General features: G+C 66.3%; 52 protein-coding genes (1 of these 52 only partly in view). 23 read left to right on the top strand and 29 right to left on the bottom strand.

The window, feature by feature from the left end; all coding sequences use genetic code 11:
* Both aspS and AC1ROX_RS18440 read left to right on the top strand, forming a co-directional pair.
* Positions 1–1,625, top strand: the 3' portion of a protein-coding gene (gene aspS, locus AC1ROX_RS18445) for an aspartate--tRNA ligase (RefSeq protein WP_493127754.1). Its footprint begins 181 nt before the window's first position; 1,625 of the gene's 1,806 nt are visible here — the last part of the coding sequence; the start codon falls outside the window, past its left edge; it ends in the stop codon at positions 1,623–1,625.
* Between the two features lie 83 nt (positions 1,626–1,708).
* Complete coding sequence (locus AC1ROX_RS18440; RefSeq protein WP_493127753.1) at positions 1,709–2,248, top strand: hypothetical protein; 540 nt, start codon at positions 1,709–1,711, stop codon at positions 2,246–2,248.
* On the opposite strand, the gene AC1ROX_RS18435 is transcribed toward AC1ROX_RS18440, so the two are convergent.
* The gene (locus AC1ROX_RS18435; RefSeq protein WP_493127751.1) at positions 2,208–3,185 is read right to left on the bottom strand and encodes a 2-hydroxyacid dehydrogenase; all 978 of its coding nucleotides are present in this window, start codon (positions 3,183–3,185) and stop codon (positions 2,208–2,210) included. The two genes, AC1ROX_RS18440 and AC1ROX_RS18435, sit on opposite strands and share 41 nt — an antisense overlap.
* A gap of 250 nt (positions 3,186–3,435) precedes the next feature.
* Here AC1ROX_RS18435 and AC1ROX_RS18430 point away from each other — a divergent pair, with 250 nt between their 5' ends.
* From AC1ROX_RS18430 to AC1ROX_RS18420, 3 genes are all read left to right on the top strand, one after another.
* Positions 3,436–4,167, top strand: a complete 732-nt coding sequence (locus tag AC1ROX_RS18430; RefSeq protein WP_493127750.1) for an EipB family protein — start codon at positions 3,436–3,438, stop codon at positions 4,165–4,167.
* Positions 4,161–4,970, top strand: a complete 810-nt coding sequence (locus tag AC1ROX_RS18425; protein WP_493127749.1) for an EipB family protein — start codon at positions 4,161–4,163, stop codon at positions 4,968–4,970. Before AC1ROX_RS18430 ends, AC1ROX_RS18425 begins: the two co-directional genes overlap by 7 nt.
* Positions 4,971–5,076: 106 nt before the next feature.
* Entirely contained in the window at positions 5,077–5,391 is a 315-nt protein-coding gene (locus AC1ROX_RS18420; RefSeq protein WP_493127747.1) for a GIY-YIG nuclease family protein, read from the top strand.
* Positions 5,392–5,433: 42 nt separating this feature from the next.
* Here the strand turns inward: AC1ROX_RS18420 and AC1ROX_RS18415 are convergent, their stop codons facing one another.
* Both AC1ROX_RS18415 and AC1ROX_RS18410 read right to left on the bottom strand, forming a co-directional pair.
* The gene (locus AC1ROX_RS18415) at positions 5,434–6,339 is read right to left on the bottom strand and encodes an ROK family protein (RefSeq protein ID WP_493127746.1); all 906 of its coding nucleotides are present in this window, start codon (positions 6,337–6,339) and stop codon (positions 5,434–5,436) included.
* A 33-nt stretch (positions 6,340–6,372) separates the two neighbouring features.
* Entirely contained in the window at positions 6,373–7,398 is a 1,026-nt protein-coding gene (locus AC1ROX_RS18410) for a patatin-like phospholipase family protein (RefSeq protein WP_493127745.1), read from the bottom strand.
* Positions 7,399–7,469: 71 nt separating this feature from the next.
* On the opposite strand from AC1ROX_RS18410, the gene AC1ROX_RS18405 reads away from it, so the two are divergent.
* Both AC1ROX_RS18405 and AC1ROX_RS18400 read left to right on the top strand, forming a co-directional pair.
* The gene (locus tag AC1ROX_RS18405) at positions 7,470–8,696 is read left to right on the top strand and encodes an MFS transporter (protein WP_493127743.1); all 1,227 of its coding nucleotides are present in this window, start codon (positions 7,470–7,472) and stop codon (positions 8,694–8,696) included.
* 68 nt (positions 8,697–8,764) lie between these two features.
* Complete coding sequence (locus AC1ROX_RS18400; protein ID WP_493127741.1) at positions 8,765–9,469, top strand: tellurite resistance TerB family protein; 705 nt, start codon at positions 8,765–8,767, stop codon at positions 9,467–9,469.
* 133 nt (positions 9,470–9,602) lie between these two features.
* On the opposite strand, the gene AC1ROX_RS18395 is transcribed toward AC1ROX_RS18400, so the two are convergent.
* Positions 9,603–10,709, bottom strand: coding sequence for an LLM class flavin-dependent oxidoreductase (locus AC1ROX_RS18395; protein ID WP_493127739.1), 1,107 nt, complete (start codon positions 10,707–10,709; stop codon positions 9,603–9,605).
* 70 nt (positions 10,710–10,779) lie between these two features.
* Between AC1ROX_RS18395 and AC1ROX_RS18390 the strand changes: the two genes are divergently transcribed.
* On the top strand, positions 10,780–11,346 hold the full coding sequence (locus AC1ROX_RS18390; RefSeq protein ID WP_493127738.1) for a cysteine hydrolase family protein: 567 nt from the start codon (positions 10,780–10,782) through the stop codon (positions 11,344–11,346).
* A gap of 6 nt (positions 11,347–11,352) precedes the next feature.
* Here AC1ROX_RS18390 and AC1ROX_RS18385 read toward each other — a convergent pair whose 3' ends face one another.
* The 10 genes from AC1ROX_RS18385 to AC1ROX_RS18340 form a co-directional block, all read right to left on the bottom strand.
* Positions 11,353–12,159: a transglutaminase-like domain-containing protein gene (locus tag AC1ROX_RS18385; protein WP_493127736.1), complete on the bottom strand. Its 807-nt coding sequence runs from the start codon at positions 12,157–12,159 to the stop codon at positions 11,353–11,355.
* A gap of 44 nt (positions 12,160–12,203) precedes the next feature.
* Positions 12,204–13,076, bottom strand: a complete 873-nt coding sequence (locus tag AC1ROX_RS18380; RefSeq protein WP_493127735.1) for a transglutaminase family protein — start codon at positions 13,074–13,076, stop codon at positions 12,204–12,206.
* A gap of 106 nt (positions 13,077–13,182) precedes the next feature.
* A complete protein-coding gene (locus AC1ROX_RS18375) occupies positions 13,183–14,682 on the bottom strand; it encodes an aldehyde dehydrogenase (RefSeq protein ID WP_493127733.1) in 1,500 nt (499 codons plus the stop codon).
* Between the two features lie 94 nt (positions 14,683–14,776).
* Positions 14,777–14,944: a 50S ribosomal protein L33 gene (gene rpmG, locus AC1ROX_RS18370; protein WP_020696277.1), complete on the bottom strand. Its 168-nt coding sequence runs from the start codon at positions 14,942–14,944 to the stop codon at positions 14,777–14,779.
* 82 nt (positions 14,945–15,026) lie between these two features.
* Positions 15,027–16,613 (bottom strand): S41 family peptidase, encoded by a 1,587-nt coding sequence (locus AC1ROX_RS18365; protein ID WP_493127732.1) that lies wholly within the window; start codon positions 16,611–16,613, stop codon positions 15,027–15,029.
* A 56-nt stretch (positions 16,614–16,669) separates the two neighbouring features.
* A complete protein-coding gene (locus AC1ROX_RS18360) occupies positions 16,670–17,074 on the bottom strand; it encodes a DUF983 domain-containing protein (RefSeq protein WP_493127731.1) in 405 nt (134 codons plus the stop codon).
* Positions 17,075–17,096: 22 nt separating this feature from the next.
* Positions 17,097–19,373, bottom strand: coding sequence for a ribonuclease R (gene rnr / locus AC1ROX_RS18355; RefSeq protein WP_493127729.1), 2,277 nt, complete (start codon positions 19,371–19,373; stop codon positions 17,097–17,099).
* Complete coding sequence (gene topA, locus AC1ROX_RS18350) at positions 19,366–22,080, bottom strand: type I DNA topoisomerase (protein ID WP_493127728.1); 2,715 nt, start codon at positions 22,078–22,080, stop codon at positions 19,366–19,368. Before topA ends, rnr begins: the two co-directional genes overlap by 8 nt.
* Before the next feature lie 51 nt (positions 22,081–22,131).
* Complete coding sequence (dprA, locus tag AC1ROX_RS18345; RefSeq protein WP_493127727.1) at positions 22,132–23,187, bottom strand: DNA-processing protein DprA; 1,056 nt, start codon at positions 23,185–23,187, stop codon at positions 22,132–22,134.
* A gap of 60 nt (positions 23,188–23,247) precedes the next feature.
* Complete coding sequence (locus AC1ROX_RS18340) at positions 23,248–24,420, bottom strand: MFS transporter (RefSeq protein WP_493127725.1); 1,173 nt, start codon at positions 24,418–24,420, stop codon at positions 23,248–23,250.
* Between the two features lie 108 nt (positions 24,421–24,528).
* On the opposite strand from AC1ROX_RS18340, the gene AC1ROX_RS18335 reads away from it, so the two are divergent.
* Entirely contained in the window at positions 24,529–25,542 is a 1,014-nt protein-coding gene (locus tag AC1ROX_RS18335; protein ID WP_493127724.1) for a putative 2-aminoethylphosphonate ABC transporter substrate-binding protein, read from the top strand.
* Position 25,543: 1 nt separating this feature from the next.
* Here the strand turns inward: AC1ROX_RS18335 and plsY are convergent, their stop codons facing one another.
* The 5 genes from plsY to AC1ROX_RS18310 all read right to left on the bottom strand — a co-directional run bounded on the left by plsY (position 25,544) and on the right by AC1ROX_RS18310 (position 30,604).
* Positions 25,544–26,152 carry a glycerol-3-phosphate 1-O-acyltransferase PlsY gene (gene plsY, locus AC1ROX_RS18330; RefSeq protein ID WP_493127723.1) on the bottom strand — a complete coding sequence of 203 codons (609 nt, stop codon included), beginning with the start codon at positions 26,150–26,152 and terminating at the stop codon, positions 25,544–25,546.
* A 9-nt stretch (positions 26,153–26,161) separates the two neighbouring features.
* Entirely contained in the window at positions 26,162–26,971 is an 810-nt protein-coding gene (locus AC1ROX_RS18325; RefSeq protein ID WP_493127722.1) for a hypothetical protein, read from the bottom strand.
* A gap of 59 nt (positions 26,972–27,030) precedes the next feature.
* Positions 27,031–28,377, bottom strand: a complete 1,347-nt coding sequence (pyrC, locus tag AC1ROX_RS18320; protein ID WP_493127720.1) for a dihydroorotase — start codon at positions 28,375–28,377, stop codon at positions 27,031–27,033.
* Complete coding sequence (locus AC1ROX_RS18315) at positions 28,374–29,339, bottom strand: aspartate carbamoyltransferase catalytic subunit (protein ID WP_493127718.1); 966 nt, start codon at positions 29,337–29,339, stop codon at positions 28,374–28,376. Before AC1ROX_RS18315 ends, pyrC begins: the two co-directional genes overlap by 4 nt.
* 74 nt (positions 29,340–29,413) lie before the next feature.
* The gene (locus AC1ROX_RS18310) at positions 29,414–30,604 is read right to left on the bottom strand and encodes a citrate synthase (protein WP_493127716.1); all 1,191 of its coding nucleotides are present in this window, start codon (positions 30,602–30,604) and stop codon (positions 29,414–29,416) included.
* Positions 30,605–30,703: 99 nt separating this feature from the next.
* On the opposite strand from AC1ROX_RS18310, the gene AC1ROX_RS18305 reads away from it, so the two are divergent.
* Positions 30,704–31,789, top strand: a complete 1,086-nt coding sequence (locus tag AC1ROX_RS18305) for a citrate synthase/methylcitrate synthase (protein ID WP_493127714.1) — start codon at positions 30,704–30,706, stop codon at positions 31,787–31,789.
* 3 nt (positions 31,790–31,792) lie between these two features.
* Here AC1ROX_RS18305 and AC1ROX_RS18300 read toward each other — a convergent pair whose 3' ends face one another.
* Both AC1ROX_RS18300 and AC1ROX_RS18295 read right to left on the bottom strand, forming a co-directional pair.
* On the bottom strand, positions 31,793–32,326 hold the full coding sequence (locus AC1ROX_RS18300; RefSeq protein ID WP_493127712.1) for a hypothetical protein: 534 nt from the start codon (positions 32,324–32,326) through the stop codon (positions 31,793–31,795).
* Between the two features lie 31 nt (positions 32,327–32,357).
* Positions 32,358–33,248: a phytanoyl-CoA dioxygenase family protein gene (locus AC1ROX_RS18295; protein ID WP_493127711.1), complete on the bottom strand. Its 891-nt coding sequence runs from the start codon at positions 33,246–33,248 to the stop codon at positions 32,358–32,360.
* A gap of 45 nt (positions 33,249–33,293) precedes the next feature.
* Between AC1ROX_RS18295 and AC1ROX_RS18290 the strand changes: the two genes are divergently transcribed.
* The 4 genes from AC1ROX_RS18290 to AC1ROX_RS18275 are packed head-to-tail and all read left to right on the top strand — an operon-like array spanning position 33,294 to position 36,322.
* Complete coding sequence (locus AC1ROX_RS18290; protein ID WP_493127709.1) at positions 33,294–33,926, top strand: TIGR02466 family protein; 633 nt, start codon at positions 33,294–33,296, stop codon at positions 33,924–33,926.
* Positions 33,927–33,936: 10 nt separating this feature from the next.
* On the top strand, positions 33,937–34,755 hold the full coding sequence (locus tag AC1ROX_RS18285) for an amidohydrolase family protein (RefSeq protein WP_493127707.1): 819 nt from the start codon (positions 33,937–33,939) through the stop codon (positions 34,753–34,755).
* Positions 34,752–35,153 carry a hypothetical protein gene (locus AC1ROX_RS18280; RefSeq protein WP_493127705.1) on the top strand — a complete coding sequence of 134 codons (402 nt, stop codon included), beginning with the start codon at positions 34,752–34,754 and terminating at the stop codon, positions 35,151–35,153. The genes AC1ROX_RS18285 and AC1ROX_RS18280 overlap by 4 nt, the downstream gene beginning before the upstream one ends.
* Positions 35,154–35,167: 14 nt before the next feature.
* Positions 35,168–36,322 (top strand): cytochrome-c peroxidase, encoded by a 1,155-nt coding sequence (locus AC1ROX_RS18275; RefSeq protein ID WP_493127703.1) that lies wholly within the window; start codon positions 35,168–35,170, stop codon positions 36,320–36,322.
* A gap of 24 nt (positions 36,323–36,346) precedes the next feature.
* On the opposite strand, the gene AC1ROX_RS18270 is transcribed toward AC1ROX_RS18275, so the two are convergent.
* The 3 genes from AC1ROX_RS18270 to AC1ROX_RS18260 all read right to left on the bottom strand — a co-directional run bounded on the left by AC1ROX_RS18270 (position 36,347) and on the right by AC1ROX_RS18260 (position 38,082).
* Positions 36,347–36,661, bottom strand: coding sequence for an H-NS histone family protein (locus AC1ROX_RS18270; protein WP_493127702.1), 315 nt, complete (start codon positions 36,659–36,661; stop codon positions 36,347–36,349).
* A gap of 137 nt (positions 36,662–36,798) precedes the next feature.
* Positions 36,799–37,275 (bottom strand): Holliday junction resolvase RuvX, encoded by a 477-nt coding sequence (gene ruvX / locus AC1ROX_RS18265; protein WP_493127700.1) that lies wholly within the window; start codon positions 37,273–37,275, stop codon positions 36,799–36,801.
* Positions 37,276–38,082 carry an alpha/beta hydrolase gene (locus AC1ROX_RS18260; RefSeq protein ID WP_493127698.1) on the bottom strand — a complete coding sequence of 269 codons (807 nt, stop codon included), beginning with the start codon at positions 38,080–38,082 and terminating at the stop codon, positions 37,276–37,278.
* A 28-nt stretch (positions 38,083–38,110) separates the two neighbouring features.
* Here AC1ROX_RS18260 and AC1ROX_RS18255 point away from each other — a divergent pair, with 28 nt between their 5' ends.
* The 4 genes from AC1ROX_RS18255 to AC1ROX_RS18240 all read left to right on the top strand — a co-directional run bounded on the left by AC1ROX_RS18255 (position 38,111) and on the right by AC1ROX_RS18240 (position 44,372).
* On the top strand, positions 38,111–40,648 hold the full coding sequence (locus AC1ROX_RS18255) for a cation:proton antiporter (protein ID WP_493127696.1): 2,538 nt from the start codon (positions 38,111–38,113) through the stop codon (positions 40,646–40,648).
* A 91-nt stretch (positions 40,649–40,739) separates the two neighbouring features.
* Complete coding sequence (gatC, locus tag AC1ROX_RS18250; RefSeq protein ID WP_493127694.1) at positions 40,740–41,057, top strand: Asp-tRNA(Asn)/Glu-tRNA(Gln) amidotransferase subunit GatC; 318 nt, start codon at positions 40,740–40,742, stop codon at positions 41,055–41,057.
* A gap of 3 nt (positions 41,058–41,060) precedes the next feature.
* Complete coding sequence (gene gatA, locus AC1ROX_RS18245) at positions 41,061–42,533, top strand: Asp-tRNA(Asn)/Glu-tRNA(Gln) amidotransferase subunit GatA (RefSeq protein ID WP_493127692.1); 1,473 nt, start codon at positions 41,061–41,063, stop codon at positions 42,531–42,533.
* Between the two features lie 123 nt (positions 42,534–42,656).
* A complete protein-coding gene (locus tag AC1ROX_RS18240; protein WP_493127690.1) occupies positions 42,657–44,372 on the top strand; it encodes an N-acyl-D-amino-acid deacylase family protein in 1,716 nt (571 codons plus the stop codon).
* Between the two features lie 205 nt (positions 44,373–44,577).
* Here the strand turns inward: AC1ROX_RS18240 and AC1ROX_RS18235 are convergent, their stop codons facing one another.
* Both AC1ROX_RS18235 and AC1ROX_RS18230 read right to left on the bottom strand, forming a co-directional pair.
* The gene (locus AC1ROX_RS18235; protein WP_493127688.1) at positions 44,578–45,543 is read right to left on the bottom strand and encodes a Bug family tripartite tricarboxylate transporter substrate binding protein; all 966 of its coding nucleotides are present in this window, start codon (positions 45,541–45,543) and stop codon (positions 44,578–44,580) included.
* Between the two features lie 2 nt (positions 45,544–45,545).
* Complete coding sequence (locus AC1ROX_RS18230) at positions 45,546–46,529, bottom strand: Bug family tripartite tricarboxylate transporter substrate binding protein (RefSeq protein ID WP_493127686.1); 984 nt, start codon at positions 46,527–46,529, stop codon at positions 45,546–45,548.
* A 181-nt stretch (positions 46,530–46,710) separates the two neighbouring features.
* On the opposite strand from AC1ROX_RS18230, the gene gatB reads away from it, so the two are divergent.
* Positions 46,711–48,159, top strand: coding sequence for an Asp-tRNA(Asn)/Glu-tRNA(Gln) amidotransferase subunit GatB (gatB, locus tag AC1ROX_RS18225; RefSeq protein WP_493127684.1), 1,449 nt, complete (start codon positions 46,711–46,713; stop codon positions 48,157–48,159).
* Between the two features lie 2 nt (positions 48,160–48,161).
* The gene (locus AC1ROX_RS18220; protein ID WP_493127682.1) at positions 48,162–48,929 is read left to right on the top strand and encodes an N-acyl homoserine lactonase family protein; all 768 of its coding nucleotides are present in this window, start codon (positions 48,162–48,164) and stop codon (positions 48,927–48,929) included.
* 15 nt (positions 48,930–48,944) lie between these two features.
* Here the strand turns inward: AC1ROX_RS18220 and AC1ROX_RS18215 are convergent, their stop codons facing one another.
* A complete protein-coding gene (locus AC1ROX_RS18215; RefSeq protein ID WP_493127681.1) occupies positions 48,945–50,024 on the bottom strand; it encodes an acyl-CoA dehydrogenase family protein in 1,080 nt (359 codons plus the stop codon).
* A 112-nt stretch (positions 50,025–50,136) separates the two neighbouring features.
* Between AC1ROX_RS18215 and AC1ROX_RS18210 the strand changes: the two genes are divergently transcribed.
* A complete protein-coding gene (locus tag AC1ROX_RS18210) occupies positions 50,137–51,186 on the top strand; it encodes an AraC family transcriptional regulator (protein ID WP_493127679.1) in 1,050 nt (349 codons plus the stop codon).
* Between the two features lie 9 nt (positions 51,187–51,195).
* On the opposite strand, the gene AC1ROX_RS18205 is transcribed toward AC1ROX_RS18210, so the two are convergent.
* The gene (locus tag AC1ROX_RS18205; RefSeq protein WP_493127677.1) at positions 51,196–51,948 is read right to left on the bottom strand and encodes a VOC family protein; all 753 of its coding nucleotides are present in this window, start codon (positions 51,946–51,948) and stop codon (positions 51,196–51,198) included.
* A 75-nt stretch (positions 51,949–52,023) separates the two neighbouring features.
* Between AC1ROX_RS18205 and AC1ROX_RS18200 the strand changes: the two genes are divergently transcribed.
* Positions 52,024–52,650 (top strand): glutathione S-transferase family protein, encoded by a 627-nt coding sequence (locus tag AC1ROX_RS18200; RefSeq protein WP_493127675.1) that lies wholly within the window; start codon positions 52,024–52,026, stop codon positions 52,648–52,650.
* On the opposite strand, the gene AC1ROX_RS18195 is transcribed toward AC1ROX_RS18200, so the two are convergent.
* Positions 52,647–53,693: a CobW family GTP-binding protein gene (locus tag AC1ROX_RS18195; RefSeq protein WP_493127673.1), complete on the bottom strand. Its 1,047-nt coding sequence runs from the start codon at positions 53,691–53,693 to the stop codon at positions 52,647–52,649. The two genes, AC1ROX_RS18200 and AC1ROX_RS18195, sit on opposite strands and share 4 nt — an antisense overlap.
* A 116-nt stretch (positions 53,694–53,809) precedes the next feature.
* Between AC1ROX_RS18195 and AC1ROX_RS18190 the strand changes: the two genes are divergently transcribed.
* The gene (locus AC1ROX_RS18190; protein ID WP_493127671.1) at positions 53,810–54,892 is read left to right on the top strand and encodes a cyclase family protein; all 1,083 of its coding nucleotides are present in this window, start codon (positions 53,810–53,812) and stop codon (positions 54,890–54,892) included.
* Positions 54,893–55,257: the final 365 nt, after the last annotated feature.

Here is a 55,257-nt window from a genome sequence, read left to right as displayed (position 1 = left end):
AGACTGCAGAGGCTGTGCGTAACGAGAGCGTCATCACGGTCACCGGCAAGGTCGTGGCCCGCGAGGCCTCGACCGTGAACGCCAAGCTGGCGACCGGCGCGGTCGAGCTCGATGCCGCCGAGCTGGTCGTGCAGTCGATGGCCGACCCGCTGCCGATTCCGGTCTACCAGGAGCACGACACCACGCCGGAGGAGCTGCGCCTCAAGTACCGCTTCCTCGACCTGCGCAAGGACAAGCTGCACAAGAACATCATCCTGCGCAGCCAGGTGATCGCCAGCCTGCGCCGCCGCATGATCGACCAGGGCTTCACCGAGTTCCAGACGCCGATCCTGACCGCCGACAGCCCCGAGGGCGCGCGCTCCTACCTGGTGCCGAGCCGCCTGCATCCGGGCAAGTTCTACGCCCTGCCGCAGGCGCCGCAGATGTTCAAGCAGCTGCTGATGGTGTCGGGCTTCGACCGCTACTTCCAGATCGCACCGTGCTTCCGCGACGAGGATGCGCGCGCCGACCGCTCGCCCGGCGAGTTCTACCAGCTCGATTTCGAGATGAGCTTCGTCACCCAGGAAGACGTATTCGAGGCGATCGAGCCGGTTCTGGGCGGCGTGTTCCAGGAGTTCGCCTCGTTCAACCGCGAGACGCCGCGCAAGGTCTCGGCTTTCCCGTTCCCGCGCATTCCCTTCGCCGAGGCGCTGCTGTCGTTCGGCACCGACAAGCCCGACCTGCGCAACCCGCTGCGCATCTTCGAGGTGGGAGAGGTCTTCGCCGGCTCCGAGTTCAAGGTGTTCGCCGGCATCGTCGCCAAGGGCGGCGTGGTGCGTGCCATCCGGGCGCCCAAGGCCGCCAGCCAGCCGCGCAGCTTCTTCGACAAGCTGAACAGCTGGGCGCAAAGCGAGGGCAAGCCCGGCCTGGGCTACATCACGCTGGAGAACGGGGCCGGGAAGGGACCGATCGCCAAGTTCGTGGCCGACGAGCGGCTGGCCAAGCTCAAGGAGCTGACCGGCGCGGAGGACGGCGATTCCGTGTTCTTCGTGGCCGACACCGCCGACACGGCCTGGAAGTTCGCCGGCCAGGCGCGCACCAAGGTCGGCCAGGAGCTGGGCGTGATCGACGAGGACCAGTTCGCGCTGTGCTGGGTCGTCGACTTCCCGATGTTCGAGTACGACGACAAGCTGAAGAAGATCGACTTCAGCCATAACCCGTTCTCGATGCCCCAGGGCGGGCTCGAGGCGCTCGAGACCCAGGACCCGCTCACCATCAAGGCGTGGCAGTACGACATCGTCTGCAACGGCATCGAGCTGTGCTCCGGCGCGATCCGGAACCACAAGCCGGACATCATGTACAAGGCGTTCGGCATTGCCGGTTACAGCAAGGAAGAGGTCGAGGCGCGCTTCGGCGGCATGCTGAACGCGTTCAAGTTCGGCGCCCCGCCGCACGGCGGTGCCGCACCGGGCGTCGACCGCATCGTCATGCTGCTGGCCGACGAGCCCAACATTCGCGAGATCATCACCTTCCCGATGAACCAGTCGGCGGTCGACCTGATGATGGAGGCTCCGGCCGAGGTTCCGGCCGAGAAGCTGCGGGAGCTGCACATCGGGTTGCGTCTGCCGCCGGCCAAGAAGGACTAGGTGTGGTAGGAAGAGTGTAAAATTGACCGGGCCGGTAAGGCTCAGTACAATCAATGAGTTATAGTCTTTTTATAAAGAAGATTATGAGCTCATTTCAGCTCTCTTCCTTCATGGTCCTGCCGCTCGTGGTGGGGCAGGCGCTCCTGACGAGCGCCTGCGGCGTGCCCGCCGCCGTCTCGGTAGCGAGCTACGCGGCCGATGGCGGCCTGCTGGTGACCTCGGACAAGACCTCGACCGACCATGTCTATTCGGTTGTGACCAAACAGGACTGCGCGATCTGGCGCGTCTTCAGGGGCCGGCAGGTCTGCACGGCACGTGCCGACGGCAAGGACCCCTACAACACCGACTATACCGAGCCCCAGCGCATGGTCTCGGAGAGCGGCGTCGAATATTCCGCGCCGCTGCGACCCGCGCCCAATGCGCCGGCCGTGAGCTGGGATCCTGCCGTCTACAAGTCTTCGCCGGCCGCACCGCCGGCAGCGGAAGGACCGATGACGGCTAGCGCGGAGCCCGCGCCGACGACCACCGCTGTCTCGTCGACTCCGCCCAAGCCCAAGAAGGCCAAGACAGTGCAGCGCTCCGCTAAGAAGCCTTCACGAGGTCCGGCGGCGACTGCCCCCTGAGCAGGAAGGCCTCGAGATTGTCGAGCGCCTTGAAGCCCATCGCATTGCGGGTCTCGACCGTGGCCGAGCCCATGTGCGGCAGCAGGAACGCGTTCTCCAGATCGTAGTAGCCCTGATGCATCCGCGGCTCGCCGTCGAACACGTCGAGGCCGGCCGAGGCGAGGTGGCCGCTCTTCAGCGCCGCGATCAGCGCCTCGTCGTCGACCACGCCGCCGCGCGCTGTGTTCACCACGATGGCGCCCTTGGGCAGCCGGGCGATGCGCTCGGCATTCACCCACTTGGCGGTTGCCGGCGTCATCGGCGCATTGATCGACAGGAAGTCGCAATGCGGCAGCATGTCGTCGGGATTGGCGTGGAACACCGCGCCCTTCTCAAGGTCGGGCGCCAGCCGGCTGCGGTTGGAATAGTGGATCTGCATGCGGAAGGCGCGGGCGCGGTCGGCGGTCGCCTGGCCGATGCGGCCCATGCCGAGGATACCGAGTCTCTTGCCGGTGACGTGGGTACCCATGAGCTGCGTCGGCGTCCAGCCGACCCAGTTGTGGGTCCGCAGCATGCTGGCGCCTTCGTGCGCGCGGCGTGCGGCGCCCAGCAGGCAGAGCATCGTGATGTCGGCGGTGGCGTCGGTCAGCACGTCCGGCGTGTTGCTGACCACGATGTTTCGCTTGGCCGCGGCGGCCACGTCGACATGCTCGTAGCCCACCGAGAAGGTGGCGATCATGCGCACCGAGGCGGGCAGGGCGGCGATCGTCGTGGCGTTCAGCGCATCGCCCGCGGCACACATGATGCCGTCGAAGCCTTCCGATGCCTTGGTCAGGGCCGGGCCGTCATAGAGCCGATCCTCCGGGTTGAGTCGCGCATCGAAATTCGCCGAAAGACGTGCCTCGACGTCGGGCGGGAAGTGCCGGGTGGCCAGGACCTTCGGCTTGCCGTTGCTCATTGAAAAATTCCTCCCTGTGTAGCCCTGACGCAGGCGATCATTCTGGTATTCCGCGCGCATGGATATTACGCTTGGCAGCCCGGCTACAAGGCCTAGCCTCTCAAGCCCTCGTCAGTTGACCACGTATAGTTTTCGCCGTCCTCGCGTCCAAACAGCGGCCGTACTCGCCGCCGTCGGCGTTCTTGTGTTGCTGGGCCTGTGGATAAACGGCGCCGACGCGCAGCAGCAACCGTCGCCGGATTCGCCCTTGGTGCCGCATCGTGCAACCTACGACATGAAGCTGTCGGTGGCGCGACCGAACAGCGGAATCGTCGAAGTGAGCGGGCGCATGGTGCTGGAGACCGTCGAAGCCTGCGAGGGTTGGGAGGTCAAGCAGCGCATCAAGCTCAAGTTCCTGCGCAACGACGGCGACGAGTTCACCACCGATTCGAGCTTTACCAGCTACGAGACCAAGGACGGGCTCTCGCTACGCTTCAGTGTCCGCAACATCCAGGACGACGAGGTCGAGGAGGAACTGCGCGGCAACGCCGATCTCGATGCGCCGGGCGCCAAGGGACGGGCGAGCTTCTCGTTGCCGGAGGCGCGCAGCTTCGAGCTTCCCGCCGGGACGCTGTTCCCGACCACGCATCTCGCTTTGGTTCTTCGCCACGCCCGCGACGGCGACAAGTCGGCGTCCTATTCGGTGTTCGACGGCGCCCGCCTCGACGGCGCCTTCCAGGTGAACGCCGTGATCGGCCGGCCGCCGCGCCAGACCGGCTCTCCGGTGGTCCGCGGCGACGTCGCGCTGCTGCGCAATCAACCCGCATGGGGCGTGCGTTTCGCCTTCTTCGCAACCGGTGACCAGGGCGCCCATCCCGAGTACGAATTGGCCCTCGACTTGCTCGGCAACGGTATTGCCCGTTCCATGCTGCTCGACTACGGCGAGTTCGCCGTGGATGCTCGTCTCGTCCAACTCCAAGCCCTGCCGAGGCCCAGATGCTGAATCGCCGTCTGCTTGTGCCCGTTGCCAGCTTTCTCGTCCTCGCCGCTCCGGCGATGGCGCAGGAGATGGTGCCTCATCGCGCGGTCTACGAGGTCGGTGCGATCGAGAACGGCAAGCCGACCGGCAGCACGCCCGGCACCTACGCCTATGAACTCAAGCTCACCTGCGACGGCTATGTCATCTACCAGCGCCTGCGTCTCGAAGCGGCCGGCCAGCGCTCGGCCGTGATCAGCGAGCAGCAGACCCAGATGACCGAGAGCAAGGACGGCAGGAAGCTGACCTTCGAGCACCGCTCGGTGGCCGGCGGCAAGCAGACCAGCCTGATCAAGGGCGAGGCGAGCATGGACGACGACGGCACCGGCGAAGCGCGCTTCACCGATCCGGAGAACCAGACCGTGGCCCTGCCGAAGGGCACGCTGTTTCCCGTCGCCATCGCCCGCGCCACGATCCGCGCCGCTAAGGCCGGCGAGAACGGCTTCGACGCGCTGTTCTTCTTCGGCGACAAGGTGAAGCCGCCGCAGCAGGTCAACGCCGTGATCGGCAAGGTGCCGAAGCGGCTGGCCGACGTGAAGATCCCGGAGGGCGCCGAGGAGCTGGTCGACGGCCGCACCCGCATCTACTACCGCGCCGGCTTCTTCGACGGCGAGGCGAAGGGCCAGGGGGGCGGAGAGCCCGCCTTCGAGATGAGCAGCGTCACACTCGACAACGGCATCGAACTCTACGGCACCCACGAGCAGGGCGACGGCGGCATCGAATACCGCATCACGCGCCTGGAGCCGATCCCGAAGCCGGAGTGCAAGTGAGGTAAGGATCCCTCGCTGCGCTCGGGATGACACGAGAGGGTTGTTCCAAAACAGGTGTCATCCCGAGCGCAGCGAGGGATCCTTAACTTCTCTCGCGACCTCATAAATGCCGACCTACTGGGTCTACATCCTCACCAACACCAGTCGAAACGTCATGTATGTCGGCGTGACCAACAACCTCGAAAACCGGATCGCTCAACATCGTGAAGCCTCGAGAGACAGCTTCACGGGCCGCTACAATGTGACGACCTTGGTTTATGCCGAGGATTACCAGTACGTCGAAGATGCGATTGCCAGAGAAAAGCAGATCAAGGGCTGGCGACGATCGAAGAAGAACGAACTGGTCGAGGCCGCCAATCCCACATGGGCCGATCTTTTGGAAGCACTACCGAGTAAGGATCCCTCGCTACGCTCGGGATGACACCTCCTTTGTCATTCCGAGCGTAGCGAGGAATCCTTCCTCTTAAACCGGCCACAACCACGCAGCGCCGCGGACGCCGCTGGAGTCGCCGTGCGTCGGCGGGCGCAGTTTCGTGGCGATCTTGTCGCGTTCGGAGAAGATGTAGTCCTTCCAGAGTTCGGGCACGCTCTCGTAGAGCTGCGGGATCTTCGAGAGGCCGCCGCCCAGCACGATGATGTGGGGATCGATCAGGTTGACGACGTTCGCCAACGAGCGCGCGAGGCGGTCGCAGTAGCGGTCGAGGCATTCGCCCGCGAGGGCATCGCCGGCCGCCGCGGCATCGGCGATGTCCGTGGCGCGCAGCTCGCGGCCGGCGGCTTGCGCGTACTGACCCTGGAAGGCCGGGCCGCTCAGCCACGACTCGACGCAGCCGTATCGCCCGCAATAGCAGTGCGGGCCGGGGCGCTCGTCGTCGCGGGGCAGGGGCAGGGCATTGTGGCCCCATTCGCCGCCGATCGCCTGGGCGCCCACCAGCGGCTTGCCGTCGATCACGATACCGCCGCCCACGCCGGTGCCGAGGATCACACCGAACACGATCGGGGCGCCGGCACCCGCGCCGTCGGCCGCCTCCGAGACGGCGAAGCAGTTGGCATCGTTGGACAGGCGCACGTCGGCGCGACCCAGCCCGTGCATCAGGTCGATGTCGAGCGGCCGGCCGTTCAGTCGCGTCGAGTTGGCGTTCTTGATCAGGCCCGTGGCCGGAGAGAGCGCGCCGGGATGGCCGATGCCGACGCGGCAGCGCACGCCGACCGTGGCTTCGAGCTCGCGCACCACGCCGACCACGGCACCGACGGTGGCTTCGTAGCTGTCCTGCGGGGTCGGCACGCGAAGCCGCGCCCGTTCCGTACCATCATCGCCGAGGACCAGTCCCTCGATCTTTGTGCCGCCGAGATCGATGCCGATGCGCATGAACCTGACTTTGAAAATACCAAAAGAGAAATCTCACAAGAAACGGGCGCGGATGTCGATGCTGTTCTCGACGCCGACCTTGTCGAACGTCGAAGCCAGCCATTGGGTTGCAGCGGAACGGCCGGCCTGGAACAGGTGGTCGAGGAACTCGGGCTCGATGTTGAACTTGCTGACGGCGCCGAGCGGGCGGAGCGTCGGGGCATCGGTGATCGAGTGGATCAGCAGCTTCTTCAGGCGCTCGCCGAACTCGCCGGTGACCGCGCCCTTGTCGATCAGCTCCTGCACGAAGGCGATGGCCCGCATCTCGGCCATCAGTGCGCCGCCGAAGGTGATCTCGTTCAGCCGGTCGGCGATCTCTGCGTTGGAGCGCGGAATGCCTTCGCGGCCCGGCGGATCGACCTCGACGATCACCACGTCGGCACTCTCGCTGTTGTAGATGAACGGCCAGATCGGCGGATTGCCGCGGAAGCCGCCGTCCCAGTAAGGCTCGCCGTCGATCACCACGGCTTCGTGGATGCTGGGCAGGCAGGCCGAGGCCAGCAGCGCGTCGATCGACAGCTCCTCGCGCGTGAAGATGCGCACCTTGCCGGTCGCCACGTTGGTCGCGGCGATGAAGGCCTTGATCTGGTGGCAGGCGCGGACGGCCTCCTGGTCGAAGTGCCGCGTCAGGAGATCGCGCAGCGGATCGAACTTCAGGGGATTGCGCTGCCAGGGCGTAAGCGTGCGCTGGATCAGGTCGGCCCATAGGGCGCCCGGTGAATCGTCGAGGTTCCAGTTGCCCTGCAGGCGATCGAGCGGTGTGCGCCGGATGGGACTGGCGATCGACATCTGGCCAAGCTCGCCCCAGAAGGCGGCAAGTGCTGCGCGGGCGCCAGCGGGACCGCCCTTGGCCCAGCCCTGCAGGAAGATCGCGGCATTCATCGCGCCGGCGCTGGTGCCGCTCACCGCCTCGAACTCGAGACGGCCATCCTCGATCAGCGCGTCGAGCACGCCCCAGGTAAAGGCGCCGTGGCTGCCGCCGCCTTGCAGGGCGAGGTTGATGCGTTTGGTCTCGGTCATGCGTCTATCCTCGCGGCCCATGCGGCGTTAGGGTCATCGTTCTGTAAAGAACGGGCGGAGCTGTCGGTATTATGGCGAAGGAGAGGGCGGGAGGACCGTGGCGAAAACGCCCGTCGACCATCCTGTGGATGCTCTCGCTGGGGCAGCTCGTCACCTGGGGCATCGTCTACTACACCTTCCCGCTGTTCGTCGTGCCGATGACCCAGGAGCTCGGCTGGTCGCGCAGCGCAATGTTCGGGGCGCTGTCGGCGGGACTCCTTACGGCGGGCCTCTGCTCCATCGCCGTCGGCGCCTGGATCGATCGCGGCCATGGCCGCCTGCTGATGACCGGCGGCTCGGTCCTCGCGGCCGTGCTTCTCTTCCTGTGGTCGAGGGTCGATTCGCTGCCGCTGTTCTATGCGATATGGATCGGACTTGGCGCCTGCCAGGCGGTGACGCTCTACGAGCCCGCCTTCGCGGTGATCACCCGCGTTTACGGTCCGCGCTACAAGCAGGCGATCCTGCTGATGACCTTCCTTGGCGGACTGGCCAGCACCTTCGGCATTCCCCTGGCGCAGTTCCTGATCGAGCAGATCGGCTGGCGACCGGCGCTCGACGTGATGGCGGCCATCGTCCTGGGCGTTGGCGCCATGCACTGGCTGATCGTGCCGGGTCCAACGGTGAAGGCGGTGCCGATCGCCGAATCGAAGCCGCCCGTGGAAGGCGTTGCGAAGAGGAGTCCGCTCGCCACCGCGGTTCGCGTGCCGGCCTTCTGGGGACTGATCGTTGCCTTTGCGGGATATGGGCTCGCCTTCTCGGCCATGAGCTTCCATCTCATCCCGCTCCTCGACGATCGCGGCGTGCCGATCGGCGTGATCATGGCGATCATCGCCCTGATCGGCCCCATGCAGGTCGTGGGGCGGGTGCTGCTGATGGTGGGTCAACGCCACATCACGACCATTCAGCTCGGGGCGATCATCTACTTCGCCTTCCCGCTCTCGATGGCTTTCCTGGCGACCGGCATCACCGACGTCTATCCCCTGATCCTGTTCGCCATCGTCTATGGCGTGGCCAACGGCCTCGTCACCATCCTGCGCGGCATGGCCGTGCCGGAGTTCATCGGCCCGGAAGGTTACGGCGTCGTGTCCGGTGCGCTCACCATGCCGACCAACGTCATGCGCGCTGCCGGCCCGCTGATGGCCTCGCTCGCCTGGGGATATTTCGGCGGCTACACGCCGGTCTTATGGGGCCTGGCGGGCATCATGCTGATCGCAGCCTTGGGCTTTGCGGCCGCGGCATTTCTTTCCAAACGGGCCTGAACGCCAGCTTTTGCCACAATCGCACATCAAGTGAACTCGCGTCTTTCGGACCAAAGAAGCGAGGCCTCATGTTCAACGCGAAGCAGTTGCTGGATCAGTTCATGGGAGGCGGCCAGAGTGGCCAAAGCGGCGCTGGAGATTTTCTACGTGGCGCCGGTGGCGGTGCCCTCGCCGGTAGCCTGGCGGCGCTGGTGCTGGGCAGCAAGGCCGGCCGTGAGATCGGTGGCGAGGCGCTGAAGATGGGCGGCATGGCCGCGGTCGGCGCGCTTGCCTACAAGGCCTATCAGGACTGGCAGGCGGGCAAGCCGGCCGCGCCCGCGACGCCCCAGGCTCCTCCGGTTCCGATGCTGCCGGCGCCCAGCGGGACGCCGTTCAATCCGTCGACCGAGGCCGGCCAGCAGACGCTGGCGCGCCACCTGTTGCGCGCCATGATCGCCGCCGCCAAGGCCGACGGCCATGTCGATGCCCAGGAGCAGGCGCGCATCTTCGCCGAGATGGACAAGCTGCCGCTCTCGTCCGAGGACAAGGCCTTCGTGATGGACGAGCTGCGCGCCAAGCTCGACGTCGATGCCGTGGCCGATGCGGCCGCGACGCCGGAGGAGGCGGCCGAAATCTATGCTGCGTCGTTGCTGGCCATCGACGTCGATAACGCGGCGGAGCGCGGCTACCTCGGCATGCTGGCCGCGCGCCTCAAGCTCGACGACGCGCTGGTGGCGCATCTCCACGGCAGCGTCGCCTCCGCCACCGGCAAGAACGTGCCGGTCGCCGCCTGAGATTGGCTATCGAATATGAGTAAGGATCCCTCACTTCGTTCGGGATGACACCGGTCTGTTGGTGGGCGCACTGCGCCAATTCCAGCAATCGTGTCATCCCGAGCACAGCGAGGGATCCTTCGCTTTTCGTCGCTTACTCCGCCGCGAGCCGCACGGCCTTCGGCTTGAGGTGCTGCACCTTCGGCATCACCTCCTTCGACAGCAGCTCGAGCGAATGGCGCCAGGCCTGCGGGTTCTCGACATAGTCGAAGCCGAAGACCAGGAGCTGTCCGAAGCCACCGACCTCGTCGTAGATCTTCTCGATCTTCTCGACGACGGTCTTGGGCGATCCCACGATCCAGTTGTGCTTGGCGCAGTATTCCGGCGTCACGTCGGAGTCGGCCGCGCTCGGATCGTGCTTCAGGTACTCGAAGAAGCCGAACTGGGCGAGCAGGGGCAGGAAGTATTCCCGCATCATGCGGCCCATGTGCGAACCGACGGAGAGGCGCATCGCTTCTTCGTCGGTGTCGGCCACGAAGACCTCGCGCACCATGCGCCACTGGCCGCGGTCGGGCGTGCGGCCCGACTTGGCGGCGCCGATCTCCACCGACTCCCAGTGGCTCTTCACATAGGCCGGGTTGAGGTTGAGGCTCATCGGGAGATAGCCCTTCTCGCCGGCGAGTTTCAGCGTGTCGGAACCCTTGGAGAGGCCGGCGACGCCGATCGGCGGGTGCGGGGCCTGCAATGGCTTGATGTGCGGCTTCAGGAAACCGAACATCGTGTCGGGCTTGGTGACGTGCCAGTACTTGCCCTTGTAGTCGAAGGGCTCGGTCGACGACCAGAGCTTCAGGATGATGTCGAGCGCCTCGCGCGTCATCTCGCGGTTGGTGCCCGACATGCCGTCGACGTTGAACATCGCCCAGTCGCTGGGCAGGCCCGACGCCGCGACGCCGAAGTTCAAACGCCCGCCCGAGATATGGTCGAGCATGGCGACCCGGTTCGCCAGCTCGGCGGGGTGGTGATAGGGCAGCAGGAAGCCGCCGGGACCGAGGCGGATGTTCTTGGTCTGCATCAGCGCCTGCGCGACCAGCAGGTCGGGCGAGGGATGAGGTTCCCAGGGGGCGGTGTGATGCTCGCCGATCCAGGCTTCGGTGAAGCCCAGCTCGTCGAGCCAGCGGATCACCTGAAGATCCCATTCGTGGCCGTCCTTCAGGGACCGCTCGGGCGGATGAGACGGCATGGTGAAATAACCGAACTGCATCGTTTCCTCCTGTTTTCGTTGAGGACAAGTCGACTACCATCGCGAGCGGGACGCAAGGGGGCAGGGATGCATGGCTGACGACGTTTTGATTCTCATCGACCAGCAGAAGGCCATGGATCATCCCAAGTGGGGACCCCGCAACAATCCCGGCGCCGAGGCCAACATCGCCCGCCTGCTGGCCGACTGGCGTCGCCGCGCCGCGCCGATCGTCCACGTGAAGCACGATGGTACGAAGCCGGAGTCGCCGTTCCGGCCGGGCCAGGAAGGCAACGATTTCCTGCCGCTCACCGCGCCGTTGGAGGGCGAGCTGGTCGTGACCAAGAAGGTGCACAGCGCCTTCATCGGCACCGACCTCGCAGCCGGCCTGCAGGCGATGGCGGGCGCCGGCGGCGAGAAACCGCCGCTGGTGATCTGCGGCGTGCTGCTGGCCAACTCGGTCGAGGCGACGGTGCGCGTCGCCGGCAATCTCGGCTTCCGGGTGCGCCTGCCAAGCGATGCCTGCTGGTCGTGCGACAAGCGCGATCTTACCGGCCGGCTATGGCCGGCCGAGGACGTGCATCAGCTCACTCTGGCGCTGCTGGACGGCGAGTATGCCGAAGTGACGACGGTCGACGAAATCCTCGCCGGCGTGCGCTGATGCGCGTCAGACCATTTCGTCGGTTATGACCTTGAAGCTCACCAGCGTATTGGGGCCGAACGTATGGGTGATCGGCACGTCGGCGGCGTCGCGGCCCCGGCCGATCAGGATGCGGCCGATGCGCGGCGTGTTGTTGCGCGCGTCGAATGGGTACCACTGTCCGCCGAGATAGGCTTCGAACGAGCCGGCGAAATCCATCGGCGCATCGACCGGTGGCACGCCGATGTCGCCTAGATAGGCGGTGCAATAGCGTGCGGGAATGTTCATGCAGCGGCAGAACGTAACCGCCAGGTGAGCGTAGTCGCGGCACACGCCGTTGCCTTCGTTGAAGGCCTCCCAAGCCGTCTTGGTTGGCCGGGCATGCTCGTAACCGAAGGTGATGTGATCGTGCACATAGTCGCAGATCGCTTGGACGCGGGCCCAGCCGGGCGGCCCTTTTCCGAAGAGGCTCCATGCTATTTCGGAGAGGCGATCGGTGTCGCAATAGCGGCTGCCAAGAAGATAGACCAAGGTTTCGGAGGGCAGATCCTCCACCGCATGCTGCGGGGCCGACAGCACGGTCTTCTCTGGCCTTCCTGAATCACGGATGATGCCATTGCCGGAGAGCCGTATCCGCCCGGCCGGCGCGACAAGGCGGCTACACAGGTTGCCGAATGCGTCGCGATAGCGGGTAATTGGTACGGCCGGATCGGTTGTCAGTTTGTCGGACTCGACGAGATCGCCTGCCCGTGAGGGATGGGTGCCCAATATCGCAATCATTGGAGTTGGCTGCGGGAAGTCGTAGACGATCTCGTACCCAATGCGAATCTTCATTCCGACGCCCTCGAGTCACAATGCGGCAGAGATCGATCAGGCGTCTAGGCCGGATCGGGCGTGACGCTGACGTGGACCTCCATGCCAAGAGTATCGGCCCGGGAGCCGACGAAGGTACCGTGCAGCGGTAGTGCCTGCTCGGGATCGCGCACGACCGCCACCGTAACGAGACTGGCCTTGCCGACGTTGCCGCTGGTCGGATCGAAATCGATCCAACCCATAGCGGGCAGATAGACCTGCGCCCACGCATGCGTCGCGCCGTGCGCCTCGGTCGGCGCCACGTTCGGCATCGTGGCGAGGTAACCCGAGGCGAAGCGGGCGGCGAGGCCCAGCGAGCGCGCGGCATCGATCATCAGGAGCGCAAAGTCGCGGCAGCTGCCGTGGCCGAGTTCGAGCGTCTCGCGCGGCGCCTGCACGCCCTTGGCCTCGCGGCGACGGTAGAGGAAGCCGTCGTGGATGCCCTGGGAGAGACGTGCCATGAGTTGGAGGGCAGAGATCTGACCGTCCGCGGGCAGGAATCGGCGTGCCCAATGGGCGACCGCGTCGTCGGGCCCGATATCGTGGCGATGGATGCAGTAGGCGAGGTTGGCCGTCTCGTCGGCGTAGTCGACGGGAAAGAGGGCCGCGGCTTCGTCAGGGCCGGGATGAGCGGCGTGGGTGGGTGAATGTTCGAGGCTGACCACGCTCGCGAAGGTGAGTTCGGTGGCGACACCGGCGAACTCGGCGATGGCGACGTGGTTGCCGAAATCGTCCGTCTCATGGCGCAAGCTGGAAGGGGCGGGCTGGATTTCGAGGCTTATCTCGATGACGCGCTGATCGTGCGAGTCGCGGGGCCGCAGCATCATGCGGTGCTCGCCGAAGGCGACCGGCTGCCGGTATCGATAGGTCGTGACGTGCCTTATTGTCAGTGACGGCATGACCTCTCCCTGACCTTCTTCAAAGCATGTTTCGGGCCAAGCCGATACCTCAAACGAAACAAGGCGGCCCACAGGCCGCCTTGTCCTTGTGCGAATTGGAGGTAGCTCAGCCGAGCTGGATCCAGGTCGTCTTCATCTGCGTGAACTTGTCGAAGGCGTGCAGCGACTTGTCCCGGCCGTTGCCCGACTGCTTGTAGCCGCCGAACGGCGTGGTGATGTCGCCGCCGTCGTAGGTGTTCACCCACACCGAGCCGGCGCGCAGGGCCTTGGAGAACTTGAAGGCCTTGTTGATGTCGGAGGTGAAGATCGCCGAGGCGAGGCCGTAGATCGTGTCGTTGGCGACGGTGAGGGCCTGTTCGGCATCCTTGACCGGGATGACCGACAGGACCGGTCCGAAGATCTCCTCCTGGGCGATCTTCATCTTGTTGTCGACATTGTCGAACACGGTCGGCTCGATGAACGAGCCGGCATTGTCGATGTGCACCTGCTTGCCTCCCATGGCGAGCTTGGCGCCTTCCTTCTGGCCGGCGTCGATGTAGCCCATGACCCGCTTGGTCTGGGTCTCGTCGACCATGGCGCCCATCTGCGTCTTGGGGTCGAGCGGGTCGCCCGGCATCATCTTCTGGCCGATCGCCATGACCTTGGCGAGGAACTCGTCCTTGATCTTGTCCTCGACGATGAGGCGCGAGCCGGCGGTGCAGACCTCGCCCTGGTTGAACCAGATGCCGAAGGCCGTGCGGCGGGCGGCGATGTCGAGGTTCGGCGCGTCGGCCAGCACGATGTTCGGCGACTTGCCGCCGCACTCGAGCCAGACCTGCTTCATGTTGGATTCGCCGGAGTAGCGGAGGAAGTACTTGCCGACTTCCGTCGAGCCGGTGAAGGCCAGCACGTCGACGTCCATGTGACGGCCGAGCGCCTGGCCCGCGGTCTCGCCGAAGCCCGGCAGCACGTTGAACACGCCCTCGGGGATGCCGGCCTCGGCCGCCAGTTCGGCGAGGCGCAGCGCGGTGAGGGGCGACTGCTCGGCCGGCTTCAGGATCACCGAGTTGCCGGCGGCCAGCGCCGGCGAGATCTTCCAGCAGGCCATCAGCAGCGGGAAGTTCCAGGGCACGACGCAGGCCACGACGCCGGCAGCCTCGCGGGTGATCATGGCGATGACGTTGCCCGGGGTCGGGGCGACCTCGTCGTAGATCTTGTCGATGGCTTCACCGAACCACTGGACGGTGTTGGCCGAGCCCGGGATGTCGACCGACGCGGAGAAGGCGATCGGCTTGCCCATGTCGAGCGTCTCGAGCAGGGCCAGCTCCTCGCGATTCTTCATCATGAGGTCGGCAAGCTTCAGCATGATGCGCTTGCGCTGGGCCGGCGCCATGTTGGCCCAGGTGCTCTTCTCGAAGGCGGCGCGCGCGGCCTTCACGGCGGCGTCGACGTCGGCCTGCTCGCAGGCGGCGACCTTGGTCAGGACCTGGCCGGTCGCGGGATTGACGCAGTCGAAGGTCTTGCCGGTCTGGGAGGGGACGAACTTGCCGCCGATGAAGGCCTGGTTGCGGTAGCTCAGACCGCCGATGCGGCCTTTCCAGTCGTCGCGCGAAAGCTGGGCGCTCATGATCTCTCTCCTCCTGTTGGATGGCGCGGGACCCTAGCCCACGAAAAAGCCGCCCGGAAGGGCGGCTTGGTCGTCGGTCCTGCAGAGCGGCAGGCTATTTGATCTTCGATTCCTTGAACACGACATGCTTGCGAGCGACCGGGTCGTACTTCTTGAGTTCGAGCTTCTCGGTCTTCGTGCGCGGGTTCTTCTTGGTCACGTAGAAGAAGCCGGTGTCGGCGCTGGAGATCATCTTGATCAGGATGGAAGTCGGCTTGGCCATGGCAATTGTCCTTAAGCCCCGGAGGGCGAATTCGCAGAGGCGGGCAAAGTAGTCAGCGGGGCTGCCGTGTCAACCCCTCAAGCTAGGGGCGGGCGGCGGCCTGGAAGGTCGCCGCTTGCACGGCGTGGGCATAAAGGGCGCGGTCGCGCAGCAGGCGGACGGCGAGATCGACGTCGGCCTCCGGTGCGCTCTCGCCCGGCGGGCAGATCTTGCGCAGGTCGGTCACTTCCTGCGGCGTGGGATTGCGCAGCGCGTGCCAGCGCATCAGCTGGCCCTGGTTGGAGTCCACCGAGGCGGCGCCGAGCTTGCTCGCATCGCCGACCTTCGAGGTGCAGATGTTGGGCAGCACGCCGAGCTCGTTCCAGGTGTAGCCGGACGGCGCCTGCAGGCGCGACCAGGTGAGGATCAGCTCGCCCTCGTTGGCCAGCCGCACGACGGTCTGGACCGTGCCCTTGCCGTAGCTGGTGGTGCCGATCACGACGGCGCGGCCGCGATCCTGAAGTGCTGCGGCCACGATCTCGGCGGCCGAGGCCGAGCCACCGTTCATCAGCACCACGATGGGAATCTGTCCGGCGGCGGCGCGGCCGTTGGAGCTGCGATAGGTGCGCTTGCTGTCGGGGTGGCGACCGTTGGTCGAGAAGATCGTGCCGTCGCCGATGAACATTTCCGAGACCGTCTGGGCCTGGTCGAGCAGGCCGCCGCGGTTGGAGCGCATGTCGATGATGATGCCCGTGAGGTTCTGGCCGATATCGGCCTTGGCCTTGTCGAGGGCGGCGCGGAGATTTTCGGTCGTCGCCGTGTTGAAGCCCGTCAGGTGGATCAGCGCCACGTCGCCCCGGCGCTCGTAGACCACCGTGGTCGGGACGATGCGGCCGCGCTTCATCGGCAGGGTCAGTTCGGCGCCCATCGAGGGGCGGAGCACCTTCATGGTGACCGGCGCGCCGACCGCGCCGCGCAGCTTGGCCACGACGTCGGACAGCGGGCGGTCGATCATCGAATCGGAGTCGATGGCCAGGATCTGGTCGCCGACCTCGATGCCGGCCTTGGCGGCGGGCGAGCCCTCCTGGACGGCGCGGATCAGGATCTTCTTGTCCTCGGTGCGCTCGACAGTGATGCCGACGCCGCCGCCGCCGTCGCGCTGGAAGCGGTTGTCCCGGGCTTCGTCGGGGTCGGCGTAGCGGCTGTTGCGGTCGAGCTGCTTGGTGGTCGCCGTCATCGCCTGGCGGATCAGCACCTGGCGGTCGATCTGCTGCAGAGCAGGTGAAGAGTCGATCGAGCCGGCCATCAATTCGGTCAGGGTGGTGCCCCAGGCGCGGCCGTCCGTGGTGTCGGACGGGGCGGGGCGGCTGACGACTTCCTTGCCGTCGCGCTTCACCGTGAGGCTGCTGTCGCTGGCCTCGAGAACCAGCGTGGAATCGCTGCTGGCGAAGCCGCGATAGGCCTCGACCGAGAGATTGCGGAAATTGGGTTCGTAGAGATGGCGGTCGCCGATGGCCCGGTAGGCCTGGAGGACGACCCGTTCGATTCCGACATCGCTGGCCGCGGCGCGACTTTCGGCCTGGCTACTCGGCGCGTCGGGAGCGGTCGCACAGGAGACGACCAGACAGGCAGCAACAAGCGACGCTGTCGCGCGCGACAGCGTCGTACGAAGAAAAGGGAATTGAGGCACTTCCATACCCGGCGGCAACCAGCATAGCACAGGCCGTCGGCGGGCGGCCACGTCGTTCAGGCTGAGGGGTCGTAGCTCTCGGACGCAGCCTTGGGAGCACCCATTTTCTGGACCCAAAGCAGCGCAATTACGGCGCCTTTTATGCGAGGCAGCAAATAAAGGGCAAGTGCGACAGAGAGCGGCAGCCACAAAAGGGCGTGCAGCCAGAGCGGCGGCTCGGTGCCCCAGCGCTCGACCAGGAGCACCAGCGGCACCACGATGTGACCGACGATGAAGATGGTGAAATAGGCGGGCGCGTCATCGGCGCGATAGGGCTCAAGCGCCAGGTCGCAGACCTCGCAATGGCCCTTCATCTTCAGATAGGATCTGAACAGCCGGCCCTTGTCGCAACGCGGGCAACGGCCGTGCCAGCCCCTCATCAGGGCGGTCCAGAAATCAACCGGAGCGTGTTCGCCATCCATGGATAGAAGATGGGCCCGGCGATTACTTTCGTCGGCGTGACCCTTTGTCCCGTGACGGCCCGCGATGCGCGACGGGACGCCGCGGCGGTCCTCCACCGCCTTTGCCATGTGGCGAACGGAAAGTGCGCGGCGCCGCTTGCCGCTCGACCCGCTCGATCACGTCGACGATCTCGAACAGCAGGCCGCCGGTGGCGGTGTCGGCCTCGACCAGCTTGATCTGCAACCGGTCGCCCAAGCCGAAGGTCTCGCCGGTGCGCTCGCCGATCAGGACCTGCCGGCCCTCGTCGTGGCGGAAGAATTCCTGGCCGAGCGAGCGGATCGGAATGAGCCCGTCGGCGCCGGTGCCGTCGAGCGAGGCGAACAGGCCGAAGCGGGTGACGCTGGTGACCCTGCCGGGGAAGGTGGCACCGACATGGGCCGCCATGAAGGCCGCCACGTAGCGGTCCATGGCGCCGCGCTCGGCGGCCACGGCCCGGCGCTCGCACATCGAAAGATGCTCGCCGAATTCAGTGAAGCGGCCCTTGTCGTCGGCCACGAGGCCGCCGTCGCCCAGCCCGTAGGCCGCGATCAGGGCGCGGTGGACGATGAGGTCCGGGAAGCGGCGGATCGGTGAGGTGAAATGGGCGTAGCGCGCCAGGGCCAATCCGAAATGGCCGAGATTGTCGGGGCTGTAGACGGCCTGGCTCTGGCTGCGCAGGACCGTCTGGCTGACGAGCTGGGACACCGGCTTGTCGGCAACCTCATGCAGGATGCGGTTGAGATCGGCCGGGCGCAGCCGCTGGCCGGTCGGAACCTTGAGTCCCAGAGTGCCGAGGAATTCGCGCAGCGCCTCGAGCTTGGCGAGGTCGGGCTGGTCGTGGACGCGGTAGAGGCAGGGGGCGTGGCGCTGCTCCAGCGCCTGCGCCGCCGCGACGTTCGCCAGCACCATGAATTCCTCGATCAGCTTGTGGCTGTCGAGCCGCTCGCGCACGCCGATCCGCGCGATGTGGCCGTCCTTGCCCAGCGTGGCGACGCGCTCCGGCAGGTCGAGGTCGAGGGCGCCGCGGGCTTCGCGTGCCGCCAGCAGGACCCGGTAGGCGCCGTAGAGCGGCCGCACGACCTGGTCCATCAGCGGCTCGATCTCCTCGTCGGGCGTGCCATTCATGGCGCGCTGCACCCGGTTGTAGGTGAGGCGGGCGGCCGAGCGCATCATGGCGCGGTGGAACTTGTGGCGCTTGAGATCGCCTTCGGCGTCGATCCACATCTCGGCCACCAGCACCGGGCGATCCTCGTGCGGGATCAGTGAGCACCAATGATTGGAGAGCTGCTCCGGCAGCATCGGCACGACGCGGTCGGGGAAATAGACCGAGGTGCCGCGCCGGTAGGCGGCGCGGTCGAGCGGCCGATCGTGGCGCACGTACCAGGCGACGTCGGCGATGGCCACGAGGATGCGCCAGCCGCCGGGATGGTTGGGATCGGGCTCGGCGAACACCGCGTCGTCGAAGTCGCGCGCGTCCTCGCCGTCGATCGTGACCAGCGGCACGCTGCGAAGGTCGACGCGCTGGCCCATGGGCGCGGCCTTGGCCTTCTCCGCTTCCTCGAGCGCAGCTTCGGGGAAATCGATGGGGATGTCGTTGGCGGCGATCGAGATCAGGCTGATGGTGCGCGGATCGCTCATCGGCCCGATGCGCTCGACGACCCGCGCCCGGCGAGTGAGCGAGCTGCCGGTCTCCTCGATCCACACGATGTCGCCCGGCAAGGCGCCGTTCTTGTCGCTGGGTCGCACGTCGAATTCGCGGCGCAGCTTGCGGTCGGTCGGTGTGACGAGGCCCTGCCCATGACGGCCGTCCGGCTCCTCGTAGAGACCGAGGATCTTCTTCGGCCCGCCGCCGAGGCGGCGGATGATCCGGGCTTCGTAGGTGTTCTTGCCGCGGCGCTTCAGGCTCGCCAGCACGCGGTCGCCGACGGCTGGGGCCGGCACGTTGCGCGAGGCCGGCGCCACGACCTCGATGCGCGGGGCAGGCCCGTCCTTTTCGTCGTCGTGACGGCGCGGCACGGCCAGCAGGTGGCCATCATTGTCGACCGAGACGATCTCCAGCACGGCCGTCTCGGTGAGCGCCTGCGGATCGCGGAAGGTCTTGGCCCGATCGGGTGCGATCTCGCCGGTGTCGCGCAGGTCGCGCAGCAGCTCCTTGAGCTCGATGCGCTGGTCGCCCTTCAGCCCGTAGGCCCGCGCGATCTCGCGCTTGCCGACAGGCGTTTCGCTCTCGCGGATGAAGGCCAGCAGTTCGTCGCGGGTCGGGACCTTGCCCTTAGCCATCGGTGCCGGTGCGGGGCGGGGCGTCGGACTTGTCCTTGTCCTTGGCCGCCTTCTTCTTCGCGGCAGGCTTCTTCTTGGCGGCGGCCTTCTTCGCCTTGGGCTTGGCGCCGGCATCGTTAGCCGCGTTGGGGGCCGCCTCGGGCGCCGCCTTCTTGGCCTTCGCAGCCTTCGGCTTCTTTCCGCCACCCTTGGCGGCGCGCTCGGCCAGCAGCGCGACCGCCTGGTCGAGCGTCAGCTCCTCCGGCTTGATGTCGCGCGGGACCGTGGCGTTGACCCCGCCATGCTTCACATAGGGGCCGTAGCGGCCGTCGTAGAGTTCGACCGGCGCCTCGTCGGACGGATGGTTGCCGATGCTGCGGATCGGCTTGGCGGCGGTACGCCCGCGCGGGACCTTGGCCTCGGCGAGCAGGGCCACGGCGCGGTTCATGCCGATGTCGAGCACGCTCTCGTCGGACGGGATCGATTTGTACTTCGGCCCGTGCTTCACGTAGGGGCCGAAGCGGCCGACGCCGGCGAGGATGGTTTCGCCATCCTCGGGATGCGGTCCCAACTCACGCGGCAGCGACAGCAGCGCCAGCGCCTTTTCGAGCGTCAGGTCGTTCGGCGTCATGTCGCGCAGCAGCGACTGACGCTTGGGCTTCTCCTTGCCCTCCGGCTCGCCGAGCTGGACATAGAGACCGTAGGGACCCTTGCGCAGGGTGACCTGCTTGCCCGTCACCGGGTCGATTCCCAGAATCTTGGGGCCGTCAAGATTCTCGCCGCTGGCCGCATCGGCGTCGGCATCGATGATGCCGAGCTTCCGCGTGAAGCGGCACTCCGGATAGTTCGAGCAGCCGATGAAGGCGCCGAACTTGCCGAGCTTCAGGCCGAGGCGGCCGTTGGCGCAGGACGGGCAGTCGCGCGGGTTCTTGCCGCCATTGTCATTGGCCGGGAAGAAGTGGGGGCCAAGCTCCTCGTCGAGCTTGTCGAGCACTTCCTTGACTCGTAGCTCCTTGGTCTCGCCGACCGCCGCCGAGAAGGCCTTCCAGAATTCGCGCAGCACCTCGTGCCAGTCGATCTTGCCGCTGGAAATATCGTCGAGCTCTTCCTCGAGATGGGCGGTGAAGCCGTACTCGACGTAGCGCGGGAAATAGGTCTGAAGGAACGCCGTGACGATGCGGCCGCGATCCTCGGGAATGAAGCGCTTGCGGTCGAGGCGCACGTAGTTGCGGCGCTGCAGGACCTCGATGATGCTGGCATAGGTCGAGGGGCGGCCGATGCCCAGCTCCTCGAGCTTCTTCACCAGGCTGGCTTCCGAGTAGCGCGGCGGCGGCTCGGTGAAATGCTGTTCCGGCACGACCTCGCGCCGGTCCATCGCCTCGTTCTCGGTGACATCGGGCAGGATGCTGCCCGACTCTTCGTCGTCGCTCTTGTCGTCCTGGCCCTCGTCGTAGAGGGCCAGGAAGCCGTTGAACTTCACGACCGAGCCGGTGGCGCGCAGCTGCACGGTCTTGTCGCCGCTGGCGATGTCGACCGTCACCTGGTCGAGCACGGCGCTTTCCATCTGGCTGGCGACGGTGCGCTTCCAGATCAACTCGTAGAGGCCAAGCTGGTCTTTATCCAGATAGGCCGCGACGTCCTGCGGCGTGCGGAAGAGATCCGTCGGGCGGATCGCCTCGTGCGCCTCCTGGGCGTTCTTGGCCTTGGACGTATAGATGCGCGGGCTGGCCGGCACATAGGCCTCGCCGTACTTCGTCTCGATCAGGCGGCGGGTCTGGCCGATCGCCTCCGGCGCGAGCTGCACGCCGTCGGTACGCATATAAGTAATGAGGCCGACCGTCTCGCCGCCGATATCGACACCTTCATACAGGCGCTGGGCGATGCGCATGGCGGTGGCGGCGCCGAGGCCGAGCTTGCGCGAGGCTTCCTGCTGCAGGGTCGAGGTGATGAAGGGCGGCGGCGGGTTGCGGCGGACCTGTCGGCGGTCGATCGAGGAGACCGCGAAGGCGCGGCGCTCGATCTCGCGCTTGGCCTGCTCGGCGCGCTCCTGGGTGTCGAGGTCGAACTTCTCGAGCTTGCGGCCGTCGAGATGGGTGAGGCGGGCCTTCAGCACCTGCTTCTTGGCGGTGCCGAAATAGGCGTCGACCGTCCAGTATTCGCGGCTCTTGAAGACCTCGATCTCAGACTCGCGCTCGCAGATCAGGCGCAACGCCACCGACTGGACGCGGCCGGCCGAGCGGCTGCCCGGCAGCTTGCGCCACAGGACAGGAGAAAGAGTGAAGCCCACCAGATAGTCGAGGGCGCGGCGCGCCAGGTAGGCGTCGATCAGCGGCTGGTCGAGGTCGCGCGGGTTGGCGACGGCGTCGAGGACGGACTTCTTGGTGATGGCGTTGAAGGTGACGCGCTTCACGTCGACGCCGGCCAGCGCCTTCTTGTGCTGCAGGATGTCGAGCACATGCCAGGAGATCGCCTCGCCTTCGCGATCCGGGTCGGTGGCGAGGTAGAGCTTGCCGCCATTGCGGACGGCTTGGGCGATCGCGTCGATGCGCTTCTGCGACTGGGCATCGACTTCCCAATCCATGGCGAAGTCTTCGTCCGGCCGGACCGAACCATCCTTGGGCGGAAGGTCACGGACATGACCGTACGAGGCCAGCACGGTGTAGCCGGGGCCCAGATACTTCCCAATGGTCTTAGCCTTGGCCGGGGACTCGACGACCAGTACGTCCATCGCCGGAATATGCTCCGTTTGATTCTCAATAACCGGAGCTAAATCACTGATCTAAATCAGAGATACGCGGTTGCCCCGGTGCCTCTCCAGGCGGCCCTCCAGCTCCAGTGCCATGAGGACCTCCGCTATGGAGGCGGCGGACACTTGGCACCGGCGTACCAGTTCGTCAACCGCAGTGGGTACCGAGCCCAGGGCCTGCACGACCTGTGCAGTCGCTGTGTCTTCGGAAATTCGGGTAGGTTTCTCAAAGGGTTGTGGGGCAGGTTCGGGCTGGCCCAGGACGCTCAGAATATCGTTGGCATCGCGCACCAGAATGGCCCCATCCCGGATAAGGCTATTGGATCCGGCGTATCGCGGGTCCATCGGCGAGCCCGGCACGACGAACACCTCGCGGCCCTGTTCGGCGGCCCGTTGGGCGGTGATCAGGGAGCCCGACCGGGCCGCCGCCTCGATGACCACGATGCCGGCAGAGAGGCCGCTGACGATGCGATTGCGCCGGGGAAAGGCCCGGGCGATGGGCGGCGCGCCCAGGGCCACTTCACTGAGGATCAGGCCGCGCGCCGCGATCTCTTCCTGCAGGGAGGCGTTCTGCGGCGGGTAGACCCGATCGACGCCGCAGGCCAGCACGGCGATCGTTCCGGTGTCGAGTGCCGCCTCATGGGCGGCCGCGTCGATGCCCCGGGCCAGCCCCGACGCGATCACGAAGCCCGCCGCACCGAGCGTGGCGGCGAGTTCGGCGGCGAAATGGCGGCCGGCCAGCGAGGCCTCGCGCGCGCCGACGATGGCCAGGGTCGGCCGGCCGAGCAGGCCCGGCTCGCCGAGGGCGGAGAGGACGGGCGGGGCGTCCGGCAGGGCGGCCAGCGCGGCGGGATAGAGAGCATCACCGATGACTAGGAAGCGTCCGCCGAGGGCGGCGAGCGCCTGTTCCTCGCGCTCGATCCGGGCTTCGGAGACAGTCGGCACGGTGGCGCAGGCCGCGAGGGCCGAGCCGCAACTAGCCAGCGCCTCGTGGAAGGTGACGGGGCCGATGCGGGCGCTGCGCGCCAGCCTCAGCCGGGCGCGGCGTTCTGCCGGCGTGATCTCGATTTGAGGCGGACCATCGAACATGGGCTCGACGATAGGCGAGTGGTGTCACTCTGTAAAACAACCAGTAGTAGCAATCCGTCCCTAGGACCGGCTGCGACGGCTGAGCAACGCACCCAGTGCGCCGAGCAGGGCCAGCAGGGCGATGAGGGGGCCAAACCCCTCGAAGCCCACCCAGCCGATCATCGCGGCGCCCAGGGCGGCGGCACCGATCCAGCCGACGCTGGCCGAGGTGCCGTTCAGGCCGAGCACGGTCCCACGGACATCCTCCGGCACGGAGGCGAGGGAGGCCATGTAGGAGGGACGCCCCAGCGCATTCAGCAGCACGTAAACGAAGCCCACCGCCACCGAAACGGTCGGGCCGGGATGCCAGGTGAAGAGGAGCAGCGCGGCCAGGCCCGACAGCGCCATGGCGACCGCGAAGGTCAGCAACCGGTCGCGCAGCCGATCGGCGAGCTGGCCGCCCGCCACGGTGCCGGCGATGTTGCCCAGCGCGAACACCGCCAGCGGCGCTGCGAGTTCGAGCAGGGTCATGTTGTAGGTGACCTGCATGAAGGTCGCGAAGTAGACCACCGCGAGCCCGTAGCAGATGCGCTCGGCGACGCCGGTGCCCAGCAGGCCCAGCACCCGCCGCGAGAGCGCGGCCCGCATCGACGGGCGCGCGCCGCCGCGTGTGTGTCCCGCACTGCCGCGGCCGACGCTCAGGAACAGGCTCAACATCGCCGCAAGCGACAGGCCCGCGACACACAGGAGCCATCCACGCCAGCCGAAGACCGAGCCGACGGCGGCTGCCATGGGGATGCCGACGACAAGAGTGAGCGACTGACCGCTCATGACCCAGCCGAGCGCCCGGCCCCGCTGGCTGTCGGGCACGCGGGCGGAGACTTCGGCAAAGACGACGCCGGTGAAGGCGCCGGAGCAACCGCCGCCCACCGCCGCCCACACCGCGACCCAGAAGAAGGAGCCGGCCGCCGCCTGCGCCACCAGCGTGAGGGCAAGCGCAAAGGGTGCGGCGATCAGGATCGGCCGACGACCAAGAACATCCGACATCCAGCCGCCCAGCGCCGAGGTGATGCCCCAGGCGGTCGCCGTGAGGGAGACCAGGTTGGCAACCAGTGGCATCGCGACGTCGAGGTCGTGCGACATCTCCAGCAGGAACGGCGCGCGCGTGGTGCCGCTCGAGGTCGCCGCGAAGGACCCCAGGCAGGCAGCGCCGATCACTGCCCAGGGCAGGCCGCGGGACGAGGAAACACTCATGCGCCGCTGCTATGACAGGAATGGCGACGACCTGCACCGGCGGGATGGATATATGAGCCATGTGAGGCCGGGAGCTCGGCTGCGGCAAAAGCTTCGAGGAAACGGACGATGACGAGATGGTGGCTGGCGATCGTCGGCATGCTGGTGGCGTCGACTGCGACGGCGCAGGATCGCACGCGCCTCGAAGTCTATTCGACGCTCGAGATCGAGAACCTCAACGACTTCAAGAAGACGTTCGAAGCCGAGAACCGGGATATCGAGATCCAGTGGAACCGCGATTCGACGGGCGTGATCACCGCGAAGATCCTGGCCGAGCAGGGGCAGCAGCGCGCCGATGCGATCTGGGGCCTGGCGGTCACTTCGATGCTGATGCTCGACAAGCGCGGTCTGCTGGAGCCTTACGCGCCGAAGAACCTCGCGGCGATCAAGCCGGCGTTCCGCGATCCCGCCAATCCGCCGGCCTGGGTCGGCATGGAAGCGTGGGTTGCCGCCGTCTGCTTCAACACCATCGAGGCACCGAAGCTCTCGCTGCCCAGGCCGCAATCCTGGTTCGACCTGCTCGACCCGCGCTTCAAGGGGAAGCTGACGATGCCGCATCCGGCTTCCTCAGGCACGGGCTACTTCCATGTCTCGGCCTGGATCCAGATGTTCGGTGAGGCCAAGGCGTGGGAGTTCATGGACAGGCTCCACGAGAACATCGCCGTCTACGAACATTCCGGCACGAGGCCCTGCCGTCAGGCGGCGTCGGGTGAATTTCCCGTCGGCATTTCCTACGAGCTGGCGGCGGCCAGCGCCCGACAGAAGGGGGCCCCGATCGAGGGGCTGATGATGAAGGAGGGCGGCGGCTGGGACATGGATGCGGCCGCCATCCTGCGCGGCACGAAAAAGCCGGAAGCGGCGCGGCGTCTCATGGATTTCGCGGCAAGCCGCAAGGCGAACGAACTCTACGCCTCGTTCGTCAGCCAGGTCGCCATGGAAGGCGTCACCGGCAACATCCCCGACTATCCGGCGGGTGTGCCCGCTTCGATGATCAAGAACGACTTCGCCTGGGCGTCGGAGAACCGCACGCGTATCCTGGCGGAGTGGGCAAGGCGCTACGACGGCAAGGCCGCGAAGAAGTAGCTCAGGTCGCCTGCTTCTTGCCGCCGCCGATTTTGGATTCCGTGCCGTTGAGCAGTCGCGCGATGTTCTCGTGGTGGCGAACCCAGACCAGGGGCACAAGAAGCGTGAGCAGCATCGCGGCGCGGGGATCGGTAAGGAACCAGGCCGCGATCGCGGCGATCACGACGCTGAGCAGCGCGGCCAGCGAGGAGTAGCGGAAGGCGGCGGCAATCAGCAGCCAGGCCGCGCAGGCGACCGCGCCAACCGGCCAGGACAGGCCCCACATGATGCCGAGCGTCGTGGCGACGCCCTTGCCGCCTTTGAAGCCCAGCCACACCGGGAACATGTGGCCCAGCACCGCGCCCGCGGCGGCGCCGACGGCGGGGATCTGGCCAACCTGGTCGGCGATCAGCACCGCCACCACGCCCTTCAGCGCATCGAGCAGCAAGGTGGCCGCGGCGAGGCCCTTGCGGCCGGTGCGCAGCACGTTGGTGGCGCCGATATTGCCCGATCCCACGTTGCGGATGTCGCCGAGACCGGCCGCGCGCGTCAGCAGCAATCCGAACGGGATCGAGCCCATCAGGTAGCCCATCAGGAACGGACCCGCGAGCAGGATCAGCGTCGACAGCATCGTCGGTTCCTACGGGCTCAGCAGCCTGCAGTTGGTCGAATCGACATAGGCCGTGGTCGGCGGGCCGATCAGCTCGGTGGTGATCTGCTCGCCCGGCTGGATCAACACCGGACCGTAATAGGCGTCCTCCAGCGAGCGGTTGCCGTTCATGAAGGTGCAGACCGCCTGTGTGTCCATGGCGCGCTGGGTGTTCGACTTCAGCACGATCGTGACCTGCCAGTAGCGCGACGGGCCGTAGGTCAGGTTGTTGGCACCGATGGTGACCAGCGGCTGCGGCGTCGAGAAGGTCGGCACCGGGCGCGGCCCGCTGCGGCGCACCTGCGGCTGCGGCTTGGGGCCGATGGCTTCCGGCGGCCGGTAGGTCGAGGCGCTCGGGTCGAATGCGGCATTGGGATCGTAGGGCGCGGCCGTCGGCCCGGTGGGCGCCGGCGCGCCGAGCGGCTGCGGGCCGCCCAGGCTTGCCGTGCCGCCGCCAGGGACGCCGAGCGGTTGGGGCGTGAGCGGCGCCGAGCTGATCGAGGAGCCGGTGCTCGGCATGGTCGACGGAGGTATCGGCGTGGGGGCTGCCTGCAAGGGCGTCGGTGTCGGCGCTGGCGTCGGCGTCGGAGTTGCGGGGGCCTGCACGCCGCCAACCTGCGTCTGCAGGCGGTCGTAGCAGGACAGGCGTGCCTGGGTTTCAGTCATCTCGCCGCAGATCTGGATATGCCGCGTCAGCGTGTCGAGCAGGTCGTCGCGCGACCCGCCGCGCGGCTGGGCGTTGGCCGTGCCGGCGAGCGCGACGGTCGCGACGCCGAGAAGAAGTGAGTGCCGGAGCATCATCGGTTCCCCGTTGAAAGACGAAACGACCATATCAGACCAAGTGGCCGTTTGAAGGCGCGTCAGGCGGCAACCGCTGTCGCAAAACTGTCGTCGCGGTAGATCGTCCGGCCGCCCACGATGGTCGCCATGACGCGGCCCTGGACCGGGCGCTCGTCGAACGGCGAGTTCTTGGTCTTGCTCCAGAGGTCGTCGCGATCGATCTTCCAGGCATAGTCGGCGTCGAAGACGACGAGATCGGCCGGCGCGCCCTTGGCGAGCTTGCCGGCCGGCAGGCCGAACAGCGACGCGGGCGTGCTGGACAGGAGCTGGAAGAGACGCGGCAGGGTGAGATGGCCGCCATGGACCAGCTCCAGCGAGATCGGCAGCAGCGTCTCCAGGCCGATGCCGCCCGGCTCGGCCTGCGCGAAGGGCACGCGCTTGCTGTCGGGATCCTGCGGCCGGTGGTCGGAGACGATGGCGTCGATCGTGCCGTTCTTCAGCCCTTCGACGACGGCCAGGCGATCCTTCTCGGCGCGCAGCGGCGGCACGAGCTTGCCGAAGGTGCGGTAGTCGCCGACCGCGAGATCGTTCAGCGCGAAGTAGGGCGCGGCGGTGTCGCAGGTGATCCTGAGGCCGCGCGCCTTGGCGGCGGCAATCACCTCGACCGACTCCGCCGTCGAGATCTTGGTGAGGTGCAGGCGGCCACCGGTCATCTCGGCCAGCCTGATGTCGCGCTCGACCATCATCACTTCGGCGAGCGGCGGAGAGCCGGAGAGGCCGAGCCGGGTTGCCATCGCGCCGCTTGTCATGACGCCGCCGGAGAGGGTGGGTTCCTGCGGCAGGTGGACGATCAGCGCGTCGAAGGTCTTGGCGTAATAGAGGGCGCGACGCATCACCTGGGCATTGCCCACGGCGTGGTCGGCATCGGTGAAGGCCACGGCGCCGGCCTCGGTCAGCAGGCCGATCTCGGCCAGTTCCTTGCCTTCGAGACCCACGGTCAGCGCGCCATAGGCGTACATGTTCGCCAGCTTCACCTGACGGGCACGGCGCGCGACGAACTCGATCAGCGAGGCATCGTCGAACGGCGGCTCGGTATCGGGCAGCAGCACCATCGAGGTGATGCCGCCGATCGCAGCCGCGGTGCCGGCGCTTTCCAGCGTCTCCTTGTGCTCCTCGCCGGGCTCGCCGGTATGGACGCGCGTGTCGACGATGCCGGGCGCGAGATAGAAGCCGCGGCAGTCGACCGACTGGATGCCGTAGGGCGCGCCGGAGGCGAAGAGGTTGGGACCGTAATCGGCGATCCGGCCGTCGCTGATCAGGATGGCGCCGAGATACTCGGTGCCGGCCGTCGGATCGACGATGCGGGCGTTGATGTAGGCGGTCGAGCCGGCATGCGGCAGGGCGGCCTTGTCGATCTTCCCGCTCATTCCACGTTTCCGAACTGGTTGCGGTTGCCGCCGATCAGCGCGTCGAGGCAGGCCATGCGGACGGTGACGCCCATCTCGACCTGCTCGTGGATGACGCTGCGGTCGAGATCGTCGGCGACTTCCGAGTCGATCTCGACGCCGCGGTTCATCGGACCGGGATGCATGATCAGCGCGTCGGGCTTGGCATATTGCAGCTTGGCGCGGTCGAGGCCGAAGAAATGGAAGTATTCGCTGATCGAGGGCACGAACGAGCCCTGCATGCGCTCGGTCTGCAGGCGCAGCATCATCACGATGTCGACGTCCTTCAGGCCTGTCTTCATGCTGTAGTGGACTTCGACGCCCATTTTGTCGATGTCGGTCGGCATCAGGGTCGGCGGACCGACCACGCGCACGCGGGCGCCCATGATCTGCAGCAGGTGGATGTTCGACCGCGCGACCCTGCTGTGCATGATGTCGCCGCAGATCGCCACGAGGAGACCTTCGAGACTGCCGCGTCGTCGCCGGATGGTGACCGCGTCGAGCAGCGCCTGGGTCGGATGCTCGTGCTGGCCGTCGCCCGCGTTGATGACGGCGCAGTTGACCTTCTGCGACAGCAGATTGACGGCGCCCGACTCATGATGACGCACGACGATGGCGTCGGGCCGCATGGCGTTCAGCGTCATCGCCGTGTCGAGCAGGGTCTCGCCCTTGCGCACGGAGGAGGTGGCGACATCCATGTTGATGACGTCGGCGCCCAGGCGCTTGGCCGCGACCTCGAAACTCGTGCGCGTGCGCGTCGAATTCTCGAAGAACAGGTTGATGATGGTGCGTCCGGCCAGCATGTCGCGCCGTTTAACGACGGACCTGTTCTGGTCGATGTAGGTTTCGGATAGGTCGAGCAAACCTGAAATTATTTCAGGCGAAAGACCTTCGATGCCGAGAAGGTGGGGCAACCTCGGCACGCCCGCGCGATTGTTTGTCACTAAAGCGCGACGTTAAGCACGCACGCGCGGACCCCGCAAGGAAGCGTTTTGGTGGATAACCGACGGGGCTCAATTCAGGCGCCAGGACGCGGTCCCGTATAGCGCGCACGAGGCCGAATCAGCGCACCGTGTGCGGCTTGCTCGATGGCATGGGCGATCCAACCGACCGTACGTCCCAGAAGAAACAGCGCCAACGCCGAGTCTTTCGGCAGAGCAAGCACGCGTTCCAACGTGACCGTCGCGAAATCGACGTTGGGCTTGCGGTCGATCTGCTGCTCGACGGCAGATGCCACGCGCTCGGCGAAGGCCAGCTCTGCGGAGCCGGGCGCCAGTTCTCGCATCATCGCGAAGAGGGCGGCCGCGCGGACATCGCCGTCGGGATAGAGCGGGTGGCCGAAGCCGGGGACGTAGATCCGTTCGCGTACCCGGCGGGCGAGTTCGGCATCGATGTCGGCCACTTCCTTGAGGTCGAGCAGCAGACGCGCCACGCGCCGCGTCAGGCCGCCGTGGCGCGGGCCGTTGATCGCCACCAGTCCGGCCATGGTCGAGGCGTAGAGATTGGCGCCGGTCGAGGCGACGACGCGGGCGGCGAAGGCCGAGGCGTTGAATTCATGGTCGGCCGACAGGACGAGCGCTGCGCGAATCAGCGTCGCGTGCTCGGCCGGCACGTTCCAGGCGGCGGCGACCTGCTCGTGGATCGGACTGTCCGACAAAGGCTGGCCGGTCACGGCTGCCGCGAGGAGACGCAGGATGCGCGCGCCGGTTTCGAGCATGGCGGCGCGATCCTCGACCCAGCTCGGATGATCCCAGCGGGACGCGGCCGGCAGGAGGACGAGGCAGGCATCGACCGGCGGCAGGGCCGCGGCGGCCTGCCAGGCGCTGCGCAGCGCCGCCGACATCGGCGGCAGGTTGCGCGCGGCGAAGGGCCGGTCGTCGCAGTCCCAGAGGAGCTGCGCGACCTGCTCCAGGGAGCTGTTACGCGCGAGCCGCGTCGCGTCCTGGCCGCGATAGAAGAGGCGGCCGTTCTCGATCAGCGTCAGCGACGATTCGAGGACGGGCGTGCCGAAGTCGAGCGCATTGGCGGCGATCGACTCGGCCTTGCGGCCGACGTCGCGGCGACGCTTCAGCTGGGCGACGTCGTCGGCTTTGTACCGCCGTTCACGCTGCCCGTTCGTGCCCTCGGAGCGCAGCAGACCGCGGCTCACATAGGCGTAGAGCGTGGCGGCGGAGACGCCGAGTCGCTCCGCCGCTTCCTTCGAACTCAACCATTCCGTTGCCATTTCTTATTATGGATTAAATGAGTCAATATTGACAATACATATACCGGATCGAATGTTGAGCCCGTAACAGCAAGGGGATTTGCGATGCTGCAGACACGGGTGGACAGCGGTCTCGACGGTGTGATCGTGGCCGATACGGTGATGAGCGAGGTGGACGGGGAGGCCGGCCGGCTGATCGTCCGCGGCCAGGCGATCGAGGATCTGGTCAAGACGAGGGGCTTCGAGGGCGTCGCCGCCCTCCTGTGGGACGGCTTCGCCCAGGGCGGTGGCGATGAGGCGGGCGTCCGGCAGGGCTTCGCGGCGGCGCGCGTCCGTGCCTTCGCCGAGGTGCCGAAGCTGCTGACGGCCACCAAGGGCCTCAATCCGGTCGAGGGGCTGAGGGTCGGCCTCGGCATGCTGGCCGATTCCGAGCCGATGCCGCACCACTATCTTGTCTGCGGCGCCCTGCCGGTCTTCCTGGCGGCGCTGCTGCGGGCTTCCGAAGGCAAGTCGGCCCTCGCGCCGGACCCGTCGCTCACGACGGCGCAGGATCTCTTGCGCATGATCCGTGGCAAGCGTGCCGAGGAGGCCTTCGAGAAGGGGCTCGACACCTATCTCGCGACCGTGACCGATCACGGCTTCAACGCCTCGACCTTCACCGCGCGGGTCGTCGCCTCGACCCGCGCCGGGCTGATCTCCTCGGTGCTGGCAGCGCTCTGCGCTCTGAAGGGCCCGCTGCATGGCGGCGCGCCGGGACCGGTGCTCGACATGTTCGACGAGATCGGCACGCCGGAGCTCGCCGAGGCGTGGCTGGACGATGCCTTCGCCAAGGGCACGCGCCTGATGGGCTTCGGCCATCGCGTCTACAAGAAGCGCGATCCCCGGGCCGACGTACTGAAGAACACGGTGGCGACCTTGCCGCAGACGGCGGGCCGGCTGGCCTTCGCCGTCGAGGTCGAGCGCAGCGCCATCGCTTCCTTGCGCAAGCACAAGCCGAAGCAGCGGCTCGACACCAACGTCGAATACTACACGGCGCTCCTGCTGGAAGCGCTCGAGGTGCCGCGCAGTGCCTTCACGGCCCTGTTCGCCGTCGGTCGCGCTGCGGGCTGGTGCGCCCACATCTTCGAGCAGGAGAAGGGCGGGCGTCTGATCCGACCGCAGTCGACTTACGTCGGGCCGCGGCCGCAGTAGGCCTTACGCCCGCCGGACAGTGGCGCCGCGCCAGGTACGGGCGCGCGTTCCGGCGGCGTCGAAGACCCACAGAATCACGTCGGCGCCGACCGACGTGAAGGTGGCGGTGAAATAACGCCGCCAAAAGCTGCCGTCGGCGTGGGTGAACAACGCCTCGGTGGCGAGCCGATTCGGCCGCACCGTCAAACTCGCGGAGCGCGGCATCGCGCGCGCATCGGCCGAACCCAGCAGCGCCACGCCGTCGGTGACGGGACCGAAGACCAGCGTCTCGCCGCGCTCGTCGGTTTGCATAGGCCCGCTGTCGATGCGCAGCCAGACGGCGGCATTGCCGTCGACGGAGCGCACCGCGAAGTGAACGGCAAAGGATGTGCCGTCATCGTATTCCTCCCGCGGCACCTTCGGGGTCGGGACGATGTCCTCGAGCGGGATCGAGCGATAGAAGCGGGCGGTGCCGGAATAGGTGCCGAGCCAGTCGGCCCATTGGGCGGATTGAGCCCGCGCGGATGCTGTGGCGAGCAACGTACCGGCGGCAGCCAAGGCGCTCCGCCGCGTGATCATCACGGCCGGACTAGCCGGCAACGGCGGCCTTCTCTTCGTAGGTTTCGAAGAACCGGCGGCCCGAGCCGCGCTGGTTCTCGTAGATCGAGCCCTGGTGATCGGCCGGCGGCAGGGGCATGCGAACCGGAGCGGGACGCACGCGCGGCTCGATCGTCGGTTCGCCCAGCACCATGCGGCTGTTGAACTCGTCGAAGTTGGCGACACCCATCAGCGGCCAGGCATCGGCGGCGGCGTATTCGTGCAGCAGGAGACGGCGCTGGCGATTGGAACGGTTGAGCGCCGAGCCGTGCACCAGCCGCGCGTGATGGATGGTCATCGAGCCGGCCGGGCCCATCAGCGGCACGGCCTTGTTAACATCGACGCCGCTGGCCTCGGGATCGAAAGCGCCGCAGAAGCGGCCGTTGGCATGATGGTCGTGGACCGGGCCGTGATGCGTACCCGGCACGACCATCAGGGGGCCATTGGCCTCGTCGCAATCGTCGAGATAGATGCCGATCGCCAGCACGTCGTCGTTGCTGTGCGGATAGAAAGCCCAGTCCTGGTGCCACTCCACCGGCGAGCCGTAGCCCGCCGACTTCATGTTGAGCTTGCCGCCATGCAGGCGGATGGCGGGGCCGATGAGTTGCGACAGGAGGGACGTGATCTTGGGATCGCGCGCCAGGTCACGGAAGAAGGCATGGCGCTTGAACATGGCGGGCTTCAGCCGGCGCACGCGCGGCATCGTGGCGCTGTGGCTGGGCTCCAGATCGTAGAGCTCGTCGTTGGCCGAGACGCCACGCGCCTCGGAGACGAGCCGGTCGGTGAGGGAGCGCAGCTCGGCCAATTGCTCGCCCTCGATCAGGCGCGGGATGACCAGATAGCCGTCGCGGCGATAGGCCTCGATTTGTCGTTCGGTCAGCATGCGGAAAGCATAGCACGTGACGCCCGCATCATCGATAATCGCCGTATGACGAGCCGTGCCCTGTTTCCGACCCTTGTTTATCGCGAATCGCTCGTCGACCGGCGCTGGGGCCGCTTCAACCAGGATCTCGCCGACGAATGCCAGTCGCTCGCGGCCTCGGACGCCGCGGGGCAACGCTGGTCGGCCAAGCACTATCTCGGCGGGTACACCTCCTATGGATCCCTGGACCGCCTCCACCTGATCTCGTCGTTGTTCGAGCGGCTGCGCCGGCGCATCGACCCGCATGTGAAGACCTTCGCCCGCGATCTGCACTACGATCTGTCGGGCCGGACGCTCGCCATGACCGACTGCTGGGCCAACGTCATGCCGGCCGGCACGGTCCATTCCATGCACCTCCACCCGACCTCCTTCATCAGCGGCACCTATTACGTGTCCGTGCCGAGGGGGGCAGGGGCGCTCAAGTTCGAGGACCCGCGGCTCGCCCATCAGATGGCAGCACCGCCGCGTCGTGTGGATGCGCCGGAGGCCTATCAAGCCTTCGTGAACGTCGCGGCACATGACGGCGACTTGGTGCTGTTCGAGAGCTGGCTGCGCCACGAGGTACCGCCGGCACACTTTTCCGGCGAACGCATCTCGATTAGCTTCAACTATGCCTGTCCGCCCAAGGCCGGTCGCTGAAGGAACAACGATGCGCCTCTTCTCTCTCGTCCTTGTCCTGATCGCTGCCGCCGGCGTCTCCACCGTGAGGGCGGCCGACGAGCTGCCGATCTTCGACGCGCACATGCACTACAGCCACGACGCCTGGTCGGTCGTGCCGCCGAAGGAAGTGGTCGAGATCCTGAAGAAGGCGGGCATCAAGCGCGCGATGGTGTCGAGCTCGAACAACGAGGGTACCAAGATGCTGCAGGACGTGGCGCCGGGCACCATCGTGCCGGAGCTGCGGCCCTATCGCTCGCGCGGCGAGATCTCGACCTGGGCCAAGGACCCGACCTTGATCCCGTACCTCGAAGATCTCCTGTCCAAGCGCAAGTACATGGCGATCGGCGAGTTCCACATCTACGGCGCCGATGCCGACCTGCCCAACGTGCGGCGCGTCGTCGAACTGGCAAAGCAATATGGGCTCTTCCTGCACTCGCATTCCGATGCCGATGCCGTGACGCGGCATTTCCAGCAGGACCCCACCGCCAAGGTCCTGTGGGCGCATTCGGGTTTCGAGCGCCCCGAGAAAGTCCGCGAGATGCTGCGCCGGTATCCGACGCTGTGGTGCGATCTCGCCTTCCTCACGTCGCATGTCTCCAACGGCAAGGTGGCGCCGGGCTGGCGTGAGCTGTTCATCGAGTTTCCCGACCGTTTCGTGCTGGGCAGCGACACCTTCACGCCGGAGCGCTGGCACTATGTGATCGAGAATGCCCGCTGGTCGCGGCAGTGGCTCTCGGACCTGCCGCCCGAGGTCGCGCGCAAGATCGCCTATGAGAACGGCGACCGGCTGTTCGGAGGCGCGCAATGAAGCTGGCCGCCGCGTTGCTGGGACTGTGCCTGGCGACGCCGGCCTGGGCGGACTGTCCGCTCGATCTCGGCCGCGGCACGGGCTGGGTGGTCTATTCCGATCACTACCTGATGGCGTTCCGCCCCGATCCGCTGCGCATCGAGGTGGGCGAGCCCTTCGCGCTTGTCCTCAATGTGTGCACCAAGAGCGGCGATCCGGCCGAGTTGCTGGCGGTCGATGCCAGCATGCCCGAGCATCGCCATCTCATGAACTATCGTCCCAGCATCGTGTCGAAGGGCGACGGCCGCTTCCGGGCCGAGGGAATGCTGTTCCACATGCCCGGCCGCTGGGAGATCACTTTCGACGTGCGCGCGGGCGAGGAAAGCGAGCGCCTGACGCACGACATCATCCTCAAGTGACAAGGCTCCTGCTGTTGGCGTCGCTGCTGGTCGTCTGGGCTGGCGGCGTCTCTTCGCAGCAACTGCTCGACTGGTCATCGGAGGAAGTGCGAACGGTCGGCCAGCACGGGCCGTGGCCGCCACCTGCCGTCCGCGATCCGTCGAACCGTGTGTCGGGCACGCCGGCGGGCATCACGCTCGGCGAGCATCTTTTCAACGAGCCAAGACTCTCCGGCGATGGCCGCATGAGCTGCGCCACCTGTCATCAGGCAGGCCGCGAGTGGAGTGACGGACTTGCCAAGGCACGGGGAGCAGTCGAACTCGATCGGCGCACGCCGTCTCTGTGGAATGTGGGGTACCTCCATTGGTTCGGCTGGGACGGAGCAGGCGACTCGCTCTGGGCGCAGAGCATCCGGCCGCTGCTGGATGCGCGCGAGATGAATGGCGGCCCGACCCAAGCGGCCGACCTGTTGCGAGGTGATGCCGCGCTCGCCTGTGGCTACGAAAAAGCCTTCGGCCGCAAACCTGACGGCGATGGCGAACGCTTAATGGTAGATACGGCCAAGGCGTTGGCAGCCTTTCAGGCGACTCTCGTCAGCCCGCGCACACCTTTCGATGAATTTCGCGATGCTCTGGTGGCGGGTGATCGCGACGGTGCCGCCCGTTATCCGCTCGCGGCGCAACGCGGCCTGAAACTGTTCATCGGTACGGCCAACTGCAACCTCTGCCATCTCGGTCCGCGCTTCACGAGCGGGGAGTTCGGCGACATCGGCATTCCGTTCTTCGTGCGGCCGGGCGAGGTCGATCCGGGCCGGCTTGGCGGATTGGGGCGGCTGGCGGCCAGCCCGTTCAACCTGCTGGGCAAGTACAACGACGACGCGACCGGCAACAACACGCGGCGCACGCGTCACGTCCAGCGCCAGCATACGAACTTCGGCGAGTTCCGCGTGCCCGGCCTGCGCCAGGTGGGTCGCGGCGGACCCTATATGCACAACGGCAGCGTTCTGACGCTGGAAGACGTCGTCAAGCACTATTCGGAGGTAAGCCCGGATCGCCTGCACAGTGACGGCACGCCGTTGGTGCGACCGCTCGGTCTCACGACGGAGCAGAGCACCGATCTCGTGGCCTTCCTGCGTTCGCTCGATGCGGAACCGCCCTCCCGGCCAGCGCCTCCGCCGCTTTGCCCTTAGAATAGGCCTTCAGCGCGTTGAATCTTACTTAATCGCAAATGCTTCCAGTTTTTTGCCGCTCTTGAGAGCGGCGGTCAGCCACCTCGGCCGATTGCCACGGCCGGCCCACGTCTCATCGGCGTTCTTTGGGTTCTGGTAGAGCGGCGGCAACGCCCGTCCCTTGAGTGGATGCGCCTTGCCATTGCGCCCAGTGCTGGACTTGCCCGGGATCGTCCCACGGAGTTCGGCAATAGCTTCGATCAACTGGGAGCGCTGCCTCGAAACGCGCAATTCGATCTCGGCTTCGATCTGCGCGCGCATCCCGATCAACTCATCCAATGCCATCGACTTGAGCTTCATGCCCATCAATCCTTATTGCGAATGCCAGTGCCTGAATGAACTACGCGCGAAGCAGGACATGTGCAACACGATTGCATGGCGAAGTCTGCGTTCACCATGAAGACTTCTGTTCGTCGAATGTGAAACTCTTAGGGACTTTAGCGCAGCCGCGCGAGTGCGCTTTCGAGAATCCAGGCGGCCGCGGCGGCGTCGACGCGCTCGGCGCGCTTGGATCGCGTCATGTCATAGTCATCGATCATGCCGCGCGTGACAGCGGCGGTGCTCAGTCGTTCGTCCTGGAAGATGACGGGCAGGCCGGCGAGTAACGGCGTTCCGTGATTCTGGATGTTCGTCACGAACTGACGCACCGACTGGCAGCGCGGACCTTCCGTACCGTCCATGTTGAGCGGCAAGCCGACCGCGAGCGCCTTGACCTCATGCTTGCGCACCAGCTCGTCGAGTGATTTGAGATCGGCCGCCAGCTTGGTGCGCTTCAGCGTGGTGAGGGGCGTCGCCAGCATGCGCATCACATCCGACGTTGCGATCCCGATGGTCTTGCTGCCGAGGTCGAGCGCCATCAATCTTCCGTCACGCACCAGCAAGGTCTTCAGTTCGGGGAATTCGACGACAGGCATTCAGACAGCTTTCCCGGTGAGCCAGGTTTCGGCCTGGTCGGCGACACGCTCCCAGCCGGGCTGGCCGAGCACCCAATGTCCCTGGCCTTCATACTCGACATAGTCGGAGACGTGGGCGAATTGCCGGGCGGTGCGGCGAACGACGCCGGGCGGCACGAGCTTGTCCTTTTCGGCGCCGACGAACAGCAGCGGCACGGTCACCCTTCGCGGATCGACGGTCGCCGCGTTCGTCCTGTCGAGCCAAGGCAAGGCGATCTCAAAAAGAGCGCGGCCAGATTCATGGACGAAGCCCGCATGCTCTGTCGTACCGGTGACACGATCCGATGTGTTGAATGTGTAGGCCAGCGCTTCGGCGAGCGTCGCACGATGCGGCTTGCGCCACCAACCCCACCGCGCCTGGATGCGCGCGAAGGCCATGAGGTTGGACGGCCGCAAGGCGATCACGCTCGACGGCGGAGCAGGGGTCAGCAGTACGCCCGCCCGGGCAAGGCCCTTGGCGCAGAGGAGGAGAGCGATGAGCCCGCCCATGGAATGGCCGATCACGACCGGTTTCTCCGGCAGGGCGAGAAGAGTCGCTTCGAGGTCGGCGACATAGTCGTGCAGGCTGGTTTCACCGAGGGCGGCTGGCGGCGGCTCGGCAGGCGCAGCGTGGTGTCGCAGATCGTGTGCAATCGTTTGCCAGCCGCGATCCTCGAGGAAAGGCCGCCAGTTACGCCACACGGCGGATGTTCCCCACATGCCGTGAATCAGGACTGCCAACCGAGCCATTTCAAAGGTTATAAGGCGTGCAGCCGACTGGGTCGACACGGGCCCGCAGCAGAGGTGTTCAGGTAAGGTGACAGATACTCTCTACGCCCTGCTGGCGATTGCCGTCGTTCTGACCGTGGTCAGCTTGCTGGTGCCGCTCGCCGAACGGTTCAGGCTGCCTCACACGGTCCTGCTGGCCATCGCCGGCATGGGCATGGGCTTCCTGGGCTCGTGGATCATCAGCGGGAATGTCAGGCTGGGAATCCTCACCGACGCCTTCGTCGGCCTCGACAAGCTGGAAGTGGGTACGGATCTTTTCCTGCCCCTGTTCCTGCCGCCGCTGCTGTTCACCGCCGGCCTCACGATCGATGTGCGGCGCCTGATGGACGAGATCCATGCCGTGCTGTTGCTCGCCATCGTCGCGGTACTGGTCTGCATTGCCTTCGTTGCAGGGGTTGTGCACCTCGCGACCGGCATGGACATCGTGGTCTGCCTGCTGCTGGGCGCCGTGGTCTCGACGACCGATCCGGCCGCCGTCATCGGAATCTTCCGCGACGTCGGCGCGCCCAAGCGACTGTCGATCTTGGCCGAGGGCGAATCGCTGCTGAACGACGCCGTCGCCATCGCCGCCTTCGGACTGTTCATGAGCATCCTGGTGGCGCAAGCGTCGGGGTTTCCCGGGATGCCGGCGGACCCGACCTCGGCGATCGGCGTGTTCCTGCGCGAGTTCGTCGGCGGTCTGGCGCTGGGCTTTGCCATGGCGCGGGTGGCCATCATGATCCTGCCGAGGCTGGGGGAGTCCGACGCGGCCATCGCCTCCGTCACGGTCAGCCTCAGCTACCTGAGCTTCATCGTCGCCGACCGCTATCTTCATGTCTCCGGCGTCGTCTCGGTCGTCATGGCCGCGCTGACCATCGCAGCCTATGGACCGACCCATCTCCATCCGCGGCAATGGACGGCGCTGCGCCAGGTCTGGGCCCAACTCGAATTCTGGGCGAACTGCCTCATCTTCGTGTTGGCCTCGATGGTCGCAGCCGATGTGCTGCTGAAGATCAGCTGGCTCTATATCGGGGGCGTTCTCGCCGTGGCGCTCGGCGCCTTTTCGGCTCGCGCACTCGTCGTGTTCGGCATGCTGCCGGTCCTCGAGACCTTCAAGCTCGTCCAGCCGGTGAACCGCCGCTACAAGGCGATCCTGGTCTGGGGCGGTCTGCGCGGCGCGGTGACGATCGTGCTGGCCATGGTCGCCTCCGGCAACGAGCAGCTTCCCGAACCGGTCCGCGACTTCATCGCCATCTCGGCCGTACTGTTCGTGCTCTTCACGCTGTTCGTGAACGCAACGACGCTCGGCCTCGTGATGCATCTGTTCGGCCTCGACAAGCTCAGCCGGCTCGAACTGGCGTTGCGAGATCGCGTCCTGGCGCTGTCGCGCATCAATGTCGAACGGCATCTCCGACAGATCATCCGCCAGCACAACGAACGTACCGACGGTTTTGCCGTCGATCCGGCCTCCGCGGGGGACCCGGCCGTTGAGCCGGTTCCGCCAGACCTGGCGCTCGACCTCGAGGAAAGGGTCAAGATCGGCCTGGTGACGCTCTGCACGCGCGAGAAGGAACTCTATCTGGAGCAGTTCCAGCAGCAGATCCTGTCGCGCCGCATGGTGGCGATCCTGGCGGCGAGCGCCGACCGTTTGATCGACACGGTCCGCGACAGGGGTGTCGAGGGGTACGAGGAGTGGATTGCGGAGATCTCGAAGCCCGACTACGGCTTCCGTGTCGCCCTTTGGTTGCACCGGCGCATCGGCTTCGAGCGCATGCTGACCGACCGGCTGGCCGATCGCTTCGAGATCCTGATGGTATCGCTCAGTGTCCTCGCCGAGCTCGCGGTGTTCAACGCCAACTCGATCGCCGATCTGCTGGAGCACGATGCCGAGGAGCGCCTGGCCAGCCTGATCGGCAACCGCCAGCTGGGCGTGGAGGGCGCACTCCGGGCGCTCTCGCTGCAATATCCCGGCTACGCGGAGTCTGTGCAGCAGCGCCAGCTCGAACGGGCCGCCATTCGCTTCGAGGCGGCGGAGTATGTCCGCCGGCTGCACGAGGGCATCATCAGCCGCGAGGTCTACAACGCCCTGCGTGACCAACTCAGCGAACGGCGCGGCGCCGTGAGCGAGCGTCCGCCGCTCGACCTCGGCCTCGAACTGCAGGCCATGATCGGGCGGGTGTCGCTGTTCGCGGCGCTGGACCGGCAGACCATCGTCCAGGTCGGCAAGCGGCTTCGCGCCCTCGTTGCCTTCCCGGGGGAAAAGATCGTCCAGGTCGGCAAGCGGCTTCGCGCCCTCGTTGCCTTCCCGGGGGAAAAGATCGTCCAGGTCGGCGGGCCCTCCGATGCCATGTACTTCGTCGCGGCCGGCGAAGTGACGGTCCATGCGCGCACCGTCACGGTGACCTTGAAGGAGGGTGATTTCTTCGGCGAGATGGGCCTCCTGAGCGCCCAGCCACGAAATGCCGACGTCGTCGCCAACGGCTATTGCCACCTGCTGGTCCTCTATAAGAAGGACTTCAACCAGCTCCTGTCGCGCAAGCCGGAGGTGCGGGCGGCGATCGAGGAAGTGGCCGCCAGACGCGCCTGACGCGTCACCGCGCCGCTTGGTTGCCCGCGCAAGGCAAACCGGCTACCAACCGCGGCAACTGCGTTGTTTCTGGGCGTTTTGGAGTGCTGGAATGTCGCTCGACAAGGACACGGTGGCGCGCATCGCGCGACTGGCCCGTCTCAAGGTTCCTGAAGAAGAGTTGGCGCCGCTGGCCGGCGAACTCTCGGGCATTTTTGCCTGGATCGAGCAGTTGAACGAGGTCGACACCAAGAACGTCGAGCCGATGTCCTCGGTCTCCGACGTGACGCTGCCGATGCGCGCCGACAAGGTGACCGACGGCGGCATCGCGGCCCGGGTGCTGGCCAATGCGCCGGGCGGCGCGGTGTATATCGATCCGTCCGACAAGAATGCCGGCGGCTTCTTCACCGTGCCGAAAGTGGTGGAGTAGACGATGACGGCTCTTACCGATCTCACCATCGCGCAGCTCTCCGCGACGCTTGCCAAGAAGGACGCGAGCGCCGTCGAGGTGGCCGATGCGCACCTGAAGAAGCTCGACGAGCATCGCGCGCTCAACGCCTTCATCACCGAAACGCCGGACCAGGCGCGCGAGATGGCCAAGGCCTCCGACGCGCGCCGAGCGAAAGGCGAGGCTGGCCTGCTCGAAGGCGTGCCGCTGGCGATCAAGGACCTGTTCTGCACCGAGGGCGTGCAGACGACCGCGGCGTCGAACATCCTCAAGGGATTCGTGCCTCAGTACGAGAGCACGGTGACGGCGAACCTGTGGAAGTCGGGCGCGGTGATGGTCGGCAAGACCAACCTCGACGAATTCGCCATGGGCTCCTCGAACATGACCAGCCATTTCGGTGGCGTCGAGAACCCGTGGAAGCGCCGGGGCGACAATCGCAAGCTGGTGCCCGGCGGCTCGTCCGGCGGTTCGGCGGCGGCCGTCGCGGCCTACATGGTGCCGGGCAGCACCGGCACCGACACCGGCGGCTCGATCCGCCAGCCGGCGGCCTTCTGCGGCATCGTCGGCCTGAAGCCGACCTATGGCCGCTGCTCGCGCTGGGGCGTCGTGGCCTTCGCCAGCTCGCTCGACCAGCCGGGACCGTTCGCCCGCACGGTCGAGGATACCGCGATCCTGCTGCAGGCCATGTCGGGCCATGATCCCAAGGACTCGACCTCGGCGCCGCTGCCGGTGCCGGATTTCGCCGCCGCGGCGCGCAGTCCCGACATCAAGGGCATGAAGGTCGGCATTCCGAAGGAGTATCGGGTCGACGGCACGTCCGAGGAGATCGTCGCGCTCTGGGCGAAGGGCATGGAGATGCTGAAGGCGGCCGGCGCCGAGCCGGTCGAGATCTCGCTGCCGCACACCAAGTACGCATTGCCGGCCTATTACATCGTGGCGCCGGCGGAATGCTCGTCCAACCTGGCGCGCTATGACGGCGTGCGCTTCGGCCTCCGGGTGCCGGGCAAGGACCTGACCGAGCTGTACGAGAACACGCGCGGTACGGGCTTCGGCAAGGAAACGCGCCGGCGCATCCTGATCGGCACCTACGTGCTCTCGGCCGGCTACTACGACGCCTACTACAAGAAGGCGCAGCAGATCCGGGCACTGATCGCGCGCGACTTCAAGCAGGCATTCGAAAAGTGCGACGTGCTGCTGACGCCGACCGCGCCCACGGCTGCCTTCGCCGCGGGCGACAAGATGGACGATCCGGTGACCATGTATCTCAACGACATGTTCACCATCCCGGCCTCGATGGCCGGCCTGCCGGGCATCTCGGTGCCGGCCGGCCTAGACAAGGACGGGCTGCCGCTCGGCCTGCAGCTGATCGGCCGTGCCTTCGACGAGGAGACGCTGCTGCGTGCCGCGGCCGCTCTCGAGAAGGCGGCTGGCTTCAGCAGTCGCGCTGCTGGGTACTGATGCTAACCATTCTGCGTCGTCCCGCGAAATGATGCGCTCGTCCTGCAGTTCGGCCGGACGCTGCCTTGGAGACGGGCCGGTCCCGAAGGCGTAAACTCCCGGTAACACCGGGAGTAAACGAACATGGCGGATTTCGATCTTGTAGTGCGTGGCGGCAACGTGGCGGATGGCACGGGTGCTGCGATCAAGGAAGCCGATGTCGCGGTGAAGGACGGCAAGATCGCCGCCGTCGGCAAGGTGAGCGGCCAGGGCAGCGAAGAGGTCGACGGCAAGGGCATGCTGGTCACGCCAGGCTTCGTCGACATCCACACCCATTATGACGGACAGGCCACCTGGGATTCCTACCTGCAGCCTTCGAGCTGGCACGGCGTCACCACGGCGGTGATGGGCAATTGCGGCGTGGGTTTCGCGCCGGTGAAGATCGAGGACCGTCAGCGCCTGATCGAGCTGATGGAGGGCGTCGAGGACATTCCCGGCGCGGCGCTCGACGAGGGCCTCAACTGGTCGTGGGAATCGTTCGGCCAGTATCTCGATGCGCTTGACGCCAAGCCGCGCGACATGGATCTCGGCGCCCAGCTGCCGCATGGCGCGCTGCGCGTCTTCGTGATGGGCGAGCGCGCCGCTCGACTGGAAGAGGCGACCTCTGAAGAGGTGGCTCAGATGCGCGCGCTGACCACGCAGGCGATGCGTGACGGCGCGCTGGGTTTCTCGACCTCGCGCACGCTGAACCATCGTACGGTGAAGGGCGATCCGACGCCGTCACTGCGCGCCTCGGAAGAAGAACTGCTCGGCATTGCGCTCGGCATGAAGGATGCCGGTCGCGGGGTCATCGAGTTCATCTCCGACTTCAACACGCCGAACCCGGAGAGCGAGTTCGAGATGCTCGACCGGTTGCTGACCGCCTCGGGCCGTCCGTTCTCGGTCTCGCTGGCGCAGCGCCATTCGCGCCCCGACGGCTGGCGTCGCCTGCTCGGCCTCGTCGAAGGCCTCGTCGCCAAGGGCCACAGCGCCAAGGCACAGGTCGCGCCGCGTCCGATCGGCGTGCTGCAGGGTCTGCAGGCGAGCCGCATCCCGTTCTCGATGTGCGCCGCCTATAAGGCGATCCAGCACAAGTCGGTCGAGGAGCGGCTGGTGATCATGCGCGACCCGGCCTTCCGGGAGCGCATCCTGAAGGAGAGCCAGGAGCCGATGCGCTCTGAGATGGCGCAGCGTCTCACCGACTTCGACCGCATGTTCCCGCTGGGCGATCCGCCGAATTACGAGCCGCCGCAGGAGACCTCGTTCGGCGCCCGCGCCGCGCGCGAGGGCCGCGATCCGCGCGAGCTGATCTACGACTACTTGATCGAGGGCGAGGGCAAGAACTTCATCTTCGCGCCGTTCGCCAATTACGCGGCCTACAATCTCGACTGCTGCAGCGAGATGATGCAGAGCCCGCACACGCTGATCGGCCTCGGCGACGGCGGCGCGCATGTCGGCCTGATCTCCGACGGCTCCTATCCAACCTACCTGCTCCAGCACTGGGGCCGTGACCGCAAGCAGGGCCGGCTCGACGTGTCGTGGCTGGTGAAGCGCCACACCCAGGACAACGCCAAGGCGGTCGGCCTCGGCGATCGCGGCGTCGTGGCGGTCGGCAAGAAGGCCGACCTCAACGTCATCGACTTCGACAAGCTCCGTGTCGAGGCGCCGATCATGAAGTGGGATCTGCCGGCCGGCGGCAAGCGCCTGCTCCAGCGTGCGACGGGCTACCGGGCAACGATCGTGAACGGCCAGATCACGTATCGCGACGGAGAGGCCACCGGTGCGCTGCCGGGCCGCCTGGTGCGCGGCGCGCGGGCCTAGCTCAAGGCAACGAACGGAGGGCGAGGGGGCATCACACCTTCGCCTCGCAGGACGAAGGCATAGGTCCTTCGCTGCGCTCAGGATGACAGCTATTTCTGCGTCGGCGCACTGCGTCAATCGCAGAAATTGTCATCCTGAGCGCAGCGAAGGACCTTTATTCATATGCGATAGCCATGCCACTGATGGCAGACGAACTCTACCTTCGCTAATCGCTCTTGATGTTGTTGTCCTTGATGACCTTGAACCAGCGTTCCTGTTCGCTTTTCTGGAACGCGGCGAAGGCTTCGGGTGAGCTGGCGACGATCTCCATGTCGATCAGTTCGGAGAACTTCTGCGCGACGTCGGGCGAGCGTGCCGCCTTTGTGAATTCGACGTTCAGGCGATCGACGATCGGGCGCGGTGTACCAGTGGGCACGTAGACGCCCCACCACGAGTAAGTCGGATAAGTCGTGAGGCCCTGTTCGGCGAGGGTGGGAACGTCCGGCAGGCTCGGTGCGCGCTTGTCGCCGGTGGTCGCGAGCGGCCGCAGCTTGCCGCTGCGGAAGTGCGGCTGCAGTGCGCCCAAGGTCGTGACGGTAATGTCCGTAACGCCTGCGAGCACATCCTGCACCGTCGGCCCGCCGCCCTTGTAGTAAATTTGGTTGAGTTCGAAGCTGTTCGCCTTTTGCAGATAGGCGGTCAGCAGCAGCGCGCCGCTGGCCGACAGCAATCCGACGCTCACCTTGCCGGGCCGCGCCTTCGCGTCGGCGACGAGGTCGCCCATGGTGCGGTAGGGCCGGTCGGGATGGCAGGCGACGGCGAGCGGCGCGCGGCCGACCAGCATCACGCCGAAGAGATCGGCGTCGGCGTAGGGAAGGTTGGGCGTGAAGGCGGGGCTGAGGATGTGGCTGTCGAACGTGATCATCCACGTCAGGCCATCCGGCGGCGCCTTGGCCGCGATGGCCGCGCCGATCGCACCGGCGGCGCCCGGCTTGTTGTCGATCACCGTCTGCCAGCCGGTGTTCTCGCTGACCTTGGCGGCGAGCAGACGGGCCACCGGATCGGTCGTGCCGCCGGGCGGGAAGGGCACGACGACTCGGATCGGCCCCTTGGGCCATTCGGCTTGCGCCTGGACAAGTCCAGGGACGGCCAAGGCGGCCGTTGTGCCGGCGAGTAGGGTACGCCGGCGCATGCTCAATCCCCCTTGATGTCGTTTTCCTTGATGACCTTGAACCAGCGCTCCTGCTCGCTCTTCTGGTAGGCGGCGAACTCCTCGGGCGAGGTCGTCAGGATCTCCATGTTGAACTGGTCGATGAACTTCTGCGTCACGTCGGGCGCCAGCACCGCTTTCTTGATCTCCGCATGCATGCGGTCGACGATCGGGCGCGGCGTGCCGGTCGGCGCGTAGACGCCCCACCAGGAGTAGGACGGGAAGCTCTTCACGCCCTGCTCGATCAGCGTCGGCGTGTCGGGCAGCGCCGGGGTGCGCTTCTCGCCGGTCACGGCGAGCGCGCGCACCTTGTTCGCGCGGACGTGCGGGCTGAACGAGGTCAGGCTGCCGATGGCGACATCGGTGACGCCGGCCAGGATGTCCTGGTTGAGCGGCCCGCCGCCCTTGTAGGGGATCAGGTTGAGGTCGACGCCGTTCTCTTTCTTGATGAGGGTCATCAGCACCAGCGCCTGGCTGGCGCCGAGCACGCCGACATTGACCTTGCCCGGCCGCGCCTTGGCGTCGGCGATCACCTCGGCGAAGGTCTTGTAGGGCCGGTCGGGATGCGCGCAGATCGCCTGCGGCGTGCGGCCGATCAGCATGACGTTGAAGAGTTCGGAATCCTTGTACGGCAGGCCGGTCGCGAAGGCCGGATTGAGGATGTGACTGTCGAAGGTCAGCATCCAGGTCTGGCCGTCTGGCGGCGCCTTGGCCGCGATCGCCGAGCCGACCGCGCCGGTGCCGCCCGGCTTGTTCTCGATGAGGATGTTCCAGCCGGTGTTCTCGATCATCTTGGCCTGGATGATGCGCGCCACCGGGTCGGTCGAACCGCCCGGCGGGAAGGGCACGATCACCTTGAGGGCCCCCTTGGGCCAGTCGGCTGCGCCCTGGGCGCGGACCAGGGTCGGGGCGGTCAAGGTGGTGGCGGCCGCGCCGACGAGCAGCGTACGGCGATTGAACGTCGTCATTAAATCCTCCCTGCGGATACGTCTTGTTGTCGGCGAGCTTGAGCACGCTCGCTCCTTGATCAAGCTTTTACTTCAGCCCCTTCGGCATCGGAAAGTGCGATCTTGTGCCGAAATTGTGGCGCCGCAGGCGCCAGCCACTCGAATTTTTGCCAAGCGGGGCGGTATTGGCTATCTAGCCTGCATGTCGCTTATCAAAGGTGAAACCGGCGATTGGGAAATCGTCCTGGGGCTGGAAGTCCATGCCCAGGTGATCTCCGACGCCAAGCTCTTCTCCGGCGCGCCGACGACGTTCGGCGCCGATCCCAACACCCAGGTGTCGCTGGTCGACGCCGCCATGCCCGGCATGCTGCCCGTGATCAACGAGCGCTGCGTGGAGCAGGCGATCCGCACCGGCCTCGGCCTCAACGCCAAGATAAACCTGCGATCGATCTTCGACCGCAAGAATTACTTCTACCAGGACCTGCCGCAGGGCTATCAGATCTCGCAGTACAAGGATCCGATCGTGGGCGAGGGCGTGGTCGAGATCGATCTCGACGGCGGCGTCACCAGGAAGATCGGTATCGAGCGCCTGCATCTCGAGCAGGATGCGGGCAAGAGCATGCACGACCAGCATCCCAGCCAGACCTATGTCGACCTGAACCGCTCGGGCGTGGCGCTGATGGAGATCGTCAGCAAGCCCGACATGCGCTCGGCCGACGAGGCCGCGGCCTATCTCACCAAGCTGCGCTCGATCGTGCGCTATCTCGGCACCTGCGATGGCAACATGGACGAAGGCTCCATGCGCTGCGACGTCAACGTGTCGGTGCGCAAGCCGGGCGGCGAGCTGGGCACGCGCTGTGAGATCAAGAACGTGAACTCGATCCGCTTCGTGAAGCAGGCGATCGAATACGAGGCGCGCCGCCAGGTCGAGGTGATCGAAGGTGGCGGCACGATCAAGCAGGAAACCCGGAACTTCGATCCGGGGCGTGGCGAGACGCGTTCGTCGCGTTCGAAGGAAGACGCGCAGGACTATCGCTACTTCCCCGATCCCGACCTGCTGCCGCTGATCTTCACGCAGGACTATGTCGACCAAATCCGTGCAACTTTGCCGGAGCTGCCTGACGCGCGGAAGAACCGCTACATCAAGGATTACGGCCTCTCGGCCTATGACGCGGGCGTGCTGACCGCCGAGAAGGCGACGGCCGAATTCTTCGAGGCGGTTGCCAAGGGTCGCGACGCCAAGCAGGCGGCCAACCTGGTGACCGGCGACTTCTTCGCCATGCTGAACCGCCGCGGCGCCACCTTCGAGACCTCGCCGATCAGCGCCGCCAATCTCGGCAAGCTGCTCGACCTGCAGGCCGACGGCACGATCTCGGGCCGCATCGCCAAGGACCTGTTCGTCGCCATGGAAGAGACGGGCAAGGACCCGGCCGTCCTGGTCGAGGAGCGCGGCCTGAAGCAGGTGACCGACACGGGCGCGATCGAAGCCGCGATCAAGGCCGTGATCGACGCCAATCCCGGTCAGCTCGCAGCCTATAAGGCCAAGCCGACGCTGTTCGGCTGGTTCGTCGGCCAGGTCATGAAGTCGACCGGCGGCAAGGCCAACCCGAAGGTCGTGAACGAGCTGCTGAAGAAAGCGCTCGACGCCTGACCATGACCGCCAAGCTCTACGCCATGACCTGCGGCCGACTGGTCGGCCGCCTCAAGGACATGATCGAGGGCGAGGACGGGCAGGTGGCGCTGCCCATTCCATCCTATCTGATCGAACACCCCAAGGGCCGGGCGGTGTTCGACACCGGCATGCACCCGCAGTGCCGCACCGACGCGGCCGGCCGCATGGGCGCGCAGGTCGCGCGGATCTTCGGCTTCGAGCAGTACGGGCCTGAGGACGACATCAAATCACGGCTGGAATCGATCGACCGCGATCCCGGCAAGGTCGACTTCATCGTGAACAGCCACCTGCATTTCGATCATGCCGGCGGCAACGAGCTGGTGCCCAACGCCACCATGGTCGTGCAGAAGCGCGAATGGGAGGCGGCGCAGGACCCGGACACGGCCGCCAAGGTCGGCTTCTTCCGCGCTGACTTCGACCATGGCCATAAGGTGAAGCAGGTCGAGGGCGAGCACGACCTGTTCGGCGACGGCTCCGTGGTCTGCATCCCGACCTACGGCCATACGCCCGGCCATCAGTCGCTGAAGGTGCGGACCGAGGCGGGCGAGATCGTGATAACCGGCGACGCCTGCTACTTCTGCCGGACCCTGCGCGAGCGCCGCCTGCCGCGCTTCGTCTACGACCGCGAGCAGATGCTGGCCTCGCTCGACCGGCTCGAAGCGCTGGAGAGAGGCGGCGCCCGCCTGTTCTTCGGCCACGACCCCGACTTCTGGAAAGACGTGCCCCAGGCGCCGGTTCCGGCGTTCTGAGGCACGTCCAAGGTCTCAACCGTCGATCGGCAGGCCGAGCGCAACGCGACCGGCCAGCTTCTGCTGCGGCCCGTCCTGCAGCGGATGGAAGCGCGCGGCCTGGATGTCGCGGAACAGACGCTCCAGGCCGGTGCTACGGAAGTAGCCTTCGCCGCCGGCCGCGATCATCGCCAGCTCGACCGTCTTGATCGCGCTGCGGGCGACCAGGGCGCGATGCATGAACACCGTGTTCGTTGTGTCCGCGCCGGGCGCGGAGGTCTCGGCAAAGGCGATCATGCTCCGGTGCGCGATGCGCGTGGCGGCCAGTTCCGTGTCCATACGACCCACCGCTTCGACGACATCCGCGGGGCGCTTGCGGCTGGCCGCCGTGAGGGCGATGTCGCGCGCCGCCTCGGCGATGCCGGTGTAGACCGCGTAGATCAGCGGGATGGCGACCATCGAGATCAGGTGGAAGGAGGGATGCCAGACGCCGCTGGGGCGGCGGGCGGCGACCGCGGCGTCGGCCACGAAAACGTTGTCGAACTTCACGCTGTGCGAGGCGGTGCCGCGCATGCCAAGCGTGTCCCAGTTCTCGACGATGGAGATGCCCGGGCTCTTCACCGGCACGCCGAACTGCAGGGCCGTCGGACCGTCGTTGGTCTGCTCGACCGCGCCGGTCATGAAGAGGTCGGCCGAGGGCGAGCCGCTGGCGAATATCTTCTGGCCGCTGACCTTGTAGCCGCCGTCGACCTTTTCCGCCGTGCCCGAACCCGTGAGCCAGTCCGAGCCACCGGAAGAGAGAAGCTGGATACGCTCGGCGGCGACGCGCTTCAGCAGACCGTCGACGGGAGCCTTCTGGTTGTGCCAGCGCCAGGTCGCCGCCGCGACGGAGTGGGTATGCATCGCCAGCACGAGGGCGGTGGCGCTGCAATGGTGCGCCAGCGTGCGCAGCATGGCCGCCAGTTCCAGGCGCGAGAGGCCTGAGCCGCCAAACTCAGCAGGGACGGCGAGTTCGAGGAAGCCATGCTCCCGGAGCAGGGCTATGTTGGCGCCAACGTAGCGATTCTCGGCATCGCAGGCGCGGCCCTCTTCGGCAATGCGCGGTCCGAGTTTCACAAGTTCGTTCGCCCAATTGGTGGGAATTAACTTGTGCAAAGTCTGAGTGGCCATCGTTGCCTCCTTCACTTTTCGGCAGGGCGATGTATCCTCCCGGCGGGAAATTCACACAATGACTGCAACGCCGTCTTCCTTTGCCGAGATACCGGCCGCGGATGTGCTGGCCGACATGCTGCGCGCCGTCCGGCTGACGGGCGCCGTCTTCCTCAAGGCAAGCTTCACCGAACCGTTCGGTGTCCTGTCACCGCAACGCTACGATACCTTGCTTCCGATGGCGCACCTGCGCCATGTCAGCGTCTTCCACCTGATCGCATCCGGCGGTTGCATGATCGAGACGGCCAGCGGCGAGCGCCATGCGCTCGAAGCCGGCGACCTCGTGTTGTTGCCCTATACCGCGGAGCACAAATTGTGGCGCGGCGACTCGCCAAAACTGGTGTCGGCCTCGACGATCGTTACGCGCGATCCGAAGGAGGGCGTGTGGACGTTCAGTCACGGCGGCGGGGGAATCGAGACACGCTTCGTCTGCGGTTTCATCGAATCGGCCGAGATGATGGTCTCGCCGATGTTCCGGTCGCTGCCGGAAGTGCTGATCGAACGGGCCGGCGACGATGCCATAGGCTCGGGCATCGCGACCGTCATCTCCGATCTCCTGGCCCGGGTGGAGTTGCTGGACCGCGGCGCGGAGCTGGCGCTCGGGCGCATGATGGAAATGTTGTTCGTCGAGATCCTGCGCCGCCATGTCGGCCGGCTGCCGCCGGGCAGCAAGGGCATACTAGGCGCGCTGAACGATCCGGTGGTCGGGCGCGCGCTACAGCTCCTGCATGCGGCGCCGGCGCGGCATTGGACGGCGGACATGCTGGCGCGCGAGGCGGGCTCGTCGCGCACGGTGCTCGGCGAACGCTTCAACACGCTGCTCGGCAAACCGCCGATCGAATATCTCACGGGCTGGCGCATCCAGCTCGCGGCCGACCGGCTGCGCAACAGCCAGGACGGCATCGCCCGGATCGCCGCCGACATCGGCTACGAGTCCGAGGCGGCGTTCAATCGTGCGTTCAAGCGCGAGACCGGCATGACGCCGGGCCGCTGGCGGACCGGCGGCGGCGACAGCCCCCAGCTCATGCCGTTGCAGTTCAAGTCCCCGCTGATCCCCAAGAGCGCCTGAACGATCCCGTCAGTTCTGCGGGATGAACTCGATCATGAGGCCGCCGGTCTGCTCCGGCGCGACCAGCACGCGATCGCCTTCCGCCAGGGCGAAGGGCACGTTGTTGGCGCTGAGCAGGCCCTGCAGCGGCCGCGCCCGCTCGACGGCGATGGCGGCGCCGATCACGGCCGGCAGTTCGCCCGGCATCATCATCTCGAGCGCCTTGTATTCGAGCTGGAAGGCCAGCGGCGACCAGATCAGCAATTCGACGGAGCCCGCCTTCACCATGGTGCAGCCGTCGAAGATCTCCTCGACCGTGGCGCCCCAGGCGGCCTTCAGCGCCTTGGCCGTCTCCTTCGGCGTCTCGGCGATGGCGTGAATGGCCATCATGCCCAGCGCGCCGTTGGGATGGACGATCCATTCCGGTTCCATGAAGGCATCCGGCGTCTCGTGCTTCACGGGGAACCAGGGCAGGGGGCCGGCACTCTCGCCGACCACGACGCCGGCATCGACCTCGAAGCCGTCCTCGGTTTCCCAGGCATGGGTGCGCTCCTCGCCCTCGAGCTCGGCGACGTTCATCGCGAGTGAAACCTGCGCCGGATCGTCCTGCAGCAGCTCGATGTAGTTCGGGATGTCGTCGCGATCGGGCTGGAAGCAGATGCAGCGCGGCTCCACGCCCTCGGGCGTCAGGTTGAAGCCGAGCTGGCCCAGCCGATTGGCGATCTGCTCCGGGTCGGAGGCGGCCACGGAGAGATGGTCGATATCGCGTGCTGAAATTTTCATGCCCGGTCATATAGGCTTACCCCCATCCTGCTCAAGTGCGATGGTGCGGCGCCTGAAATCACTGGAGGAAACACCATGTCCAAGATGACGCTTTACGGCATTTGGCTGAGCGGCCCGACCTACAAGGCGGGCCTCGCCCTGTCACTGATGGGGCAGGAATTTGCCTACAAGCATGTCGACCTCCGGGCCGGTGCGCACAAGCAGCCGGACTATCTCGCCATCAACCGCTTCGGTCAGGTGCCGGCGCTGGTCGACGGCGATCTCAAGCTCTGCCAGTCGGGTTCGATCCTGCTCTACCTCGCCGACAAGTTCGGCAAGATGGGCGGCAAGACGGCCGAGGAGAAGGCGCGCGTCCGCGAGTGGCTGTTCTGGGAATTCGACAAGCTGGCGTCCAACATCTACCGGCCGCGGGCGATCAAGCGGGGGTTCATGAAGGCCGAGGACAACGTCCACCAGTTGTACCTCAACCAGGCGAACGATGCGCTGAAGGTACTGGACGGCACCCTTGGCAAGTCGAACTTCCTCGCCGGCAACGAGGCGACCGTGGCCGATGTCGCGGTCTATGGCGACGTGGCCTATGCCGAGGAAGGCGCGATCGATCTCGCGCCCTATCCCAACGTCAAAGCCTGGATGGCGCGGATCGAGAAGCTGCCCGGCTTCAAGAAGTACGAGGACGTCCTGCCGAAGCAGGACGCCGCCTAGGCTCGAAAAGCCTCTTCCACCTCCGCCCAACTTGCCTCGACCGCGGCGCGGTCGAGGTCGCGGGTGATGAACACCAGCCGGGATCGCCGATCCTCGTCGGGCCAGCGCGCCAGCAGGGTGGGCGGATGGAAGGTCTGGTGCACGCCGTGGATCACCAGCGGCTGGCTTTCACCGATGACGTCGAGCACGCCCTTCACGCGTAGCAGCCGGTCACCCCACGTCGCCCGCACGGCCATCAGCCAGCGGTTGAAAAGATCCCAGTCGAGCGGCTCCTCGAAGGTGAGGCAGAACGAGGCGATGTGGGCGTCGTGCCGCGAGCGGTCATGGTGATGATGATGGTGCGCGTGATCATGAGCTTCGGCGTTGAGCCACGCCTGAACCTTGTCGCTTTTGCCCGCGGGATCGAACGGGCCTGAGTCGAACAGCAGGGCCGGATCGACGTTGCCCTGAACGATCTCGAAAAGAGCCGCACCGGGATTGAGCCCGCTCAGCCTTGCGCGCAACCCGGCACTGGCGGCGATCTCGGCGAGGTCGGTCTTGCTGATCAGCAGCCGGTCGGCGACCGCCGCCTGCTTCACCGCCTCCGGGTGCTCGTCGAGCTGCCGTGCGCCGTTCACGGCATCGACGGTCGTGACCACGCCGTCCAGCCGGTAGTCGTGACTGATCATCGGGTGATTGAGCAGGAGTTGGAGGATCGGCGCGGGATCGGCGAGGCCGGTCGTCTCCAGCAGCACCCGGTCGAAGGGCGGCGTCTCGGCTGCGGCGCGACGGCGGGCGATGTCGCGCAAAGTCTTGTCGAGGTCGCCCTGGATCGTGCAGCAGACGCAGCCCGATTGCAGCAGCACCATGTCGCCGCCGACTTGCTCCATGAACAGATGGTCGAGCCCGACCTCGCCGAATTCGTTCACCAGCACCAGGCTGCGGGCCATGCGCCGGTCACCCAGTATCCGGTTGAGGAGGGTGGTCTTGCCGCTACCGAGGAAGCCGGTGATCAGTGCCACCGGCATGCGCTCGGCCGACTTGTCCCGGTCGAACAGGCTCATCGTGTGACATCCCTGTGAAATGCATATGTAACAAGATAACCGATGTCGCTTCTGCTTGACGATGCAACCAGAGGGTATGACGCTTCGCACATCAACAAATAAAAGGAGGGGCGTCCATGGACTCGAGATATCTTCAGGACAAGGAAGAGCTCAAGCGGCCGCTGCAGGAAATCGACGAGGATCGTCGCTCGTTCCTGACGGCAGGCCTCGTGGGCGGCGCGGTCGCTGCCGGAACGCTGGCCGCCGGCGTTGCGCATGCACAGCGGGTCGCGCAGGCGCCTGCACTATCGAACGCAGCCTGGTGGCCACACCCCAAATGGGGCAAGGACGACCAGGCCGGCGCGTCGAACTACATGACGCCGGCCAAGGTCCTCGACACGGTGAAACTGATCAAGGACGGCAAGATCTATCGCATCGGCCGCATCTACGAATCGGCCATGCCCAAGTTCGGCGAGCGCGCCTTCACCTTGCGCATTCCGGGTAGTCCGACCGGCGGTCCGTTTGGCACCAACAGGCTTGTCTACAACGACGAGTACCTGTCGACGGAGATCGGCCAGACCGGCACGCAGTTCGACGGCCTGGCGCATATTGGCATCCAGATGGGCAAGGATGGCGACAAGAACGAGATGCGCTACTACAACGGCGTCACCGATCACGAAATGAACACCGCCTACGGCATGAAGAAGCTCGGCATCGAGAACGTGAAGCCGTTCTTCACGCGCGGCCACCTGTTCGACGTCGAAGCGGTCAAGGGCGCCATGATGGAGGCCGGGCAGGAGATCACGATCGCGGATCTCAAGGTGGCCCTGCAGAAGCAGAACATGCAGGAAGCCGACATCAAGGAAGGCGATGCCGTGTTCTTCAATACTGGCTGGGGCAAGCTCTGGATGAAGAACAACGACAAGTTCAACGGCGGCGAGCCCGGCATCGGGCTGGAGGCTGCCAAGTGGTTCATCGACAAGGGCATCGCGCTTACCGGCGCCGACACCTGGGGGACCGAGGTCGTCCCCAATCCCAACAAGGACCTGGCCTTCCCGGTCCATGCCGAGCTGATCACCAAGAACGGCATCTTCAACCACGAGAACATGGATTTCACGGGGCTGATCGCCGACGGCAAGTACCAGTTCGCCTACATCTTCTCGCCGGCTCCGATCAGGGGCGCGACGGGATCGAACGGCGGCCCCATCGCGGTGACCTGATCGGGAGCTACAACGGCGCGTTGGGGGCCGTCTCTCCAGCTCAAATGGCAACGACCGATGAGTGTCGGTCTCGGTAGTTGCGGAACCTTGCAAAATATAAAGACGCCGTCCTCAAACGAGGGCGGCGTTTTTCGTAATTTTCCCGTTGACGGTCTGATGGGTGGCTCATATAAGCGCGCCTCCCGACGACGAGCGGGGCCGCCGAAACCACCTCAGACACTGAGGCGCCAGGGTCGCAAGATCCAGCGGTGGCAATGTTCGTTGAAGGTCTCGACCCGAGGGTCGTGCGCTCTATGCATCGTATGTTTGGAAAGGGATACGCCGGCGGCGGCGATCATGACGTGCTTCGGCATGGATTGATTTCG

This window comes from Reyranella sp. GW821-FHT14A01 (genome assembly GCF_058803965.1).
This window is presented reverse-complemented; position numbering and strand designations above follow the sequence as displayed.

Bases quoted from the DNA above. Each gene is read 5' to 3' on its own strand.
- AC1ROX_RS18440 (WP_493127753.1), top strand. From the start codon at position 1,709: ATGAGCTCATTTCAGCTCTCTTCCTTCATGGTCCTGCCGCTCGTGGTG.
- AC1ROX_RS18435 (WP_493127751.1), bottom strand. From the start codon at position 3,185: ATGAGCAACGGCAAGCCGAAGGTCCTGGCCACCCGGCACTTCCCGCCC.
- AC1ROX_RS18425 (WP_493127749.1), top strand. From the start codon at position 4,161: ATGCTGAATCGCCGTCTGCTTGTGCCCGTTGCCAGCTTTCTCGTCCTC.
- AC1ROX_RS18420 (WP_493127747.1), top strand. From the start codon at position 5,077: ATGCCGACCTACTGGGTCTACATCCTCACCAACACCAGTCGAAACGTC.
- AC1ROX_RS18415 (WP_493127746.1), bottom strand. From the start codon at position 6,339: ATGCGCATCGGCATCGATCTCGGCGGCACAAAGATCGAGGGACTGGTC.
- AC1ROX_RS18410 (WP_493127745.1), bottom strand. From the start codon at position 7,398: ATGACCGAGACCAAACGCATCAACCTCGCCCTGCAAGGCGGCGGCAGC.
- AC1ROX_RS18405 (WP_493127743.1), top strand. From the start codon at position 7,470: ATGGCGAAGGAGAGGGCGGGAGGACCGTGGCGAAAACGCCCGTCGACC.
- AC1ROX_RS18400 (WP_493127741.1), top strand. From the start codon at position 8,765: ATGTTCAACGCGAAGCAGTTGCTGGATCAGTTCATGGGAGGCGGCCAG.
- AC1ROX_RS18395 (WP_493127739.1), bottom strand. From the start codon at position 10,709: ATGCAGTTCGGTTATTTCACCATGCCGTCTCATCCGCCCGAGCGGTCC.
- AC1ROX_RS18390 (WP_493127738.1), top strand. From the start codon at position 10,780: ATGGCTGACGACGTTTTGATTCTCATCGACCAGCAGAAGGCCATGGAT.
- AC1ROX_RS18385 (WP_493127736.1), bottom strand. From the start codon at position 12,159: ATGAAGATTCGCATTGGGTACGAGATCGTCTACGACTTCCCGCAGCCA.
- AC1ROX_RS18380 (WP_493127735.1), bottom strand. From the start codon at position 13,076: ATGCCGTCACTGACAATAAGGCACGTCACGACCTATCGATACCGGCAG.
- AC1ROX_RS18375 (WP_493127733.1), bottom strand. From the start codon at position 14,682: ATGAGCGCCCAGCTTTCGCGCGACGACTGGAAAGGCCGCATCGGCGGT.
- rpmG (WP_020696277.1), bottom strand. From the start codon at position 14,944: ATGGCCAAGCCGACTTCCATCCTGATCAAGATGATCTCCAGCGCCGAC.
- AC1ROX_RS18360 (WP_493127731.1), bottom strand. From the start codon at position 17,074: ATGGATGGCGAACACGCTCCGGTTGATTTCTGGACCGCCCTGATGAGG.
- rnr (WP_493127729.1), bottom strand. From the start codon at position 19,373: ATGGCTAAGGGCAAGGTCCCGACCCGCGACGAACTGCTGGCCTTCATC.
- topA (WP_493127728.1), bottom strand. From the start codon at position 22,080: ATGGACGTACTGGTCGTCGAGTCCCCGGCCAAGGCTAAGACCATTGGG.
- dprA (WP_493127727.1), bottom strand. From the start codon at position 23,187: ATGTTCGATGGTCCGCCTCAAATCGAGATCACGCCGGCAGAACGCCGC.
- AC1ROX_RS18340 (WP_493127725.1), bottom strand. From the start codon at position 24,420: ATGAGTGTTTCCTCGTCCCGCGGCCTGCCCTGGGCAGTGATCGGCGCT.
- AC1ROX_RS18335 (WP_493127724.1), top strand. From the start codon at position 24,529: ATGACGAGATGGTGGCTGGCGATCGTCGGCATGCTGGTGGCGTCGACT.
- plsY (WP_493127723.1), bottom strand. From the start codon at position 26,152: ATGCTGTCGACGCTGATCCTGCTCGCGGGTCCGTTCCTGATGGGCTAC.
- AC1ROX_RS18325 (WP_493127722.1), bottom strand. From the start codon at position 26,971: ATGATGCTCCGGCACTCACTTCTTCTCGGCGTCGCGACCGTCGCGCTC.
- pyrC (WP_493127720.1), bottom strand. From the start codon at position 28,377: ATGAGCGGGAAGATCGACAAGGCCGCCCTGCCGCATGCCGGCTCGACC.
- AC1ROX_RS18305 (WP_493127714.1), top strand. From the start codon at position 30,704: ATGCTGCAGACACGGGTGGACAGCGGTCTCGACGGTGTGATCGTGGCC.
- AC1ROX_RS18295 (WP_493127711.1), bottom strand. From the start codon at position 33,248: ATGCTGACCGAACGACAAATCGAGGCCTATCGCCGCGACGGCTATCTG.
- AC1ROX_RS18290 (WP_493127709.1), top strand. From the start codon at position 33,294: ATGACGAGCCGTGCCCTGTTTCCGACCCTTGTTTATCGCGAATCGCTC.
- AC1ROX_RS18285 (WP_493127707.1), top strand. From the start codon at position 33,937: ATGCGCCTCTTCTCTCTCGTCCTTGTCCTGATCGCTGCCGCCGGCGTC.
- AC1ROX_RS18280 (WP_493127705.1), top strand. From the start codon at position 34,752: ATGAAGCTGGCCGCCGCGTTGCTGGGACTGTGCCTGGCGACGCCGGCC.
- AC1ROX_RS18270 (WP_493127702.1), bottom strand. From the start codon at position 36,661: ATGAAGCTCAAGTCGATGGCATTGGATGAGTTGATCGGGATGCGCGCG.
- ruvX (WP_493127700.1), bottom strand. From the start codon at position 37,275: ATGCCTGTCGTCGAATTCCCCGAACTGAAGACCTTGCTGGTGCGTGAC.
- gatC (WP_493127694.1), top strand. From the start codon at position 40,740: ATGTCGCTCGACAAGGACACGGTGGCGCGCATCGCGCGACTGGCCCGT.
- gatA (WP_493127692.1), top strand. From the start codon at position 41,061: ATGACGGCTCTTACCGATCTCACCATCGCGCAGCTCTCCGCGACGCTT.
- AC1ROX_RS18240 (WP_493127690.1), top strand. From the start codon at position 42,657: ATGGCGGATTTCGATCTTGTAGTGCGTGGCGGCAACGTGGCGGATGGC.
- AC1ROX_RS18235 (WP_493127688.1), bottom strand. From the start codon at position 45,543: ATGCGCCGGCGTACCCTACTCGCCGGCACAACGGCCGCCTTGGCCGTC.
- AC1ROX_RS18230 (WP_493127686.1), bottom strand. From the start codon at position 46,529: ATGACGACGTTCAATCGCCGTACGCTGCTCGTCGGCGCGGCCGCCACC.
- gatB (WP_493127684.1), top strand. From the start codon at position 46,711: ATGTCGCTTATCAAAGGTGAAACCGGCGATTGGGAAATCGTCCTGGGG.
- AC1ROX_RS18220 (WP_493127682.1), top strand. From the start codon at position 48,162: ATGACCGCCAAGCTCTACGCCATGACCTGCGGCCGACTGGTCGGCCGC.
- AC1ROX_RS18210 (WP_493127679.1), top strand. From the start codon at position 50,137: ATGACTGCAACGCCGTCTTCCTTTGCCGAGATACCGGCCGCGGATGTG.
- AC1ROX_RS18205 (WP_493127677.1), bottom strand. From the start codon at position 51,948: ATGAAAATTTCAGCACGCGATATCGACCATCTCTCCGTGGCCGCCTCC.
- AC1ROX_RS18200 (WP_493127675.1), top strand. From the start codon at position 52,024: ATGTCCAAGATGACGCTTTACGGCATTTGGCTGAGCGGCCCGACCTAC.
- AC1ROX_RS18195 (WP_493127673.1), bottom strand. From the start codon at position 53,693: ATGAGCCTGTTCGACCGGGACAAGTCGGCCGAGCGCATGCCGGTGGCA.
- AC1ROX_RS18190 (WP_493127671.1), top strand. From the start codon at position 53,810: ATGGACTCGAGATATCTTCAGGACAAGGAAGAGCTCAAGCGGCCGCTG.